The following is a 44843-nucleotide window of genomic DNA, read 5'->3' on the forward strand; positions in this document are numbered from 1 at the left end:
GATCAGCACCGGCCGCAGGCCGTGCGCGGCCAGCGCCTGCGCCGCCCGCACGCCGGCCGGGCCGGCTCCGACGATCACGGGTTGCGTCATACGCCCTCCCCACTCAGCAAGGCCATGCCCGGCGCGATCACCGTGGCGCAGGCGCGCAGCCGTTCGCCGTCGGCCGTCGCGATCCAGCAGTCCTGGCAGGCGCCCATCAGGCAGAAGCCTGCGCGCGGCGCGTGGCTGAACTCGTTGCGCCGCAGCCGGTCGTGCTGGGTCAACACGGCGGTCAGCACGGTGTCGCCTTCGAGCGCGGAGGCCGGTTCGCCGTCGAGCGTGAAGGCCACGCGCGCGCGATCGGTCTCGGCCAGGCGCACCAGCAGCGGTCGGCGTGCGTTCATCAGCGTCTTCCCACCAGCACGCGGTCGAGTCCGTAGACCCGGTCAAGCAGCACCATCGCGAGGGCCGTCACGCCCACCATCAGCGCCGACACCGCGGCCATCAGCGGGTCGATCGATTCGGTCGCATACATGTACATGCGCACCGGCAGCGTCACCGTGCTCGGCGAGGTCACGAAGATCGACATCGTCACCTCGTCGAAGCTGTTGATGAAGGCCAGCATCCAGCCGCCGGTGACGCCGGGCAGGATCATCGGCAGCGTGATGCGGCGGAAGACCGTGAAGCGGCCGGCCCCGAGCGAGGCCGCCGCCTGCTCGGCGCTGCGGTCGAAGCCGACCAGCGCCGCCACCACCAGGCGCAGCGTGTACGGCGTGACGATCAGCGCATGCGCGAACACCAGGAAGCCGAAGCTGCCGCTGCCGCCGACCAGCGCGAACAGCCGCAGCAGCGCGACGCCCAGCACCAGGTGCGGAATGATCAGTGGCGACAGGAACAGGCCGTTCAGGAACTCGCGCCCGGCGAACTGGAAACGCGTGATCGCGAGACCCGCCGGCACCGCCAGCAGCGTGGCGAGCGTGGCCGAGCCGAGCGCGAGCCACAGGCTGTTCCAGAACGACTGCATGAAATCCGGATGCTCGAACACCGCGCGGAACCAGCGCAGCGAGAAGCTGGTGGTCGGCAGCGTCAGCGTGTTCTCGGGCGTGAAGGCGACCAGGCAGACGACAACCAGCGGCGCCAGCATGAAGGCGACGACGAGCGCGTTGAACGCGAGGGCGAGCGGGCCGTTGCGGTTCATGCTGTCAGCCCAGCGCACGCCGGTAACGGCCTTCGATCAGCCGGTTCCAGCCCAGCATCACCGCGAGGTTGGCGGCCAGCAGCGTCAGCGCGATCGCGGCGCCGAGCGGCCAGTTGAGCTCGTGCAGGTACTCGTCGTACACGACTGTGGCCACCATCTTCAGGCGGCGCCCGCCGAGCAGCCCGGGGATCGCGAACGAGCTGGCCGCGAGGCCGAACACGATCAGGCTGCCCGACAGGATGCCCGGCATCACCTGCGGCAGCACGACGCGGCGCAGCGTGGTGAACGGCGACGCCTTCAGCGACAGCGCCGCGTTCTCGATGCCGGGGTCGAGCTTCTGCAGCGAGGTCCAGACGGGGATCACCATGAAGGGCAGCATCACGTGCACCAGCGCGATGACGACCGCCGTCTCGGTGTAGAGCAGCTTGAAGGGCCCGAGGCCGAACGCGCCCAGCGCCGCGTTGACCAGGCCCTCGGGGCCGAGCAGCATGCTCCAGCCGAAGGCCCGCACCACCACCGAGACCAGCAGCGGCGCCAGCACCACCAGCAGCATCACCGAGCGCCACGGGTTGCGCATGCGGCTGAGCACGTACGCCTCGGGCGCGCCGACCAGCACGCAGATCAGCGCCACCAGCGCCGAGATGCGGAAGGTGCGCCAGAAGATGCCGTGGTAGTACGGATCGCCGAACACCGCCGCGTAGTGCGCCAGCGTGAACTCGCCGGCACGCGCGCCGGTGGCGGGGTCGTAGACGTTGAACGACAGCACCGCGGTCAGCGCGAGCGGCACCAGCAGCAGGCCGGTGAAGAGCAGCGCGGCCGGGGCGCTGAGCCACCAGGGGGCGAGCTTCAAGGCGTGGTCTCCGCCGCGGTGTTCGCGGTGTCGCCCGGCAACAAGCGGCTGCAATGCACCGGCCAGTCGATGCCGGTGCGCTGCCCGGTCTCGAGCGCGGTGCGGCCGTCGTTCGGGCACAGCACCGCCAGCGCGCCGACCGCGGTGTCGACGCGGTACAGCCACTGGCTGCCGAGGAAGAAGCGCTCGGCGATCTCGCCGTCGAGCCGACCGAGGCCGACCACGACGAACTGCAGCTTCTCGGGCCGCACGCTCAGCAGCACCGCGGCGCCGGGGCGGAAGCCGGTGTCGTCGACCACCACGCGCAGCGGGCCGACATCGACCGCGCCTTCGCCGTTGACGCGCCCCTCCAGCAGGTTGGCCTTGCCGACGAAGGTCGAGATGAAGCGCGTGCGCGGGTGTTCATAGACGCGCTGCGGCCGGTCGACCTGCGTCGCGCGGCCCTGCTCCATCACGACGACGCGGTCGCTGATCGACATCGCCTCGCCCTGGTCGTGCGTGACCATCACCGTGGTGGTGCCGACCTGGCGCTGGATGCGGCGCAGCTCGAACTGCATCTCCTCGCGCAGCTGGGCGTCGAGGTTGGACAGCGGCTCGTCGAGCAGCAGCACCGGCGGCTCGATCACCAGCGCGCGGGCCAGCGCCACGCGCTGGCGCTGGCCGCCCGACAGCTCGCGCGGGTACTTGGCGGCATGCGCTTCCAGGTGCACCAGCGCGAGCGCGTCGCGCACGCGCTCGGCCCGCTCGGCGCGCGGCATCTTGCGCATCTCGAGCCCGAAGGCCACGTTCGCGCTGACCGTCATGTGCGGGAACAGCGCATAGGTCTGGAACACGATGCCCAGGCCACGGGTGTTGGCCTTGGCGTGCGTGATGTCGCGGCCGTCGAGCTCGATGCGGCCGCGCGTCACCGGCTCGAAGCCGGCCACCATCTGCAGCGTGGTCGTCTTGCCGCAGCCCGACGGGCCGAGCAGCGAGACGAACTCGCCCTTCTCGACCGACAGGTTCATGTCGGCGACCGCGCAGGTGTCGCCGTAGAACTTGGTCAGGCCGGTCAACTGCAGGAAAGACATGGTGCCCTTTGGGAAATCTCTTTCGATAAATTGCAAGTTGCGGGCCATCTTGACCCGAGAATTCCAATCAATCAAATACTCCATTTCCCTATTTCGTTTGATGGAATACTTCGGGCATCCGTGACCCACAGGATTCCACAGGATCGAGCATGAGCGAAGACAGCCCGTCGACCGCCGCCGCCAGTCGGCTGTTTGCCGTGATCCGTGCGCTGGCGCAGGGGCCCGCCGATGGGGGGCGCGTCACGCAGATTGCACGCAGCGTGGGCCTGACGCAGGCCACCACGCACCGTCTGCTGCAGTCGCTGGTGGCAGAGGGCATGGTCGAACAGGACGCGCGCAGCAAGCTGTATCGCCTCGGCATCGAGTTCTTCGCGCTGGCCGCGTCGGCCGGCAACCCGGCCGACCTGCGCACGCTGTGCCGACCCGCGCTGCTGCGGCTGTGCGCGAGCCTGGGCGACAGCATCTTCCTGCTGGCGCGCAGCGGCTTCGATGCGGTGTGCCTGGACCGCAGCGAGGGGCCGTTCCCGATCCGCTCGTTCACCGGCGACGTCGGCGGGCGTGTCGCACTCGGCGTCGGGCAAGGGGCGCTCGCGATCCTTGCCTTCCTGCCCGAGGCCGAGCGCGAGGAGGTGATCCGCTTCAACCTGTCGCGGGTGCGCGAGTACGGCGTGTACGACGAGGTCTACCTGCGCACCGAAATCGATCGCGTGCGGCAGACCGGCTTCGCAGGGCGCAACACCGGCTTGCTGGAAGGCATGGCGGGCGTCGCGGTGCCGGTGCTCGACCGCGAGGGGCGTGCGGTGGCCGCGTTGTCGGTGGGCACGATCTCGGACCGGCTGAATGCCGACCGCATGCCGACGGTGGTGGAGCTGCTCAAGCGCGAGGCGGCCGCGATCGGTCCGCAGATCCATCCGTTCGACCCGAGCCTGCGGCGGCCGGCGCAGAGCCTGGCGTCGCGCTGATTTCGTTGTAGGCGGACCGTCCGTCGGATACACGGGCGGCAACCAATTGGGGGTTGCCGCGGGCGGCGGCGCGTTCTTCAATGGGCGATTTCCGGAAGTGGATCCGGCAGGGAGAACCCAGATGAAGATGATGTGGATCGCCGCCTCGGTGTGCGCGCTCGGTGTGTGCGGTGCGGCGCAAGCGGGATCGGACGCGATGCCGGGTTCGGCCTCGGCAACCTTCACGCTCGGCACGCCGACGGGGCTCGACACCGGCGAGCCGGGGCACTGGCTGGCGGACAACGGTTTCCAGGCATCGCTCGTCACCGCGCACGAGGTGCCGGGCCCGAACGATGGGCAGTCGCTGAACCTCAAGTCGCGCCTGCTCGACGCGTCGGCGCGCGCGGGCACGCCCTTTGGCGAGGCGGTGATCGAGCTGCCGAAGGCACCGGACGAGACGCTGTCGGCCCAGGCCTCGATCGGGCACGGCAGCGTGTCGACCGGCTGGCACGCCGATCGGCAGGACGACGAGGCGAGCGCGACGATCAACTGGCAGCGCCCGTTCGTGCTGAACCCGTTCGCCTCGGTGACGTTCTCGGGCATCGCGATGCTGACGAACTCGCTGGGGTCGACGCCGCTGCCGCGCTTCACCGAAGACAGCACCCGGCCCGACATGTACGTGCACCAGGCGGCGCTGATCTTTCGTGACGAGGCGTTCGCGACCAACGGCGTGAACCTGATCGCGAACATCTTCAACGAGAACCCGACGGCGCCCGGCACCGGCGTGCAGCAGCGGCTGCCGAGCTTCGACGATTTCACGTACAGCGCCGACCCGCTCGGGCACCTGTCGCTGACGGTGCACAACCACTCGGGCCAGGTGCTGTTCGGCAGCTTCGAGCTGTTCGCGTACAGCTGGAACAGTGCCGCGCCGGTGCCGGAGCCGGCGATGTGGGGGTTGATGGTGCTGGGGTTGGCGGGGATGGGGGCGGTGGCGAGGCGGCGTGGCCACGGCGGAACACGCGACCCGCGAACGCAGATCAACTGAGCGCGTTCGAGATCAATCCCGTTCGGGCTGAGCCTGTCGAAGCCTGTTCGCAGTGCAGCTGAAGCGTCGAAGCGCATCCGCGACACCCCTTCGACGGACGGGCCTTCGACAGGCTCAGTCCCTGCTCAGGGCGAACGGGGTGGTCTCTTCTCTTTCACCGGCTTGAACCCCAGCCGCTGCATCGCCCGCCCCAGCACCTGCTTCGTCGTCCAGTAGTCCTTCCACGGATCCTCGCGCTCGAACGACAGGTGCTCGCGAGCGGTCTTGACCGTCCACTGGTCGCCGCCCTTCAGCTCGTCGAGCATCTCCCACGGCACCGGCATCGACACGCCCATCCCCGGCCGCGCGCGGGCTGAGAACGCCGCGGCGGTGGTCGCGTTGTGGCCGTTGCGCAGGTAGTCGACGAAGATCTTGCCGACGCGGTTCTTCGGCCCGCTCTTCGCGACGAAGCGATCCGGCACCACGCTCGCCATGTGCTGCACGATCGCCTGCGAGAAGCCCTTCACCGCATCCCATCCATGCTGCGGCTTCAACGGCACCACCACGTGCAGCCCCTTGCCGCCGCTGGTCTTCAGCCAGCCCTCCAGGCCCAGCGCCTGCAGCAGCGATCGCACCAGCGCCGCCGCCTCGCGCACCTTCGCCCACTCGACACCCTCGCCCGGGTCCAGGTCGAACACCATGCGGTCAGGCTTGTCGATGTTTTTCGCGAGCGCATTCCAGGTGTGGAACTCGATCACGTTCATCTGCGCCGCACCGGCCAGCGCGGCCGCGCTCGGCACCTCGAGCAGCGGGTCGTGTTCCGGCCACAGCGCCGGGTCGAGTTCGCGCATCTCGGGGAATCGCATCTTGCCGGCATGCTTCTGGAAGAACATCTCGCCGCCAACGCCCTCCGGCGCGCGCATCAATGCGCACGGCCGGCCCTTCAGGTGCGGCAGCATCCGCTCGGCGATGCTCTCGTAGTAGCGAACGAGGTCGAGCTTCGTGAAGCCGGTGCTCTTGTCGATCACGCGCTCCGGGTGCGTCACCTTGGTTGCCGATGCAGCCTTCATCGCGGGCTTCTCCTTCACGTCGACCGCACGCTCGCGCGTGATCCGCTTCGCCGGCTTGTCGGCGCGCAGGCCCTCGAACGACGCATGCCGGATCTGCCCGTCGGGCGTCCATTCRCCGAAGCTCACCTCGGCCATCAGCGTCGGCTTGACCCAGCGGCGCTCGCCCTCGGCACCGCGCGGCCCGCGCCCCGGTTTCGGCGCCGTGTCGAATGGCGATGCATCGACCTGCAGCTTCAGCAACTTCTTCTTCAGCTCGGCGGCCGTCGCGGAATCCCAGCCGGTGCCGACGCTGCCGACCGACTTCAGCTTGCCGGCGTCGTCGTGCACCCCCAGCAGCAGGCTGCCGATGTGCGCGCCCTCGCGCTCGCCACGCCGGTCGGTGTAGCCCCCGATCACGAACTCCTGGCGCTGCTGGCACTTCAGCTTCAGCCAGGTCTCGGTGCGGCGCGACACGTACGGCGCATCCTGCCGCTTCGCGATCACGCCTTCGAGCTTCAGCCGGCAGGCCGACTGCAGCACGCTGGCCGCATCGGCCGGAAAGTCCTCGCTGAAGCGCAGCGGCCCACTGCCCTTCGCGTCGAGCAGCTGCTTCAGCAGCCGCCGCCGCTCGCGCAGCGGCAGCTCGCGCAGGTCGTGCCCTTCGAAGTACGGCAGGTCGAACAGGAAGTACGCCACGTGCGAGGTGTCGCCTCCGTCGAACGCGTTCTGCAAGCGATTGAAGACTGGCAGGCCGTCGTCGCCGAGCACGACGATCTCGCCATCGAGCCACGCCGAGGCCACACCGAGCTTGCGCAGCGCCGCCACCAGCGACGGCATCTTCGCGCTCCAGTCGTGCCCGCCACGCGTGATCAACGTGGGCTTGCCGCGCTGGATGCGCGTCATGATCCGGTAGCCATCGAACTTGATCTCGAAGCCCCAGTCGCCATCGGACGGCACACCACTCGCGAGCGTCGCGAGCTGCGGCGTCATCGTCGCCGGCAGCGGCGCCTTCACGGCCTTGGCTTCCGTGTTGCCCGTGTCGACCGCCTCGGCCACGGCCGTTGCATTGACGCTGTCCGGCAGCGCACTGACGACGTCGTATTCGGCATGCGGCCGCGCGAAACCATCCTTCTTCTTCAGCAACAGCCACGGCTGCTGTTTCTCGCTGCCTGACTTGCGCATGCGCACCAGCTCCCACGCGCCATGCAGCTTCTCGCCGTCGAGCGTGAACGCGATCTTGCCGGCCGCCAGGCCCTTCTTTGCCTCTCGCACACCCCCGACCGGCTGCCAGGTGCCGCGGTCCCAGACGATCACGTCACCGGCACCGTAGTGGCCTTCGGGGATGCGCCCCTTGAAGCTGTTGTACGAGACCGGGTGGTCTTCGGTGCGCACCGCGAGCCGCTTCTCGGCGGGGTCGAAGCTCGGCCCCTTCGGCACCGCCCACGACAGCATCACGCCGCCCAGTTCGAGCCGGAAGTCGTAGTGCAGCCGCGTCGCATCGTGCTTCTGCACGACGAACACCAACTCGTCGCCCGCCTTCGCGTGCTCGCCGCGCGGCTCGGGCGTCTTGCTGAAATCGCGCTTGCTCCAGTAGGTGTGCAGCGGATCGGCGGGAGCCGACGCACGCGAACTGCGTTCCATGGCCCCGTCCTCAGGCCCGCTTGCGCGCCGTAGTCTTGCGGGCCGCCGGCTTGGAGGCCGATGCCGGCTTGCCCTTCAGGCTCTTCGCGAGCAGTTCGGTCAGGTCGACCACGTTGCTGGCCCCCGCCTTCTCGCCGCTCTCCTCCATCGGCTCGACCTGCTCGGTCTCGCCGCGCTCGATGCGCTTGGCCACCAGCGCGTGGATCGCCTCGCTGAAGCGGTCCGAATACGCCTCGGGCTTCCAGGTCTCGGTCATGTCGCCGATCAGTTGCTTCGCCATCTTCAGCTCGGCCTCCTTCAGGTTCGTGCTCTTCTTCCCTTCAGGCGGCAGCTTGATGTCGGCCCACGGGCGAATGTCGGCCGCCCAGCGCAGCGTGTTCAGCATCAGCGCCGGCCCGCTCGGGATCAGCGCGGCCAGGTGCTCCTTGGTGTGCATCACGACGCGCGCGATGCCGATCACGCCCGATGCGAGCATCGCCTCGCGCAGCAGCGCATACACCTTCTCGCCCTTGGCCAGCGGCTCCAGGTAGTACGGTCGGTCGAGCATCGTGAACGGGATCTCCTGCGCATGCGCGAACGATTCGATCTCGATCGTCTGCGTGGTCTTCGGGTACGCCGCCTTGATCTCGTCGTCGCTCAGCACGACGTAGTCGCCGCCCTCGACCTTGACGCCCTTCACGATGTGGGTCTTGTCGATCTCGCGCCCGGTGCGCTTGTTGACGCGCTTGTAGCCGACCGGGTCCATCGAGCGCTTGTCGAGCCAGTCGAAGTCGACGCCCGATTCCGACGACGCGGGATACAGCGCGACCGGCACATGCACCAGACCGAAGCTGATGGCGCCTTTCCAGATGGCGTGGGGCATGGCGGGACTCCTTGGACGGCATTCGACGACGGGCCCCAAGCCTAGGGTCGGACGCCAACGGTTCGACACCGGCAGATCGCGCGCGTTCATGTAGGAAGACACCGCAAACAGGCCGTGAACGCGCCGAGAACGAAAGTTTTCTATCCGACTGGACGTTCCGAGCTGGCAGGAGTTCAATGGCGGCGCAGTACTTGGAACCGGTTCCAATGACCGCAGTACGGGGACCGTTTCTGCCATCCAAACAAGGAGACGACATGAAACTGGTCCCAGCACATGGGTCGGGCCGCGCTTTGGCTTCGAGCATCGGGCTGTCAGCCCTGCTGCTCGCAGGCTGCGGTGGCAACGACGGTCCCGCCCCTTCTTCCGATGCCACCAGCAGCTCTGCCAAGGAGCAGGCGATGGCCGTCACCGCCGGCCGCTACGCGCTGCAAAGCGTGTCCACCGGCCAGTGCATCGGCGTCAACGGCGGCAGCAATGCCAGCGGCACGGCGCTGCAACTGCAGGCCTGCAGCAGCGCCACGACGCAGCAGTTCAACCTGGCGCTGGTGTCGACCGGCGTCTACAAGCTGACGGTCGCGGCCAGCGGCTTGGCGGTCGACGTGCAGAACGCGTCCGCCAGCGACGGCGCGCCGCTGCAGCAGTGGACCGACAACGGCACCAACGCGCAGCGCTTCACGCTCGGCGAACCGGCCGTGGGCGTGGTCGCGCTGGTCAACGTGAACAGCGGCAAATGCGTGCAGGCGGCCGATGCGGCGAGCCTGCGCCAGTACGGCTGCACCAACGGCAGCACACAGCAGTTCAAGCTGGTCGGCGGCAGCACCAACCCGCCCGACCCGGTCGGCGTGGTGCCGCTGTTCCCGCAGGGCACGGCGATCACCGAGACCATCCAGACGGTCGAGGCCGACGGCACGCTGGTCACCTACATGGGCATGCGGCCCACCGAGCGCCACGCACGCGAACGCGGCGAGGCCTGGGACGCCCCCGACCAGGGCCCCGGCCGCTACCTGACCTTCCCGTCGTTCTACTTCCAGAACCGCACCTTCGGGCTGGTGATCCGCGACGAGGTGCCCGCCGGCCGCTCGAAGATCACCTTCACGATGCGCGTCAACGACGGCATCTTCGACGGCACCACCTTCAGCCTGTTCCGCAACGCCGGCGACCCGAACGTGCGCGACTACGGCTGGGCACTGAACTACGGCTTCGGCAATCCGAAGTTCCTGAACCAGGACAACTACCCGCTGCCGATCTGCATCGCCGGGCAGCCGGATGCCGACTGCCAGTTCTCGGTCGACACCAACTGGCGCACCGACCCGCACAGCACGCTGAAGGTCGGCGACCCGGTCGAGCTGGCCCCGGCCCCGCGGCTGAAGTACAACGCCGACGGCAGCGCGGTGATCGATGGCGGCGGCGCACGCTACTACTCGTTCGAGCAGCTGTACGTGGCCGGCGTCGGGCTGCGGCCGTGGTACGGCATCGCGCCGAACCTCGACTCCGCGCCCTTGCCGGCCGAGACGCTGTCCGGCGGGCAGACCAGCCTGTCGTACAACTACTCCGAAGAGCCGATGCGCGTGTTCCAGCAGATGGCCAACAACATCGGCATCCAGAACACCAAGCGCTTCGTCGAGGGGCGGCGGCTGTTCCACACCTCGTTCATCGACGGCCGGCATTCGGAGCACCCTGAAAGCAACCCGGTGTTCAGCGCCCACGCCGGGCAACTGGGGCCGCGCTACAACCAGGTGAGCTGCATCGGCTGCCACGGGCTGAACGGGCGCACCACCGCGGCGGCGGCCGGCACGGTGTTCGCCGGCACGGTGCTGACCGGCACGGCCGGTGCCGACGGCAAGCGCGTGCCCGACGCGACCTACGGCCTGAACGTGCTGCAGAAGGCGAGCGCCGCCGGCGCGGCCGACTACGGCGTCAACCTGCAGAGCTACACGACGACGCTGCGCACGCTGGCCGATGGCGAGAAGGTCGAGCTGCAGAAGCCGGTCTACGCCTTCAAGGGCCCGGTGCCGGCGCAGTATTCGGCACGCCAGGCGCCGCAGGTGATCGGCGTCGGGCTGCTGGAGGCCCTGCCCGAAAGCACCGTGCTCGCGCTGGCCGATCCGGGCGATGCGAATGGCGACGGCATCCGCGGCGTCGCCAACCTGGTGACCGATCCGGAGACGGGGCAGACGCGGCTGGGCCGCTTCGGCTGGAAGGCCGCGAAGGCGAGCGTGCGCCACCAGGCCGCCGAGGCGCTGGTCAACGACATGGGCGTGGTGTCGCCGGTGTACCCGTCGCGCAGCTGCCAGCGCGCGGCGGCCGATTGCCGCAGCAACCCGCAAGGCACCGGCGTCAACGAGCAGGAGCTGCAGCGCGTCGTGCAGTACCTGGAGCTGCTCGCGGTGCCGGCCCAGCGCAGCCTGCGCAGCGCCTTCCCCGCCGGCGTGCGGGTCTCGCCGGAGCACGATGTGAACCCGACGCAGGTGGCGCGCGGTGCGCAACTCTTCGCGCAGGTCAACTGCGTCGGCTGCCACACCGCGACGCTGAAGACCGGCACGACGCACCCGTTCGCCGAGCTGCGCGACCAGACCATCCACCCCTACACCAACTTGCTGCTGCACGACATGGGCGCGGGCCTCGCGGACACGGTGGCCGAAGGCAAGGCGCAGCCGTCGATGTGGCGCACCGCGCCGCTGTGGGGCATCGGCTCGCTGCCCTTCGTGCAAGGCAGCGCGCAGAACGTGCGCTACCTGCACGACGGCCGGGCCCGCACGCTGATGGAGGCGATCGGCTGGCACGGCGGCGAGGCCGACAACAGCCGCCAGCGCTTCGAGGCCTTGTCGCGAGACGACCGGGCGGCCGTGCTGGCTTTCCTGGGCTCGCTGTGAACTAGAAGGTAGAAGGGACCGACCTTCTCAGGTCGGTCTCCTGTGGACCTATCGCGGTATCCGGTGTCGATACGTGCGCTACGGCGCATCGCATAGCCATACGTGGGTAACATGTGTCTTTCTCAGGGAGACGCATGAGCATGAGCCTCACCTTTTATGTACTCGAGCACGGTGCGAGTGCTGTGCAATCGGGTCGGAATTTAGTCCAACTCGTTCCGAGCAATTGGGATGACTACTCTTTTAAATCAACGTTTGAAGTTATTTTTTATAACTCGAACGGCTTGCGACGTGAAGTAGGCACAGTAAAAATAGGTTATATCAATCAACGGACAGGCTGGACACTCGAGAAAATTCCAAGGCAATTCTCTAGTCTCGACGCGGGTTGGTTTTCTTTGGGACAAGATGTTGACTACTATAGCGTCTTGCGAGAGCACCTCAGTCAGGCCGAGCGGCAAACTTTACTCAAGGGGCTTGCAGACGTAGTATTTAACGAAGATATATTGAATGTTGCCCACAACGAAGAGGTTTTCCAACGCTCGTTGATGAGAACTGTCAGTCAATCGGTAATTCTAGGCCAATTTCGACGCGTACTCGCTGGGCAGGCCACTCTGACAGAGTTTCATTTCGCATACTATGAAGCCGGCGACAATCGACATGCCGCGGTTAGCTTGGACTTCCACGTCACACCCGATTCAAAACCTTCAACCAATTTGCATGTTTTGATCGGACGCAATGGCGTTGGCAAGACCACCTTGCTGAATAATATGGTTCGGGCAATCGTTCCACAGACAGCACCTACACTTATCCGCGGTAATTTTTACATACCCGATTCAAATAAGACCAAGTGGGTAACCTTGCCGAAAGACTATTTCAGTAGTGTCGTATCTGTATCTTTCAGCGCATTTGACCCCTTTGTGCCTCCAGTCGATCAACCCGACCGTAGCCAAGGAATTGCGTACTTCTATGTCGGAATGAAGAAGACTCGCGCATCAGTTCGAATAGAAAGCCAGCCGCCTAAAACAGAGATTGACCTAGGTAATGATTTTATTGAAGCTCTCCGATCGTGCTTAAGTCAACCGGCAAAACGAGATCGCTGGCATACAGCAATAACTCGTCTGGAATCTGACAGCAATTTCGCCGACATGGATTTAAGTCGACTCCTCCAGGTAGACACTGCCTCGGCTCTTCAATTGGCTGCATCCTTGGTGAAGTCGATGAGTTCAGGCCATTCCATTGTGCTACTCACCATTACTAAATTAATTGATACCGTCGAAGAGAAAACACTCGTATTGATGGACGAACCCGAAAGCCATTTGCACCCACCCCTTCTGTCGGCATTCATTCGAGCCTTATCGGATCTATTGAATAATCGCAATGGTGTTGCGATTATTGCAACTCACTCTCCGGTTGTTGCCCAAGAAGTCCCACGATCATGTGTTTGGAAAATGAGCCGCCTACGTGTTCAAGGAAGAGTGGATCGCCCAGAAAGAGAAACCTTCGGAGAAAACGTTGGCGTTCTGACTAGAGAGATCTTTGGTTTGGAGGTTTCGAAATCTGGCTTTCATGAGGTCCTTCAGAAGGCTGTTCTAGAAGGGGGCACATTTGAGAGCATCGCCCAACAATATAATGGACAACTCGGATTCGAAGCACAAGCTCTATTGCGCGTGTTGCTTACAGCTCGGGACACATCAACGCGTCAGTCAACATGAGGCGTCTGAACAAACCAAATATGGACTCAGCCGAAGTCTATGCGGCTTGCATTGCAGGCATAAGCGATGCAGGCTTAGCAAATAAGTTTCATGGCGCTCGTGAACAGGTACTATTGTATTTCCGTCATTACGAGGCACTTGCTGAAACGCATCTGCTTTTTTCATTGCCTGCTAGCACTTGGGGAGACAACGCGCAAATGGTTCTTGCCGGCCTTACAAAAGGAGAATTCGTCGATCTGTATAAAACTTACATGGTCAACCGAAGCAAGCCCGCTCGCAAGTACTATGACAAAATTATTTTGACAGCCCCGCTTGGGAAGTGCCCCCTTTGTGGGTTTGGCCAAGTATCAACCCTCGATCACTTTCTTTCGAAATCACGATACCCAGCATTCTCAGTTCTATGCTCCAACCTAATACCATCCTGCACGGACTGTAATAATGGCAAGGGATCGCCGGTCGTGACTCATGAGGGTCAAATTCTGCACCCATACTTTGAGACTTCTGTTGTCGAACAAGAGCCGTGGCTTTATGCTGAGGTTATCGAATCTGCACCGACGACAGTTCGCTACTTCGTCTTCCCGCCTGCATCATGGCCAGAAGACTTGGCCCGGAGGACGGCCAATTACTTAGATCAACTTGATCTCGCCAGGCGATTTTCAATCGAAGCCGCTTCCGAGGTTGCCGGGTTGTCCACACAATTGCATGAACTAGGCGCCGATGAACTACGACGCGATCATCTCTCAGAGATAGCCCGCATCGAGAGACGTGAGAGAACAAACTCATGGAAGGCTGCGCTCTACGAGGCTTTGGCCAACAGTAATTGGTTTCTGCGTGGCGGGTACCGCAACCCGCAACATTGAGCACGGCATTAAGACCAAAATCTCTTTCCATCTCTGGCGGGGAAATCGCTGGACCCATGTCCGACGGCTCCTACATCTCATTGCGTTTACGGACGATTGCCGTAGTCCGCCTAAAGCCTAGTCTTGATGCGATGGACAAAGTCACCTTGCTCACAGCGGACCACAAGCAGTCGTCGCATGTAACTCCAAGGGCCTGGTGGTCGCTCGTCAAGCAGGCCGGCAATGCGTGGATCGACGACTACGCGCCCAGCATGGGCGCGGCGCTGTCGTACTACAGCATGTTCTCGCTGGCGCCCTTGCTGCTGATCGTGATCGCGATCGCCGGGCTGGTGTTCGGCGAAGAGGCTGCGCGCGGCGAGGTGTTCGGCCAGATCCGCGGGCTGCTCGGCACCGAGTCGGCGCAGGCGGTGGAAGCGGTGCTGGCCAGCCTGCACAAGCCGGCCGAGGGCACGGCGTCGGCGGTGCTGGGCATCGTCGTGCTGCTGGTCGGCGCCACCTCGGTGTTCGGCGAACTGCAGGACGCGCTCGACCGCATCTGGCGCGCGCCGGCCCGGGTGCGGGCCAGCGGCTGGTGGAACCTGCTGCGCGCGCGCCTGCTGTCGTTCGGCATGATCCTCGGCATCGCCTTCCTGCTGATGGTGTCGCTGGTGCTCAGCGCCGCGATCTCGGCGCTCGGCAAATGGTGGGGCGGCGCGTTCGGCAACTGGGCCACGCTGGCGCAGCTGGTGAACCTGGCCGTCGGGCTGCTGATGACCACCGGCGTGTTCGCGATGATCTACAAGCTGATGCCGCGCGTGGACGTGCGCTGGCACGACGTGTGGCTGGGCGCGCTGTTGACAGCGCTGCTGTTCACCGTCGGCCGCTACCTGATCGGCGCCTACATCGGCAGGAGCGGCGTGGCCTCGGGCTTCGGGGCCGCCGGCTCGCTGATCGTGATCTTCGTGTGGGTGTACTACTCGGCGCAGATCTTCCTGATGGGCGCCGAGCTGACCTGGGTCTATGCGCGCAGCTTCGGCTCGATGCGCCACCTGCCGCAGCCCCCGGCGCCGACGACCTCGGGCACCGCGAGTGGAATTCCTACAGTGCGTTCTTGAGCGCACCTACACCAGGGTCATCGGGTCGTCCTTACAGTCTCTCCATCGCCAGGGAGAAAACACCATGCGCTCGCTGCACTTCTCGCACCTCTCGGACCTCTCGCACCGCTCGTTGCCGGCGGCCCGCAAGTTGCTGCCGGGCGTCGGCGTGGCCCTGCCGGTGGCGGTGGCCTTCGCGGCACTGGCGATCGGCCTGCCGGTGACCGAGCGGGCCGACCGCAACGCCTTCGCCGCCGACATCCTGCTGATGGCCGCCGCCGTTCCCGCGGCCGCCGCGAGCGCCGTGCCGGTGATCAAGCGCGAGGTCAGCCGGGTGCGCGAATCGGCACGGGGCCTGGGGCCGTCATCCGCTCGATGACCCAGTCGACGAACACCCGCACCCGCGGCGAAAGCTGCCGGCTGTGCGGGTACAGCAGCGACACCGGCATCGGCGCCGGACGCCACGCCGCCAGCACCTCCTGCAAGCGCCCGTCCGCCAGCTCGGCCTGAACGTTGTAGCGCGGTACCTGGATCAGGCCCTGGCCGGCCAGGCAGCACGCCAGATAGGCATCGGCATGGCGCACTGACACGCTGCCCTTCATCAACACCGTCTGCGGCTGGCCATCGACGATGAAGTCGAACGGGATGCGCCGGCCGGTCGCACTCGACAGGAAGTTCACCGCCCGGTGCTGCGACAGCTCGGCCAGCGACACCGGCACGCCGTACCTCGCCAGGTAGGCCGGGCTCGCGCAGGTGAGCTGCGGGTTGTCGGCCACGTGCCGCTGCACCATCGATGAATCGCGCGGGCTACCGGCGCGCAGCACGCAATCCACCCCCTCGCGCACCAGGTCGACCAGCCGGTCGCCCATGCCGATGTCGAGCTCGATGTCGGGGTAGCGCGCGCAGAACTCGCCCAGGTGCGGCAGCAGGAAGCGGCGGGCCAGCGTTTCCTGCAGGTCGACGCGCAGCTTGCCCTTCGGGTTCGCCAGCGAATGGCCGAAGGCCGACTCGGTCTCGTCGAGGTCGGCCAGCAGCCGCACGCAGCGCTGGTAGTAGGCCTCGCCGTCGGGCGTCGGCTTCACCTGGCGGGTCGTGCGCTGCAGCAGCCGCGTGCCGAGGCGCTTCTCGAGCTGCTGGATGGCGTGCGTCGCGGTGGCGCGCGGCAGCTCCAGGTCTTCGGCACCCTTCGTGAAGCTGCCCAGTTCGACGATGCGGACGAACAGCTGCATGGTCTGGAAACGGTCCATTCTGGGCGCTCGCTGGTGGATTGTTTGTTGATCTTGGTTGAACAGTGATGGCAATTCTTGCGCATTTATTGATTTCCATCGAGCAACCAGAATTCATTCCATCGTCACTTCCATCCCAGGAGCTCACCATGACCCAGCAAGTTGCCATCGTCACCGGCGCATCCCGCGGCATCGGCGCCACCGTCGCGCGCCGCCTCGCCGCCGACGGATTCGCCGTCGTCGTCAACTACGCCGGCAACGCCGCCGCAGCGGCCGCGGTCGTCGCCGACATCGCCGCCGCCGGCGGGCAGGCCACCGCGGTGCAGGCCGATGTGTCGGACCCGGCGGCCGCCCGCAGGCTGTTCGACGAAGCGATCCGCGCCTACGGCCGCGTCGACGTGCTGGTGAACAACGCCGGCGTGATGCCGACCAACATGCCGGCGCTCGTCGACACCGACGACGCCACCTTCGACCGCATGTTCCACATCAACGTCAAGGGCAGCTTCAACACGATGCGCGAAGCGGTGAAGCGGCTGCAGGCGGGCGGGCGCATCGTCAATTCCTCGAGCAGCGTGGTCGGGCTGGCGACGCCGGGGTACTCGGCCTATGCGGCCGCCAAGGCTGCGATCGAGACGATGACGAACATCCTCGCGAAGGAGCTGCGCGGCCGGCAGATCACCGTCAACGCCGTTGCGCCGGGGCCGACCGCGACCGACCTGTTCCTCGACGGCAAGGCGCCCGAGGTGATCGAGCGCCTGGCCAAGGCCGCGCCGCTGGAACGCCTCGGCACGCCGCAAGACATCGCGGGGGTCGTGTCCTTCCTCGTCGGCCCGGACAGTGCCTGGGTCAACGGCCAAACCCTCCGCGCCAACGGCGGAATCATCTGAAACACCCCTGGAGAACCACCATGAGCAACAAGATCATCGTCATCACCGGTGCGTCGAGCGGTTTCGGCGCCCTCACCGCCCGGGCCCTGGCCGACGCCGGGCACACCGTGTACGCCGGCATGCGCGCCATCGCGACGCGCAATGCGAAGGCGGCGCAGGACGCCGCGGCCTATGCGGCCGACCGCCAGGTCGACCTGCGTGGCATCGAGCTCGATGTCGGCTCGCAGGACTCGGTCGGCGCCGCCGTCGCGAAGATCATCGAGACGCACCAGCGGCTCGACGTCATCGTGCACAACGCCGGCCACCTGGTGACCGGCCCGACCGAGGCCTTCACGCCCGAGCAGATCGCGCAGGTCTTCGACGTCAACACGCTGGGCACGCAGCGCCTGAACCGCGCCGCGCTGCCGCAGCTGCGCCGCCAGCGCCACGGGCTGGTCGTCTGGGTGTCGAGCTCCAGCGTCAAGGGCGGCACGCCGCCCTTCCTCGGGCCCTACTTCGCGGCCAAGGCGGCGATGGATTCGCTGGCGGTCAGCTACGCCGGCGAGCTGGCGCGCTTCGGTGTCGAGACGACGATCGTCGTGCCGGGGGCCTTCACCTCCGGCACCAACCACTTCGCGCACGCCAGCCATGCGGCTGATGCCGAGGTGGCCCAGGCCTACGACGCGCTGTATGCCGGGCTGCCCGAGCAGGTCGGCGAGGCGCTCGCGAAGCTGGAGCCGGCCGATGCCGACGTGGCCGATGTGGCGCGCGCGATCGTCGCCGCGGTCGATGCGCCCTACGGCCAGCGGCCGTACCGCGTGCACGTCGACCCGAGCGACGACGGCTCGGGCCTCGTCAGCGCGGTGGCCGACCGCATGCGCGTGCAGCTGCTCGAACGCGCCGGGCTGTCGGACCTGCTGAAGGTCGTGCCGGTGGTCGCCTGAAGCCATCTGACGTGCCGCTGTCACCATCTTCATTTGCGATGGCGAGCTCCGCATTTGCTGCACATTCGCGGCGGCCAATGGCCGGGGTTTCACCGGATCCCCCGGTGGACGGCACATGGACACGGACGGGAATGACGAAGGGATCGAACGAAGAAGGCGGCTCACCGCAGGCACCGCTGACGCAGCAGCTTCTCGCGCTGCGCGACGCCTGCGCGGTGTGCGGCGACGAAGCGCAGTTCGCTGCGATGGCGCGACAGCAGGTGCAGCCGGTGCTGCCGCACGGCTCGTTGGTGGCGGCCATCGTGCGCATCGGGCCGGAGCAGCTCCGGCTGGTGCATGCGATCGGCGTGGACCACCCGGCCGCCGCGATGGCGAAGCTGCCGCGGCAGCTCGACCTGGCCGACCGGCCGGCGCTGAAGCGCTGGCTCGACACCGGCGAGCCACAGGTGTTGCAGATGCCGGGCGACGCCGAGCGGGTGTCGGCGCTGGAGCGCCGCGAAATCGATGCGCTGGGCATCCGCCGGCTGGCGCTGCACGGCCGCATCGACCTCGGCGGCATCGTCGGAAGCGTTTTCAGCTTCTGCCACCTGAACGGCGACCTGACGCCGCAGCAGACGCTGGAGATCCTGCGCCTGGTGATCCCGCCGCTGCACGAGGCGCTGATGCGCGTGTGGCGGCACGATCGCCACGTGCTGCATCGCCCGCTGCCGCGCTGAGCGGCCGCTGCGACCGCCGCGCTCTTCAGCTCAGCGCAGCCGCTCCAGCGCGTTCGCCAGCTGCTGCACCGTGCGGTCGACGCGGCCCAGCTTGTCGAGCCCGAACAGCCCGATGCGCCAGCTGCGGAAATCCGCCGGCTCGTCGCACTGCAGCGGCACGCCGGCGGCGGTCTGCAGGCCGAGCCCGCCGAACTTGCGGGCCGACTGGATCTCGGGGTCGTCGGTGTAGCTGACCACCACGCCCGGCGCCTCGAAGCCGGTCGCCGCGACGCTCTTGAAGCCCTTCTGCGCCAGCAGCGTGCGCACCTTGGTGCCCAGCAACTGCTGCGCGTTGCGCGCGGCCTCGAAACCGAAGCGCTCGGTCTCCTGCATGACCTCCCAGGTCTTGGTCAATGCATCGGTCGGCATCGTCGTGTGGTAGCCGAACGCGCCGGCCTCGTAGGTCTCGGCGATCTGCAGCCACTTGCGCAGGTCGCACGCGAAACTGGTGCTCTGCGTCTGCGCCATGCGGTCGCGCGCGGCCGCGCTCAGCATCACGAAGGCGCTGCCCGGCGAGCCGCTCCAGCCCTTCTGCGGCGCGCTGATCAGGATGTCGACGCCGGTGGCCTGCATGTCGACCCACATCGCGCCCGACGCGATGCAGTCGAGCACGAAGAGCCCGCCGGCCGCATGCACCGCATCGGCCACCGCCTTCAGGTAGTTGTCGGGCAGGATGATCCCGGACGCGGTCTCGACGTGGGCCGCGAACACCAGCGCCGGCGACTCGCGGCGGATCGTCTGCAGCACCTCGTCGATCGGTGCCGGCGCGTACGGCGCCTGGTAGCCCGAGCCGGTGGGCCGCGCCTTCAGCACGGTGGCGGCCGACGGGATCGAGCCCATCTCGAAGATCTGCGTCCAGCGGTAGCTGAACCAGCCGTTGCGGATCACCAGCACGCGCTGGCCGGTCGCGAACTGGCGGGCCACCGCCTCCATGCCGAAGCTGCCGCTGCCGGGCATCACGATCGCGGTCGGCGCGTGGTAGGTGCGCTTCAGCGTGTCGGTGATGCCGCGCAACACGCCCTGGAACTTCTTCGACATGTGGTTCAACGCGCGGTCGGTGTAGACCACCGAGAACTCGAGCAGGCCATCGGGATCGACCTGGGGCAGCAGTCCGGGCATGGGTGTCTCCATCAGTGGGTGTTGTCGTGGCGCAGCGTAGCACCGGACGCCCGGTGAATCCCTGCGATCATGCGGCGCATGCGATTCGACCTCGGCCTGTGCTGTGCCACCGCCCTGCTGCTGGCGGGCTGCGCGCTTTCACCTGCACACTCCACACCTCCCGCCATCGTGCTGCTCGGCGAGGTGCACGACAACGCCGCGCAGCACGCGCTGCGGCTCGCCGAGTTCAGGCAGCTGCTCGACACCGGCGCGCGGCCGGCGCTGCTGATGGAGCAGTTCGACCGCGACCGTCAGCCCGACATCGACCGCTTGCGCGCTGCCGCGCCGGCCCCGACGGCGGCCGCGCTGATCGCCGCGGCCGGCGGCGGGCCGGGCTGGAACTGGGCGTTCTACTCGCCCTTCGTGCAGCTCGCGCTCGACCACGGCCTGCCGATCGTCGCGGTCAACGTGTCGCGCGCCGACAGCCGGCAGGTGATCAGCAAGGGCCTGGCCGACACCGGCTTTTCGGCCGAGGTGCCGGAGGCGATCTGGGCGGCCCACACCGGCGACATCGAAGACAGCCACTGCGGCATGATCGACGCCGCCACCGCCCGCCGCATGGCCGGTGCGCAGGTCGCGCGCGACCAGTTCATGGCGCGCAGCGTGGAGGCGTACGCCGAGCGCGGCGTGGTGCTGCTGGCCGGCAACGGCCATGTGCGGCGCGATGTCGGCGTGCCGCGCTGGCTGGCCGATCGCACCCGCGCGCGCAGCCGCAGCGTCGGCTACCTGGAGGACACCGACGCGCCACCGGCGGGCGCCTACGACCGCGTCGTCGTCACGCCGGCGCAGCCGCGCGAGGACCCGTGCGCGGCGATGCGCAAGCCCGCAGACTGACTCCTCAGGCCCACGCCTCCTGCACCGCCGAGCGCACCGCCAGCGTCGCCGGCGACAAGCGGCCCTCCGGCAGCGACGCGAAGCAGATCCAGGTGTGCGCCCGCCAGTGCTTCCAGATGCGCAGCTCGCCCTGGCGCTCGGCCTGCTCGGCCTGGTCCAGCCGCACGACGCCGATGCCCATGCCGCTGGCCACCATGCTGCGCACCACGCCTTCGGTGCTGGCCGAGGCCCCTTCCTCCCGGTAGTCGCGCCCACCGGCCGCGAACAGCGCATCGATGTGGGTGCGCAGCACGCAGCCGGCCGGCGTGCCGATCCACGGCTGCGTCATCAGGTCGGCCAGCGACGGTTCCGGATGGGCCTCGGCAAACGCATTCGGCAGCGCGACCACCAGGTCGACCGTCGCCAGCCGCTGCACCTGCACGCCCGGCACGTCGTCGTGGTCCGTCATCACATAGGCGCAGTCCAGCTCACCCCTCTGCAGCGCCAGCAGCATCTCCGACGACAAGCCCTGCTGCAGCTGCAGCGTGACCTGCGGGTTGCGCTGTGCCAGCTTCAGCAGCGCATCGCCCAGCCGCAGCGCGATCGGATCGCTGACGGTGCCGAAGCGCACCACGCCCTGCGCCGCGCCGCGCAACTGCGCGGCCGCCGAGCGCATGCGCCCGGCCGAGGCCAGCGTGCGCTCGGCGTCGTCGAGCAGCCGGCGGCCCTCTTCGGTCAGGCCCATGCCGCGCGGCGTGCGGTCGAACAGCCGCACGCCGAGTTCATCCTCCAGCGCCTTGATCTGCGCGCTGACGGCCGGCGGGCTGGTGAACACGCGCTCGGCGGCGCGCGTCAGGTTGCCCTCCTGGGCGACCGCGACGAAGGTCTTCAGTTGATACAGCTCCATGACGGCGGATTGTGGACACCGGCCGCGCCGCTGTCAGTTCGCATTTCCTGAGGGCCCGGTCCGAATTGGCGAATGGCCTTGCAGCTCGCCGTTGCCGAGACTGGCTGCATCGCATCCGATCCCGTGGAGCCCGCCATGACCCTTCCTCGTTCTCCTGCCGTCGGCATGGCCGGGCTGCTGCTCGCGACCACCGCCTGGGGCAGCCTGTTCCTCGCCAGCAAGCCGGTGCTGCCGCATGTCGACCCGGTGTGGTTCACGCTGCTGCGCTACAGCATCGCGACGCTCGGCTTCATGCTGGTGCTGCGGCTGCGCGGGCCGATCCCGTGGGCCGCGCTGCGCCAGCACGGCCGGCGCCTGGCCGGGCTCGGCTTCGTCGGCTACGGCGTGTTCAGCGCGATGGTGCTGGTGGGCCTGGCGCATTCGGTGCCGTCGCACGGCGCGGTGATCATGGCGACGATGCCGATCACGACGCAGCTGGTGCGCTGGGCGCTCGACGGCCAGCGGCCGAGCCGCAGCGCGATCGCCAGCACGCTGCTGGCCCTCGTCGGCGTGGTGATGGTGTCGGGCGCGCTGACGCATCGCGCCGCCGGCGCGCAGGCCTCGACGCTGGTCGGTGACCTGACGGCGCTGGCCGGCACGCTCGGCTGGATCGCCTACACGCGCGGCGCGGCGCGGCTGCCCGAGCTCGACGTGATCAGCTTCAGCGCATTGAGCGCACTCGCCTCGTGGCCGCTGCTGCTCATCGCGACGCTGCTGCTCGCCGCCTTCGGCTTGGCGCCCGTGCCGGCCGCCGATGCCGCGTGGAATGCGTGGCCGGCGCTCGTCTACATCGGCCTCGTGCCGACGGTGTTTGGGGTGCTGGCCTACAACTTCGGCGTCAGGACGCTGGGCGTCGTGACCAGCACCGCGTTCCTGAACTTCGTTCCGGTCTCGGTGCTGCTGATCGGTGCCGCGATGGGCTCACGCCCGGCGCTGCATGAGCTGGCCGGGGTGATGCTGGTGGTGTCTGGGTTGCTGGTCCACACGCTGTCACAGCGTGCGGCCAGCAAGTTGGATGGCGGGAAGGCCGCTCAGCGGCCCGTGCCTGCCGGCGACATCGACAGGAACGCGCTGGTGTGCAGGTCGCCCCGGCCGCAGCGGCTGTTGTCGATCGCGCGCATGCGGCGCTCGAGTTCGTAGATGTCGTGGGATTCGGCCAGGTAGGCCTCGTCGTAGCCGCCTCGGGGCTGGGTTCCGCCGGCAAATGCGTTGCGCATGGCGCTGGCGATGGCATTGATGAAGTTCATGTTCTATCTCGGTCCGTCTTGTGGTCGGTTTTTCTCAGTCGGTGCACCCGTTTTGCGGGTTAACACCTAGATCTCAGTGTAAACCCTGACGTATGTCCTGTCTGTGACGGAAACCGCTGACCCCCTGCGAATCAGGGGCCTCTCAAGCCGCCGAGCAGCGGAAACGCCGCAGCGCCGGCCGACACACCGCCGCGCCGCAGCTGTTCCAGCCGGCGCGTCATGCCGTCGATCTCGACGGTCTGGCCGGCGATGATCTCCTCGGCCAGTTGACGGGTCGCCGGATCGCGGCCGTGCTGCAACACCAGCCGCGCCATGTCGACCGCCCCGGCGTGGTGCGGAATCATCATCGCGAGGAAGTCGACGTCGGCGTCGCCGGTGTAGCCCGCGTCGTGCATGCCGCTCATCATCCGCGCCATCGATTCGTCCATGTCGTCGCGAAAGCTCAGCGGCTCGCTCATGCCGTCTGCCCCTTCTCGCCGATCCGCACGTAGACGAGGTTGATGCTCTTCTTGTTGCGCAGCGCACCCGACGGCAAGGCCAGGCTGCCCAGCGGGATCTGCGCGAGGAACACCGGCGCGAACGGGTCGCTCACGTCGAACGCGCTGCACACCGTCTGGCCGGCGCCCGGTGTCGCGGGCAGTTCATCCTGCTCGTGGGCGACGTAGAGCAGCGTGTTCTCCGGGTTGGTCCACAGCCCGTGCGCCTCGCGGCCGTGCGAGAAGAAGCTGCCGACCATGCGGCGCTGCCCCGGCGGCGCGGCGCGGTCGACGATCGCGATGCGGCTCGAGGCCACGCCGTCGGGTCCGCCGTCGTCGACCCGCGCGAGGCTCGCATAGACGACGCTGCCGCGCGCATTGCGGACGAACTCGACGTGGTTGGGCCGCGCGTTCGCGCCGAGCGGTACCAGGTCGCTCAGGTCGAAGGCGCCGTGCGTCGAGCGGCACGAGATCGCATCGGCCAGCTTGTGCGAGAGCCACAACTCGCGGCCGTCGGCGGTCGTCTTGATGAAGGGCGTGAAGCCGAACGGGTCCTGCGCGGCGATGGCTAGCGTCTTGACGCGCTGCGGCCGCGAATGGCCGGCCGCATCAAAGTTCATGCGGAACACGTCGAGCTGCGGCGTCTTCTGGCTCGCGACGAAGGCCCATTGCCCGTCGATCGAGAACCAGGCCTGCGACGGTCCGTTCAGCGTCACCAGCGTGCCGCGGATCGCCGGCGCGCTGCCGCCTTCGAGCTGGCGGCGTGCCAGCTCGACGTCGAGGATCGCGATGCGGTTCTCGCCGCGGATCGTCACCCACAGCTCGCGGCCGTTGCGCGTGAAGCTCGGCTCGTGCGGCTCGCGCCCCAGCAGCAGGCCGCCGGACACGCGCTCGGCGTTCGTCGTCGGGCCGGCCGCCGGGTTCGGCAGGTTGCCGATGACGCGGCGCTGCGCCGCATCGATCAGGTAGACGTTGCTGGAGCCGCGGCCGGTCGTCGCGAGCAGCCGGCCGTCGGGCGACGGCACCGCGCCGTGGGCATCGATGCAGCCGTGGTACAGCGGCTTGTGGATCATCGCCGCATGGGTCGGCGCGACGCCGGCGGTGACGTAGCGGAACGGCGGGCGCGGGTCCTCGTCGAAGCTGGTCAGGTTGATCGTCGACTCGACCGTGTTGCTGCGCGGGTCGATCACGACCAGCGTGTTCGAGTCTTCGTTGGTGATGAAGACGCGGTCGCGCGGGTCGATGCCGGGGGATGCCACCGGCGCGCTGTCTTGCGCCATCGCGGGCCAGGCGGCCGTTGCCGAGCCGGCCGCGGCCAGCTTCAGGAGGTCTCTGCGTTGCATGGGAGTGTGGGGATCCGGAAAGAAGGGACCTCTGCACTGACGGATCGCGATTCCGTTTTATTCCGCCGGCCCGCGAGAATGATCGCCCGCGCCTGGAGAACACGATGAAGACGATGCCATGCCGCCGGATCGCCGGCCTGATCACCCTGCTCGCGGCCGCCGGCGCCGCCGCCCAGGCGCACGAGCGCTACCGGGGCCTGTGCGACGCGTCGGCCGCTGTCGCGCTCGACGCCCGGCACTTCGTCGTCGCCGATGACGAACACAACACCTTGCAGGTCTTTCGCCGCGATGTGCCGGACGCCGTCGGGCGCGTCGATCTCGACCGCTTCCTCGGCACCGAGGCCGGCCGCGAATCCGACATCGAGGGCGCGGCCGAGAGCGGCGGCGTCATCTACTGGATCGCCTCGCACGGCCGCAACAGCGCCGGCAAGAAGCGCGACGAGCGGCACCGGCTGTTCGCGACCGAGCGCGTACCCGGAGCGGCACCGCCGTCGCTGCGCCCGGTCGGCCAGCCGTACACCCGCCTGCTCGACGACCTGCTCGATGCGCCGCAGCTGAAGGGCTACCACCTGAAGGACGCGTCGAAGCTGCCGCCCGAGGCGCCGGGCGGACTCAACATCGAAGGCCTGGCCGCAACACCCGCAGGCGCGTTGCTGGTCGGGCTGCGCAACCCGCTGCCGCGTGGGCGCGCGCTTGTCGTCGCGATCGACAACCCGGCGCAGGTCGTGCGCGGCCAGCGCGCGAAGATCGGCAGCGTGTTCGAACTGCCGCTCGATGGCCGCGGCATCCGCAGCCTCGAGCGCGTTGGCAGCGGCTACCTCGTGGTCGCCGGACCGCCTGCAGACGACGGCAGCTTCGCGCTGTACCGCTGGTCGGGTGCGGCCGGCGAGGCCCCGGTGCCGGTGCCGTCGGTCGCGTTCGGCAGCCTGCGGCCCGAGGCGCTGTTCGAATGGCCGGGCTCGGGCGAGGTGCAGGTGCTGAGCGACGACGGCGGCGTGCGCATCGCCGGGGTCGAATGCAAGGCGCTGCCGGCGTCGCAACGCGCGTTCCGCAGCCTCGTCGTCAGGCCCTGAGCCTCAGGCCGGCACGGACCGGCCGACGGCCGCGCGCCGGAAGCGCCCCGGCGTCACTCCCGCATGCCGCGTGAACGCGCGATTGAACGCTGCCTCGGACCGGTACCCCACCGCCTCGCCGACCGATGCGCTGTCCTGCCCGCCCTGCGCCAGCAGGCGCGACGCGAGTTCCATGCGCAGCGTCGTCAGCAGCTCGATCGGCCCGYAGCCTGCCGCCTGCTGGAACTGCCGCGCGAAGGTCGCGCGCGACAGGTGGCAGCAGCGCGCCATCTCGTCGACCGTCCACGGCCGCTGCGGCTCGGCCAGCATCGCCTGCAGCGCCGGCGCCAGCCGCTCGCGCACCATCAGGCCGAGCACGCCGTGCTGCTGCGGCTGCTGCGCCAGGTGCGCGCGCAGCGCCAGCGTGAACAGCGTGCCGCACAGCCCGGCGACGATGGCCGCCGCGCCCGGCTGCTGCTGTTCGATCTCGTGCGCCATCATGCCGACCAGCCCGCGCAGCCAGGCCGCGCCCGGCGTCGCATCGAAGGGCACGACGATGTGCGCCGGCAGCGCATCGAGCACGCTGCTGCGCCGCCGACCGGCGAACTCGAACTCGCCGCACAGCAGGTCGAGTGCGACGGCAGCATCGCGCCGGGCAAGGTTCGTCTTCAACGGCAGCACCGGGCCATCGTCGGTGCGGATCGCCGGGCCGCGCCGCGCGGACAGCCCGCGCACCACATGCGCATCGCCATGCGGCAGCACCAGCAGGCTGCCCTGCCGCAGCGCGATCGCACGCCGCTGCGCCGGCAGCCACACCTCGCACTCGCCCGCCAGCGCCACATGGAACGGCGCCCGCCACGGGCCGACCCCCTTGTGCGGCACCGAGAAGCCGGGGCCGAACAGGCAGCGCAGGTCCATGCGACCGCGCAGGTCGAGCGTGGCGACCAACTGGCTCAGGGCATCCATCGGCAGGCTCCCGGTTGAGACGATGGAGCAATTATCCGAGACCGGCCGGCATTCACCATCGCACCGGGCGGGCCTACAGTCAGGCATCGACACACCGTCGCTGCCCTGGAGCCGGCCGTGAACCTGCAAGCCCTCTCGAAACCTTCCCCGATCCCCGTTTCGTTCTTCAGCATCCCGGTCGGCCTGCTCGCGCTCGGCACCGCGTGGCGTGCCGCGGTCGGGCTGTGGGCGCTGCCGGCCTGGCTGGCCTCGGTGGTCACCGCGACCGGCGTCGTCGTCTGGCTGATGCTGCTGGCGCTGTATGCGCTGAAGTGGGTGTTCCACCGCGCAGCGGCGCAGGCCGAACTGCAGCATCCGGTGCAGTCGTCGTTCCTCGCGCTGGTGCCGGTCTCCAGCCTGCTCGCCGCGATCGCGCTGCAGCCGGTCGCGCGGCCGCTGGCGTTCGCGGTGTTCATCGTCGCGCTGGTTGCGTCGATCGCCATCGGCGCGTGGCTGTACGGCCGCGTCTGGCAAGGCGGGTTGACGCCGGAGCTCGTCACGCCGGCCCTCTACCTGCCGGTGGTCGCCCAGAACTTCGTCGCCGCGCTCGCGGCCGCCAGCTTCGGCTGGCCGCAGGTGGGCCTGTGGTTCTTCGGCGCCGGGCTGCTGGCGTGGCTCGCGATCGAGTCGACGATCCTGAACCGCCTCGGCACGCGCGGTGCGCTGCCGCCGGCCTTGCGGCCGCTGCTGGGCGTCCAGCTCGCGCCGCCGGTGGTCGGCGGCGTCGCATGGATGGCGCTCGGCCATGAGTCGCCCGACCTGGTTGGCCAGGCGCTGCTGGGTTACGGGCTGTACCAGGCGTTGCTGCTGGCCCGCTTGCTGCCTTGGATCCGCGCGCAAGGTTTTGCGGTGTCGTACTGGGGCTTCAGCTTCGGCGTGGCCGCGTTGCCGACGCTCGCGATGCGCCTGGCGGCCCACGGCAACCCGGGCGGCAACAGCGCCGTGCAGTGGCTCGCGCCGATCGCGTTCGCGCTGGCCAACCTGATCGTGCTGGCGCTCATGGTCGGCACGCTGCGCCTGCTGATCAATCCCACCCATCCGGGGGTGTCCCAGCCTGTCTGACGCCGCGGGGTGACTTTGGTCGAGCGCTGCGGCGCGGCGCGGCCGCAATAATGGCCCGATGCCCGCACGACGAGACCCTGCCCGCCCGCCGCGACGGCCGATGGCCGCCCACCGGGCCGGCATCGGTCTGTTGGTGCTGGCGGGCCTGTTCGCCGGTTGCGGGCCGGCCCATTCCAACGACGGCGGCAACGGCATGATCTTCGGCCTGTTCAAGAGCAAGTTCACGACGAGCGTCAGCCCGCAGGTGGGCGCTTCGCTGGTGCGCGAACCGGCGTGGCCCGCCGCGCTGCCGGCGCCCCCGGCGGCGTCGTACCCGCCAATCCGCAACGTCAGCATCGAGGGCGGCCTGCCGCCTGCCGGCACGCTTGCGGCGACACGCGCCGAGCACCCGGCGGCCGAGGCCTTCGTGATCGACACGCTGGCCGTCGTCAACACCTACGAACCCGAGCGCCGAACGCAGCTGTGGCAGCTCGATGCCCGTGACGCGCGCCGCTTCGACAAGCAGCGTGCGGCAAGCTTCGACCCGGCCCAGGCCAAGTGGCTGATGTACAGCGCCGAATCGGTGCTCGCGCTGCCCGGCCGCCAGGTGCTGATCCAGCTGAAGTACCACCGGCCGCAGGCCACTGATGGCCTGTTCGTCTACGACGCCGAGGCCGACCGCATGCGCAGCTTCGGCAGCATCGAGCCCGACTGGTCGCGCGGCCTGCCCTTCAGGTTCGTCGACAGCCTGCAGCTGCGTCCCGACGCCGTGCTGGTGCGCTACCAGACCGACAAGGAACGGCTCGGCCCGCAGCGCTACGTGAACCACTTCGAGCACCTGGTGCTGTTCTCGCCGCGCCATCGCGAGGGCCTCGAGCTGGTGAAGCTCGGCCTCGACGACGGCAGCGTCCGCCGCTGGGGACTCTCCGGCAGCAAGCTCTGGTTGCAGACCGTCGACGAGCGGGCGGCGCCGCCGCGCGAGGCCGTCTGGTCGCTGGACCTCGCCCGCGTGCTCTGACGGGCACCCATTCACCGCAGGCTTTACCGCAGGGAGGCGGCTCGTACCGCGAACATCATGTCGACACCGATCAACGAATACCTGACGCCGCAAGAGGCGTCGTACATCGCGCACAACTCGTACTTCACGCTGAAGGACTGGATCAGCGGGCAGCCGACCATCGGCATGGAGACCCGCGCCAACGTGCGCAAGATGGTCACCGGCGACGGGCTGGGCGCCGCGGCCCAGGCCGGCGGCACCAACACCTCGCTGAAGAGCACCGAGCTCGGCGGCGCGAAGCTCGACCGCGTGTTCGCCGGATCGACCGCCGGCGTCACCACCGGCTTCGGCTACGTGCTGAGCTTCAACCGCGCCGGCAGCAAGCAGGTCGTCATCGCGACGCGCGGCACGCGGGCCGAACACTCCAAGGCCGACCTGCTCACCGACCTGCGCGCCTCGATGACCGGCTTCGGCGATTTCGGGCTGGTGCACCAGGGCTTTCGCAACACCTTCGACAGCGTGAAGATCGGCCTCACGCGCGACGACAGCCGGATCATGGACGCCGACGTGGTGCACTGCGTCGGCCACAGCCTGGGCGGCGCGGTCGCGACGCTGGTGGCGGCGCATTTCTCGTCGCGCGGCAAGGCGGTGAAGCTCTACACCTTCGGCTGCCCGCGCGTCGGCGCGCTGGGGGCGCAGGGGGCGATGGAGCAGTCGCTCGGCAAGCACAACATCTTCCGCGTCTCGCACGATCTCGACCCGGTGACGATGGTGGGCCCCTACCCCTACGGCCACCTGAACGGCCAGCCGGAAGACCCGAACAACATGATGCTGGTGTCGCCCACCGGCCAGTTGCTGAGCGTGGCCAACCACGACATGACCGAGTACGTGCGAAGCGTCGGCGGCCTCGAGATGAACTGGCAGGCGGTGCGGGCACTCGGCGGCGCGGTCGAGCGCGACAACGCGGTGCTGGCACGCTGGCTGCTGCGCAGCTCCGACAACCCCGGCTGGCTGACGCAGACCGCCGCGCAGGGCCTGAGCTACCTGATGAAGGCCTTCTCGCACCTGCTGCGGCAGCTCGGCTTCGTGACGATCTCGGGCCTCACCGGCATCGACCTGTTCTGCGTGGTGCTGGCATCGAACATGACCAAGATCGCCGAGATGAACGCGCAGCTGATGGAGTGCATCCTGCAGGCCGCGCGCTGGGCGCGTGTGGTCGTCACCAGCGCGGCGCAGCTCACCGCGACGGTGATCCGCGCGATCCTGAACGCGATGTTCAGCGTGCTGCGCCCGATCGCGGTGAACGCGCTGCAGACCGTCGGCCGCGGCACGCCGCTGCCGCTGCTGCTCGGTGGCGCGTCGGCACTGGCCGGCGCCTTGATCGGTTGAAGGTCATGGACCGCGACGCCTTCGAGCACCTGTACCTGCACGCCCACACGCTGGCCGAGTTCGGCTTCATGCGCGCGATGGCGGGGCTGGCGAGTGCCGACGTCCCGGCGCTCGCGCCGGAACAGCTCGCCGAGAACGCGGCCGATGCGCAGCAGATGTTGAACCTCGACGCGGCAAGCTTCGACTGGTCGGCGCTCGACGGCGTGGCCGCCTTCGGTGCGGAGCCCGACGCGGCCGATGCGGCACCGGGTGCCCGCTACGACGGCCCGACCTTCACCGAGGCGCTGGCGATGGACGACGAGGTCGGCGGCGATGCGCTGCCCGAGCTGTCGAACTACCTCGAACGTGCGCATGCAGCGCGAACGTTGCTGGCCGGGCGCATCGCGCATTCATGGGCCACCGTGGACGCGCAGGCGCTGGAAGACGCGCTGGCCGCGCTGCCGGCCGGCTCGCCGGCACTCACCGGCCCATTGAATGCCGATCAGCTCGCGCCCTGGCTGGCGTTCTACGAACAACGCCACCCGGCGCTGGAGGCGCTGGTGCAGCAGATCCGCAGGCTTGAGCCGTTCTGACGCCGCAACCCGACCCCTGTGGCGTGCTGGTCACGCCGCGAGCGTGAACGAGAAGGTGGCGCCCTCCCCGGGCGCCGCCTCGGCCCAGATGCGCCCGCCGTGGCGTTCGACGATGCGCTTCACGATGGACAGGCCGACGCCGTTGCCCTCGAACTGGTCGGCCCGGTGCAGGCGCCGGAACGGCCCGAACAACTGCCCGGCCTGCGCGAGGTCGAAGCCGGTGCCGTTGTCGCGCACCCGGTAGACCGTGGCACCGTGCTCGCCGGCATGCGCATCGATCTCGATGCGGGCGCCGTCGCGCAGCCGCGTGAACTTGAACGCGTTCGACAGCAGGTTGACGAACACCTGGCGCAGCAGGCCGGCATCGCCGCGGGCGGGCGGCAGCTCGCCGATCCGCAGCTCGATCTGGCGCGGCGGCTGGTCGGCGCGCAGCTCGTCGACCACGCTGTGCACCAGCTGCGCCATGTCGACCGGCAACGGCTCGATGGCGCCGTGCCCGAAGCTCGACAGCCGCAGCAGGTCGTCGACCAGGTGCTGCATGCGGTCGACGCTGAGGCCCATCGCGCGCATCAGGCGCTGCGTTTCTTCCGGCAGCCCCGGGCCATGCCGCTCCAGCAGCAGCTTCGACAGGCCCCCCAACGAGCGCAGCGGCGCGCGCAGGTCGTGCGACACCGAATGGTTGAAGGCGGCCAGCTCGCCGTTCGCCGCCGCCAGGTCGCGGTTGGCGGTCTCCAGCGCGGCGGCATGCTCCTGCAGGCTGCGCTGCAGCGCGGCATTGGACAGCAGCAGTTCGCGCACCTGCAGGCCGCGCGCGATCGCCGGCAGGATGGCGTCGAGCCGGAACGGCTTGACGATGAAGTCGAGCGCGCCCGCCTTCATCGCCTCCACCGCATTGGCGATGCTGGCCTCGCCGGTCATCACGATGCCGACCAGGCAGGGGTCGACCTGGCGCGCCGCCCGCAGCAGGTCGGGCCCCAGCATGCGCGGCAGGTGCAGGTCGACCAGCAGCAGGTCGCAACGCTGGGTCCGCAGCGCCTGCAGCGCCGAGTCGGCATCGCCGAAGCCCTGGGTCTCGAAGCCTTCGATGGCCAGCGTGCTGCACAGCGCCTGCGTCAGCGCGGCTTCATCGTCGACGATGAAGATGCGGGGCGGCAGCGTGTCGGGTGGATTCATGTCGCTCCTTCGGGCGCCTGCGGCAGCGGGTCGAGCGGGGCGCCCAGGCGGGCCAGCGTGTCGCGCAGGTCATCGAGCAGCGGCGGCTTGGGCAGCACGGCATCGACGTTCTCGGGCAGCTCGCCGGCCTCGGACAGCCGCTGGCCCCAGCCGGTCAGCAGCACGACCGGCGTGCGCGGCGACCGCGCCTTGATGACCGCCGCCACCCGCCGGCCGTCGACGTGCGGCATGCCCAGGTCGGTGATCACCAGGTCGAAGGGCGGTGCCGCGGCGGCGAAGGCCTCGATGCCGGCCTGTCCGCCGTGCGCGGGCGTGACCGCATGGCCATCGATCTGCAGCAGGTCGCTCAGCGTGCGCAGCACCAGCGGATCATCGTCGATCACCAGCAGGCGCCGCGGCGGCACCGGCGGCCGCACGCGCAGCTTCGCAGCCACGGCCGCGCGGGCGACGGCCGGCAACGGGAACGACAGCACGAAGCGGCTGCCCTGCCCCGGCGTGCTGTCGATCCGCACCTCGGCATCGTGGCGCTTGGCGGTGCCGTAGACCATGGCCAGGCCGAGGCCGCTGCCGCGCTCGCCCTTGGTCGTGAAGAAGGGTTCGAGGCAGCGGCGCCGCGTCTCGTCGTCCATGCCGATGCCGGTGTCGACCACCTCGAGCCGCACCGGGCGCGCGCCGTCGGGGGCGAGCGTGGTGCGCAGCGTCAGGTCGCCGCCCTGCGGCATCGCATCGACCGCGTTGAACACCAGGTTCACCAGCGCCTCGCGGATCTCGCTCTCGATGCCCATCACGTCCGGCAGCGCGGGCGCGGCGTCGACCTGCAGCCGGATCACGATGCCGCGCTGCAGCGCCATGTCGCTCCAGCGTGCGCGCGTCATCTCGGCCGCCTGCTGCGCCACCGCGTTCAGCGACATCGGCTGCAGCACGGCCTGCGCCTCGCGGCGGCGCGAGAAATCGTTCATGCGGCCGACGGTGGCGGCCACGTCGTCGATCGCGCGCTGGATATTCTCGAGCTGCAGGCGTGCGCGCGAACTGAGGCCGGGCTCGCGCTCGAGCAGCGACTGCGTGTACAGCGACGCCGGCGACAAGGCGTTGTTGATGTCGTGCGCGACGCCGCTGGCCATCTGGCCCAGCGCGCGCAGCCGCTCCTGCTGCAGCGAGGCCTGCTGCGTCTGCTGGAGTTCCTCGTAGGCCAGGCGCAGCTCGGCATGCAGGCGCGCCTGCTGTGCCGCCAGCGCGACATGGGCGGTCAGCTGGCGCAGGAACTCGCACTCGACGCTGCTGAACGATTCGCGCGACACGCGCGCCGCCACCAGCACGCCGAACACGCCGGACTCGGCCTGCAGCGGCGCCACCACCATGGCGTGCAGGCCGCCGCGCGCCAACCGGCGCGGGAACGGCGCATCGACCGCGGCGAGGTCGGGTTCGTAGACCAGCTGGCCGCGCACGCAACGCGCCAGGCCGTTCGCATCGATCTGGAAGCTGGCGTTCTCCTGCAACGCGATCTCCATCGCCAGCGCGGCGCTGTGCACACCGACGCGGACCACGGTGAGCGTCTGCGTCGGCGCGTCGTAGTTGCACAGGCAGCTGAAGTCGAGCGGCATGCGCTCTTCGAGGCTGCGCACCACCACCTGGTAGATGCTTTGCAGGTCCTGCCGCTCGCCGATGGCGCGGGTGATCTGGTCGAGCAGGCTCAGCCGCTCGAGCTGGGCCTGCAGGCGCCGCTGCACCGCGTTGCGCTCGCCGATGTCGCGCGCGATCTTCGAGGCGCCGACGATGCGGCCCTGCGCGTCGCGGATCGGCGAGATCGTGACCGACACCTCGATCGGCCGGCCGCTCGCGTGGCGGCGCACGGTCTCGAAGTGCTCGACGCTCTCGCCGCGCAGGATGCGGGCGAGGATCTGACGCTCCTCGTCCAGGCGATCGGGCGGCATCAGCCGCTGGATCGGCTGGCCGACCATCTCGGCGGCGCGGTAGCCGAACAGGCGCTCCGCGCCGGTGTTCCAGCTGGTGACGATGCCGTCCAGCGTCTTGCCGACGATGGCGTCGTCGGTGCCGTCGACGATGGCGGCCAGCCGCAGCCGCAGCCCGTCGAGGCGCTCGCGCTCGAGCACCTGCTCGTGCAGCTCGGCGGTGGTGCGCTCCAGCTGCGCAGTGCGGTCCGCGACGCGCTGCTCGAGCTCATCGTGCGAATGCTGCAACGCGGCGGCCTGGGTCTCGATGCGCAGCGCCATCGCATTGAACGATTCGCCCAGCTCGCCGAGCTCGTCGTTGCGTCCCCCCGCGACCCGCGCCTGCGCATCGCCCGCGGCCAGCCGGCGCGTCGCGTCGGTGAGGTCGCGGATCGGGCGTGCCAGGCGGGACGCGAACCACAGCCCGGCCAGCAGCGCGCCCGCCAGGATCGGCGTCGCCAGCATCCATTGGGCACGGCGCGCCTGCGCGATGCGCGCATCGAGCACCGCCTGCGGCACCATGTAGAACGCGGTCCACGGCACCGTCTCGAGCCGCCGGGCCACGCCGTAGTTGCGCGCCTGGTTGACCGGCGCGAACCCCTCGAACATGGCCGTGTCGGGCGCCGCGGCCCGCGCGCGCTCGAACTGCTGCGGAAACGGCCGCACGTCGGTGAGCAGTTCGCGCGTGCGCGGCCCGAAACGGCGTTCGGCCACCATGCGCTCGATGGTGGCGGGCTCCAGGGCACCCGCCGGATGGAACACGATGTCCTGCGTGTACGAATGGGCGATGCGAACGCCGTCGCGATCGAACATCACCGCGAAGCTGCCCTGGCCGGCCAGGTGGTTGGACGCGGCAACCCGGTCCCACAACGCCGCGGCCCGCACCGCGAGCAGGGCCACGCAGTTGCTGCCGCCCGGCGGCCCCGCGACCGGCACGGCATAGGCAATGTTGGGGATGCCGTCGGGTTGCGCCAGCGAGACATACACCTCGGAGATCACGCTGCGGCCCGCCAGCGCTTCACGCACGTGGGGGCGGAAGGACAGGTCGGTGCCGTTGATCGATGGCCGCGTGGCGGCGAGCACCACGCCGTGCGCATCGATCACGGCCACGGCGCCGATGGCCGGATCGCTGGCCGGAAACGCCGCGAGCAGGCCGGCGATCTCGGTGCGCCGCGCGGCGAGTTCGGCCGGCCCGGCAGCGCACAGCGCGAGCGTCGGCGGGAACTGCGCCAGGCGCTGCACCGAGCGCTGGTGCCCGCGGTGGAAGCTGTCGAGGTCGCGCACCAGCTCGGCGGCACGCGCCTGCAGCAGGTCGGCGGTGGCGTCGCGCAGCTGCGCCTCGGTGCGGTTCAGCTCGATGACGGCGGCCAGCGCCAGCGGCAGCATCGCCACGCCGATCAGCAGGGCGGCCATGCGGCTGCGCAGTGTCCAGCGTGGCGCACCGCCCGCGGGTCTGCCTTCAGGTACTGCCTTCGGATACACCGGTGCTGCCATCGGGGCCCCTCCGTGCCGGGACCGATGGTGAGCCGAAGCGGCGGCCCTGGCAAGACGGGTGAAGCCCGCCCCGCGGCCCGGTCAGTACATGTCGCCGCCCCCGCCGCCGCTGCCCGGCGCGAGGTTCTCGAACTTCGTGAGCGGCTTCAGGAACGCGAGCTTCACCGTCCCGGTCGGGCCGTTCCGTTGCTTGCCGATGATGATCTCGGCGACGCCCGGCTCCTTGCTCTCGTCCTTGGTGTAGTAGTCGTCGCGGTAGATGAACATGATGACGTCTGCATCCTGCTCGATCGCGCCCGATTCGCGCAAGTCGCTCATCATCGGCCGCTTGTCGGTGCGGGTCTCGACGCTTCGGTTCAGCTGCGACAGCGCGATCACCGGGCACTTCAATTCCTTGGCCAGCGATTTCAATCCGCGCGAGATCTCGCCGATCACGGTGGCGCGGTTTTCTTCGCTGCCGCCGCCGCTGCCGCTCATCAGCTGCAGGTAGTCGACGACGATCAGGCCGAGCTGCCCGCACTGGCGCGCCTGGCGCCGCGCACGGGCGCGCAACTCGCTGGGCGACAGCGCAGAGCCTTCGTCGATGAAGACCGCGGCCTTGCCGAGCTTCTCGACCGCCTCCGACAGGCGGCCCCATTCGTCGTCGCGCAGCTTGCCGGTGCGCAGGTTGCTCTGGTCGATGCGGCCGAGCGAGCCGACCATCCGCAATGCGAGCTGCGCCGCGCCCATTTCCATCGAGAACACGACGACCGGCAGGCCTTCGTTCACCGCGACGTTCTCGGCGATGTTCAATGCGAAGGCCGTTTTCCCCATTGACGGTCTGGCAGCCAGCACGATCAGGTCGCCCGGCTGCAGCCCGGCGGTCATGCGGTCCATGTCGAAGAAGCCGGTGCGCACGCCGGTCACTTCCTCGGCGCCGTTCTCGTGCAGCTCGTTGACGCGGTCGATCAGCTGCACCACCAGCGTGTCCATGCTGATGAAGCCCTGCCGCGAGCGCGAGCCTTCTTCGCCGATCTTGAAGATCTTGCTTTCGGATTCGTCGAGGATCTGCGAGACCGGCCGGCCCTGCGGGTTGAAGGCCGCGGTCGCGATCTCGTCGCTGACCGCCACCAGCTTGCGCAGCACCGCGCGCTCGCGGACGATCTCGGCATAGCGGCGCAGGTTGGCCGCGCTCGGCACGCTCTGCGCGAGCGCGTTCAGGTAGGTCAGCCCGCCGCAGTCGGCCGCCTTGCCCAGGCCTTGCAGCTGCTCGAACACGGTGATCACGTCGGCCGGCTTCGAGCCGTTGATCAGCCCGCCGATCGCCGCGTAGATCAGCTTGTGCTCGTAGCGGTAGAAGTCGGTGTCCTGCAGCAGGTCGCCGCAGCGGTCCCAGGCGCTGTTGTCGAGCAGCAGCCCGCCGATGACGCTCTGCTCGGCCTCGATCGAATGCGGTGGCACGCGCAGCCGCGCGACCTCGTCGTCACCATGGCCGTGGGCATCCGACCCGAACTGCGGAGGGAGATTGAATACGGTGGACATCGGTCGATCCTAAGCGCTCGGAACGCGGCGGCCTGTGGACAAGGCTGTGGACTTCCGGTGAGGAAGCTGCGGAAAAGATGTAAGGGTCCGCGCCAAAAGAAAAAGGCCGGCGGAGCCGGCCTTTCTGTCGCGGGGAAGCGAAACCTCAGTCGGTTTCGCCCACCACCACCACCTTGACGTCGACGATGACGTCGGTGTGCGGCGCCACCGAGACGATGTGCTCGCCAACCGTCTTCAGCGGACCGTTGGGCAGGCGAACCTGCGCCTTGGCGATCTTGAAGTCGATGCGCGTCAGCGCTTCGGCGATGTCGTTGTTGGTCACCGAGCCGAACAACCGGCCATCCACACCCGCCTTTTGCGTGATGTGAACGGTGCGGCCGCTCATCTTGTCGCCCAGCGCTTGCGCGGTGGCGAGCTTGTCGGCAGCGGCCTTTTCGAGTTCGGCGCGCTTGGCTTCGAATTCCTTGATCGCGACCGGCGTCGCACGGCGTGCGGACTTGGTCGGGATCAGGAAGTTGCGTGCATAACCGTCCTTGACCTTGACGACGTCGCCGAGGTTTCCGAGGTTGCCCACTTTTTCGAGCAGGATCACTTGCATGGTGTGGCTCCTCAGACCTTGTGCTGGTCGCTGTACGGCAGCATCGCCAGGAAGCGCGCGCGCTTGATGGCGGTGGTCAGCTGACGCTGGAAGAACGCGCGCGTGCCGGTCAGGCGTGCGGGCGTGATCTTGCCGTTCTCACCGATGAAATCGCGCAAGGTGTCGATGTCCTTGTAGTCGATTTCCTTGACGCCGGTGACCGTGAAGCGGCAGAAGCGCTTGCGGCGGAACAGCAGGGATTGTTGGTTGCGCTTGGGCTTGCGGTCCTTCGAGAACCGACCTTTACCACGTGGCGGGGGCATATTTTCACCTCTCTTGAATATCAGATCCGGACAAACAGGTTGAGCACGGGGCTCACTCGAATTCGGTCACATGGAACAGCGTGCCGCGACCGCTGCGCATTGCTGAAAGAAAGCCGGCGAAGGTGCCTGTGCTTCCGATCGGCAGTGCCTGCAGGCGCCGTGTGATGTCACCGATGGCCACGGCCCGGATCTCCAGGGAGACTCGGCGGACCTGACCGGATTCGCTGACCTGCGATTCGTGCTTGAGGCTCAAATCGAAGGCCGGCAGCCCGGCCGGTGTGTATCTCACGGCACCCCGCTCCACCACTTGCGCCGCCAGAACCAATCGGTTCATGCAACGCCGGGGTGACAGCCGCGGGACCTCACCGTTCTCAGGCTGCAGTTTCCTGCGGTGCCTTGCGGGACTCTTCCTTCTCGACGGCCTTCATCATCACCGAAGGACCGCTGTCGGCCTGGGGCCGCACGACGGTCAGGTGACGCAGAACGGCGTCATTGAAGCGGAAGCCCGTTTCCAGCTCGCCGAGGACTTCCTTGCTGCATTCGATGTTGATGCAGAGGTAGTGGGCCTTGGCCAGCTTCTGGATCAGGTAAGCCATCTGGCGACGGCCCCAATCTTCCACACGGTGGACCTTGCCGCCGCCGGCGGTGATCACACCCTTGTAACGCTCCAGCATGGCCGGAACCTGTTCGCTCTGATCCGGATGGATGAGCAAGATGATTTCGTAGTGACGCATTGAAACTCCTTTTGGATTTGCATCCGCCGCCTTCTTCAATCAAGTGAAGTGAAGGCCTTGGACACGGAACCACCCCAAGCGTCGTCTGGGTGTGGCAAGGCGAACCCGGGATTCTACTCAGAAATAAGGTGAGTGGACATTTTTCTGTCAGGGTGCTCTCAAGTGCTCGAGGAAGGCCCGCGTCTGCGGCCCCGGTGCCGGGCCCAGCAGGCTGCCGATCACCGTCGCCGCAAACCCCGCCGGCACGCCGAACACCCCCGCCGAGATCGGCTGGATGCCGAACCACAGCTGCCCCGGCACCTGCACGCCCAGCAGCCCGCGCATCCACGGCTCGTTGAGCGCCATGTAGTACAGCGTCACCGACAGCCCGACCAGCATGCCCAGCACCGCGCCCTGGCGGTTGGCGCGCTGCCAGAACACGCCCAGCACCAGCGCCGGGAAGAAGGCCGAGGCCGCGAACGAGAACGCCGCCGACACCAGGAAGACGATGTCGGCCGGCTTCTGCGTCGCGAGCGCGGCCGCCGCCAGCGCGACCAGCAGCAGCATCACCTTCGACAGCATCACCCGCAGCCCGCCGGTGGCCTTCGGGTCGAGCGTGCGGTAGTAGACGTCGTGCGACAGCGCGCTCGAGATCGTAAGCAGCAGCCCGTCGGCGGTCGACAGCGCCGCCGCCAGCCCCCCGGCCGCCACCATGCCCGAGACGACGTAGGGCAGCCCGGCGATCTCGGGCGTGGCCAGCACGATGATGTCGGCGCCGATGCGGATCTCGCCCAGCTGCAGCACGCCGTCGCGGTTGATGTCGGTGACCGACAGCAGCGTCGGGTCGACCTTGGCCCAGTTCGCGATCCAGGCCGGCAGCTGCTCGAACGGCGTGCCGACCAGCGAGGTGAACAGCTCGTACTTCACCAGCACCGCCAGCGCCGGGGCCGACAGGTACAGCAGCAGGATGAAGAACAGCGACCAGGTGACCGACTGGCGCGCCTGCCGCACCGACGGCGTCGTGTAGCAGCGCACCAGGATGTGCGGCAACGCGGCGGTGCCAAGCATCAGGCAGAACACCAGCGCGATGAAGTTGCGCCGGGACTCGTCGAAGGCCTGGCGCTCGGCCGGCGTGCCGTCGGGGTCGCCCGCGAACGGCGTGCCGTGCGGCGGCATGCCACCGAGCGGACGCGCCCTCGCCTCGTTGGCGGCCTGCGACTGCGTCCACGCGACGCGCGCCGCGGCCTCGTCGGCTGGCAGCGACAGCATCCGCTTCTCGGCCGATTGCAGCTCGGCCAGCGAGGCCCCGGCCTGGCGCAGCTCGGCCAGCTGGCGGCGCGCGTCGGCACGCTCCGCTGCGAGCGAGCCGGCCACGTCGCGCAGGCGCGCCGCATCGGCATCGGCGCGCGCCTTGTACAGCGCGATCACCTCCAGCTCGCGCGGGTCCTGCGCCAGCGCCTTCTCGCGCTCGGTCAGCTTCTGCAGCTGGGCACCGTAGATCGCCTGCGGCACCGGCACGCCGGTCTGCTTGACCGACAGCCACACCACCGGCACCAGGTAGGCCACCAGCAGCACGATGTACTGCGCCACCTGCGTCCAGGTGATCGCGCGCATGCCGCCGAGGAAGGAGCACACCAGCACGCCGCCCAGCCCGAGGAAGATGCCGACCTCGAAGGCGACGCCGGTCAGCCGCGTGGTGATCAGGCCGACGCCGTAGATCTGCGCCACCACGTAGGTGAACGAGCACAGGATGGCAGCCGCCGCGCCGATCAACCGCGGCGCATGGCCGCCGTAGCGCGCGCCGAGGAAATCGGGGATCGTGAACTCGCCGAACTTGCGCAGGTACGGCGCGAGCAGCAGCGCCACCAGGCAAAAGCCTCCGGTCCAGCCCATGATGAACGCGAGGCCGCCGTAGCCCTGCAGGTACATCGTGCCGGCCAGGCTGATGAAGGAGGCGGCCGACATCCAGTCGGCCGCGGTCGCCATGCCGTTGTAGACCGCCGGCACGCGCCGGCCGGCCACGTAGTACTCGAGCGCATCGGTGGTGCGGCAGATGATGCCGATGCCGGCGTACAGCGCCACGGTGGCCAGCAGAAAGGTGACGCCGATCCAGCGCTTGGGCAGCCCGGCCTGCTCGGCCGCGGCCAGCGCCGCGATGAACACGAGCAGGCCCACGGTGTAGAGCCCGTAGACCTTGTTGAGCCGGCGAAGGAAGCGGCGCTGCTCGCCGGGGTCACTCATGGCCGGAATGGTCGCCGCCCGGCTGCGCGGCGTCCATCCGGTTCATCACCCACGCGTAGGCGCCGATGATCGCGAGGAACACCAGCAAGGCGCCCTGCGCGCCGACCCAGAAACTGAACGGCCAGCCGAAGAACACGAAGCCCAGGTCGCGCGCGAACCACGCGACGCCGAAGCCGACCGCGAACCACACCGCCAGCAGGCCGGCGACGATGCGCCGGTTGCGGCGCCAGTAGGCGGTGGGTTCGACCGGCGTCACATCACGCTCAACGTTTGGCCAGGCGCTGCCACGTCTCGACGACGGTATCGGGGTTCAGCGAGATCGACACGATGCCCTCCTGCGCCAGCCAGTCGGCGAAGTCGGGGTGGTCGCTCGGCCCCTGGCCGCAGATGCCGATGTACTTGCCGACCGCGCGACAGGCCGCGATCGCGCGCGAGATCAGCGCCTTCACAGCGGGGTCACGCTCGTCGAAATCGCGCGCCAGCAGCTCCAGGCCCGAATCGCGGTCAAGCCCCAGCGTGAGCTGCGTCAAATCGTTCGAGCCGATCGACATGCCGTCGAAGTGCTCGAGGAACTGGTCGGCGAGGATCGCGTTGCTCGGCACCTCGCACATCATGATGATGCGCAGCCCGTCCTGCCCGCCGGCCGAGGCCCGCTTCAGGCCGTGCTCGGCCAGCATCTCGACGACCCGCTTCGCCTGCCCGACGGTGCGCACGAAGGGCACCATGATCTCGACGTTGTCGAGCCCCATGTCGCTGCGCACGCGCTTGAGCGCCTCGCACTCCATCGCGAAGGCCTCGCCGAAGCTCTCGCTGACGTAGCGCGACGCGCCGCGGAAACCGAGCATCGGGTTCTCTTCTTCCGGCTCGTAGCGCGAACCGCCGATCAGCTTGCGGTACTCGTTGCTCTTGAAGTCGCTCAGCCGCACGATCACCGGCTTGGGCCAGAACGCGGCCGCGATGGTGGCCACGCCCTCGACCAGCTTGTCGACGTAGAACGCGCGCGGCGAGGCATGCCCGCGCGCCACCGACTCGACCGCCTTCTTCAGGTCGAGGTCGATGTTCGGGTAGTCGAGGATCGCCTTCGGGTGCACGCCGATGTTGTTGTTGATGATGAACTCGAGCCGCGCCAAGCCGACGCCGCTGTTCGGCATCTGCGCGAAGTCGAACGCCAGCTGCGGGTTGCCGACGTTCATCATGATCTTGATCGGGCAGTACGGCAGCTCGCCGCGCTGCACCTCGCTGATCTCGGTGTCGAGCAGGCCCTCGTAGATGAAGCCGGTGTCGCCCTCGGAGCAGGCCACCGTGACGAGCGCGCCGTCCTTCAGCGTCTCGGTCGCGTCGCCGCAGCCGACCACCGCCGGGATGCCCAGCTCGCGCGCGATGATCGCCGCGTGGCAGGTGCGCCCGCCGCGGTTCGTGACGATCGCGCTTGCGCGCTTCATCACCGGCTCCCAGTTCGGGTCGGTCATGTCGGTGACGAGCACGTCGCCGGCCTGCACGGTGTCCATGTCGGCCAGGCTGTGCACGATGCGCACCGGGCCGGTGCCGATCTTCTGGCCGATCGCGCGGCCTTCGGCCAGCACGGTGCCGCTGCCTTTCAGCTTGTAGCGCTGCTCGGCCTTGCCCTTCGACTGGCTCTTCACCGTCTCCGGGCGCGCCTGCAGGATGTAGAGCTTGCCGTCGGCGCCGTCCTTGCCCCATTCGATGTCCATCGGGCGGCCGTAGTGCTGCTCGATGATCAGCGCATAGCGGGCCAGGTCGGCCACGTCGGCGTCGCTGAGCGAATAGCGGTTGCGCTGCTCGGTGGCGGTGTCGATCGTCTTGACGAGCTTGCCGGATGCTGCCTTCTCGGCCGGCGTCGAAAACTCCATCTTGATCAGCTTGGAGCCGAGGTTGCGGCGGATGATGGCCTGCTTGCCGTTTTTCAGCGCCGGCTTGTGCACGTAGAACTCGTCCGGGTTCACGGCGCCCTGCACCACCGTCTCGCCCAGGCCGTAGCTGGAGGTGATGAAGACGACGTCGGCGAAGCCGCTCTCGGTGTCGATCGTGAACATCACGCCGGCCGCGCCGAGGTCGGAGCGCACCATGCGCTGCACGCCGGCCGACAACGCCACGTCGGCGTGCGCGAAGCCCTTGTGCACGCGGTAGCTGATCGCGCGGTCGTTGTAGAGGCTCGCGAACACCTCCTTCATCTTGTGCAGCACCTCGTCGATGCCGATCACGTTGAGGAAGGTCTCCTGCTGGCCGGCGAAGCTGGCGTCGGGCAGGTCTTCGGCGGTGGCCGACGAGCGCACGGCGAACGACGCGCCCGGGTGGTCGGCCGTCAGCCGCGCGAATTCGGCGCGGAGGGCGGTCTCCAGCTCGGGCGGGAACGGCGTGGCCTCGATCCAGGCGCGGATCTGCGCGCCGGCCTCGGCCAGCGCCTTCACGTCATCGGTGTTGAGGGTGGAAAGTCGATCCTGGATGCGCGCGGCGAGGCCGTTGTGCGCGAGAAACTGTCGGAACGCGTGGGCCGTGGTGGCAAAACCGCCGGGCACCCGCACGCCCGAGGCCGCCAGCTGGCTGATCATTTCGCCGAGGGAGGCGTTCTTGCCGCCGACCGCCTCGACGTCGGTCATTCTCAGATGTTCAAACGGTGCGACCAGGGCGGTCGCCAGGTTCGGAAGTGACATGGGAAAGCTCCGTGATGTTGAGAAACCGGTGCTTCCCGCCCTGACCGCGAACCCGAGCAATGCTCCGAGGGCTCCAGCAGGCGACGCGCGGTCCAGCGCTTGGGGTGTTCGAATGGGGGCATGGACCGGAGGGGCGTTGGGGGCGATTTGGAAGGTTGGGGGCGATTTTACGGGCCTTCCTGCCTATCATCGATGCCTCAACGCCCCCCTGTTCACATGGCCAATCGCACTGTCTACTTCGTTTCCGACGGCACCGGGATCACGGCCGAGACCTTCGGCAACTCGATCCTGGCCCAGTTCGCGATCAAGCCGCGGCACGTGCGGCGCCCGTTCATCGACTCCGAGGACAAGCTGCACCAGGTGGTGCGCGAGATCAACCATTCGTTCGATGTCGAGGGCCGCCGGCCGATCGTGTTCGTGACGCTGGTGAACCGCGAGATCCTGAACATCCTGAAGGCGAACAGCCGCGGCATGGTGCTGGACATGTTCAACACCTTCATCGAACCTCTGGAGGCGGAGTTCGAGATGACCTCGAACCACCGGGTGGGCCGCTTCCCGGACATCTCGAAGAGCCAGGAGTACACCGACCGCATCGAGGCAATCAACTTCTCGCTGGCGCACGACGACGGGCAATCGTCGAAGAACCTGGCCGAGGCCGACGTGATCCTGGTCGGCGTGAGCCGCAGCGGCAAGACGCCGACCTCGCTTTACCTGGCGATGCAGCATGGCATCAAGGCGGCCAACTACCCGCTGATCCCGGAAGATTTCGATCGCCAGGTGCTGCCGACGGGGCTGGCGCCGCACCGGCGCAAGTGCTTCGGGTTGACGATCGCGCCGGAGCGGCTGGCCGAGATCCGGCACGAGCGGCGGCCGAACAGCCCGTATTCCAGCATCGAGAACTGCCGGCACGAGGTGTCCGAGGCCGAGGCGATGATGCGGCGCGAGAGCATCGCGTGGCTGTCGTCGACGCACAAGTCGATCGAGGAGATCGCGACGACGATTCTTCGGGATATTCGGCCGGATCGATTGATGTATTGAGTTGCGCGCCGGTTGCTGCGTGGCGCGGCGGGTGGCGGGAGGGGCTGGGGGCTCATGCTGGAGCGGTCGGCCCAGGGGCCGACTCCACGAAGAAGATCGGCTTCGGGGGTGCATCGGCAAACTCCCTCCACTCACTTCGTTCGTTGTGGTCAAACAGTGCCGATGAGTCGGTCTACGAAGCAC

41 protein-coding genes and 1 pseudogene are annotated in these 44843 nt (G+C 68.4%); 18 read left to right on the forward strand and 24 right to left on the reverse strand.

Annotation, left to right across the window (positions count from 1 at the left end; translation table 11 throughout):
• From ACXJLU_RS20435 to ACXJLU_RS20455, 5 genes are all read right to left on the reverse strand, one after another.
• The coding region (locus ACXJLU_RS20435; protein ID WP_457334178.1) for an FAD-dependent monooxygenase at positions 1-90 on the reverse strand (90 nt) is incomplete at its 3' end.
• Positions 87-383 (reverse strand): (2Fe-2S)-binding protein, encoded by a 297-nt coding sequence (locus ACXJLU_RS20440; protein ID WP_457334105.1) that lies wholly within the window; start codon positions 381-383, stop codon positions 87-89. The genes ACXJLU_RS20435 and ACXJLU_RS20440, both read right to left, overlap by 4 nt.
• On the reverse strand, positions 383-1177 hold the full coding sequence (locus tag ACXJLU_RS20445) for an ABC transporter permease (RefSeq protein ID WP_457334107.1): 795 nt from the start codon (positions 1175-1177) through the stop codon (positions 383-385). The genes ACXJLU_RS20440 and ACXJLU_RS20445 overlap by 1 nt, the downstream gene beginning before the upstream one ends.
• A 4-nt stretch (positions 1178-1181) precedes the next feature.
• The gene (locus tag ACXJLU_RS20450; protein ID WP_457334109.1) at positions 1182-2027 is read right to left on the reverse strand and encodes an ABC transporter permease; all 846 of its coding nucleotides are present in this window, start codon (positions 2025-2027) and stop codon (positions 1182-1184) included.
• On the reverse strand, positions 2024-3097 hold the full coding sequence (locus tag ACXJLU_RS20455; protein ID WP_457334111.1) for an ABC transporter ATP-binding protein: 1074 nt from the start codon (positions 3095-3097) through the stop codon (positions 2024-2026). The genes ACXJLU_RS20450 and ACXJLU_RS20455 overlap by 4 nt, the downstream gene beginning before the upstream one ends.
• A gap of 149 nt (positions 3098-3246) precedes the next feature.
• On the opposite strand from ACXJLU_RS20455, the gene ACXJLU_RS20460 reads away from it, so the two are divergent.
• Together ACXJLU_RS20460 and ACXJLU_RS20465 are read left to right on the forward strand one after the other, a co-directional pair.
• Entirely contained in the window at positions 3247-4059 is an 813-nt protein-coding gene (locus tag ACXJLU_RS20460; RefSeq protein ID WP_457334113.1) for an IclR family transcriptional regulator, read from the forward strand.
• A 121-nt stretch (positions 4060-4180) separates the two neighbouring features.
• A complete protein-coding gene (locus ACXJLU_RS20465; protein ID WP_457334115.1) occupies positions 4181-5083 on the forward strand; it encodes a PEP-CTERM sorting domain-containing protein in 903 nt (300 codons plus the stop codon).
• A gap of 125 nt (positions 5084-5208) precedes the next feature.
• Here the strand turns inward: ACXJLU_RS20465 and ligD are convergent, their stop codons facing one another.
• Both ligD and ku read right to left on the reverse strand, forming a co-directional pair.
• Positions 5209-7752 (reverse strand): DNA ligase D, encoded by a 2544-nt coding sequence (gene ligD, locus ACXJLU_RS20470; protein ID WP_457334117.1) that lies wholly within the window; start codon positions 7750-7752, stop codon positions 5209-5211.
• A gap of 10 nt (positions 7753-7762) precedes the next feature.
• Positions 7763-8614, reverse strand: coding sequence for a non-homologous end joining protein Ku (ku, locus tag ACXJLU_RS20475; protein WP_457334119.1), 852 nt, complete (start codon positions 8612-8614; stop codon positions 7763-7765).
• A gap of 254 nt (positions 8615-8868) precedes the next feature.
• Here ku and ACXJLU_RS20480 point away from each other — a divergent pair, with 254 nt between their 5' ends.
• The 5 genes from ACXJLU_RS20480 to ACXJLU_RS20500 all read left to right on the forward strand — a co-directional run bounded on the left by ACXJLU_RS20480 (position 8869) and on the right by ACXJLU_RS20500 (position 15508).
• Positions 8869-11487 (forward strand): di-heme oxidoredictase family protein, encoded by a 2619-nt coding sequence (locus tag ACXJLU_RS20480; RefSeq protein WP_457334121.1) that lies wholly within the window; start codon positions 8869-8871, stop codon positions 11485-11487.
• Positions 11488-11621: 134 nt separating this feature from the next.
• A complete protein-coding gene (locus ACXJLU_RS20485; RefSeq protein ID WP_457334123.1) occupies positions 11622-13196 on the forward strand; it encodes an AAA family ATPase in 1575 nt (524 codons plus the stop codon).
• 20 nt (positions 13197-13216) lie between these two features.
• Complete coding sequence (locus ACXJLU_RS20490; protein WP_457334125.1) at positions 13217-14056, forward strand: HNH endonuclease; 840 nt, start codon at positions 13217-13219, stop codon at positions 14054-14056.
• 131 nt (positions 14057-14187) lie between these two features.
• Positions 14188-15150 carry a YihY/virulence factor BrkB family protein gene (locus ACXJLU_RS20495; protein WP_457334127.1) on the forward strand — a complete coding sequence of 321 codons (963 nt, stop codon included), beginning with the start codon at positions 14188-14190 and terminating at the stop codon, positions 15148-15150.
• 64 nt (positions 15151-15214) lie between these two features.
• Entirely contained in the window at positions 15215-15508 is a 294-nt protein-coding gene (locus tag ACXJLU_RS20500) for a hypothetical protein (RefSeq protein WP_457334129.1), read from the forward strand.
• On the opposite strand, the gene ACXJLU_RS20505 is transcribed toward ACXJLU_RS20500, so the two are convergent.
• Positions 15456-16376 (reverse strand): LysR family transcriptional regulator, encoded by a 921-nt coding sequence (locus tag ACXJLU_RS20505; protein ID WP_457334131.1) that lies wholly within the window; start codon positions 16374-16376, stop codon positions 15456-15458. The genes ACXJLU_RS20500 and ACXJLU_RS20505 overlap by 53 nt on opposite strands.
• A gap of 128 nt (positions 16377-16504) precedes the next feature.
• Here ACXJLU_RS20505 and ACXJLU_RS20510 point away from each other — a divergent pair, with 128 nt between their 5' ends.
• From ACXJLU_RS20510 to ACXJLU_RS20520, 3 genes are all read left to right on the forward strand, one after another.
• Positions 16505-17242 (forward strand): SDR family oxidoreductase, encoded by a 738-nt coding sequence (locus ACXJLU_RS20510; RefSeq protein WP_457334133.1) that lies wholly within the window; start codon positions 16505-16507, stop codon positions 17240-17242.
• Positions 17243-17262: 20 nt separating this feature from the next.
• A complete protein-coding gene (locus ACXJLU_RS20515; RefSeq protein WP_457334135.1) occupies positions 17263-18165 on the forward strand; it encodes an SDR family oxidoreductase in 903 nt (300 codons plus the stop codon).
• Between the two features lie 131 nt (positions 18166-18296).
• Positions 18297-18881: a hypothetical protein gene (locus ACXJLU_RS20520; protein WP_457334137.1), complete on the forward strand. Its 585-nt coding sequence runs from the start codon at positions 18297-18299 to the stop codon at positions 18879-18881.
• A 30-nt stretch (positions 18882-18911) separates the two neighbouring features.
• On the opposite strand, the gene ACXJLU_RS20525 is transcribed toward ACXJLU_RS20520, so the two are convergent.
• Positions 18912-20039 carry an aminotransferase class V-fold PLP-dependent enzyme gene (locus tag ACXJLU_RS20525; RefSeq protein ID WP_073469276.1) on the reverse strand — a complete coding sequence of 376 codons (1128 nt, stop codon included), beginning with the start codon at positions 20037-20039 and terminating at the stop codon, positions 18912-18914.
• Between the two features lie 78 nt (positions 20040-20117).
• Here ACXJLU_RS20525 and ACXJLU_RS20530 point away from each other — a divergent pair, with 78 nt between their 5' ends.
• Positions 20118-20912: a ChaN family lipoprotein gene (locus tag ACXJLU_RS20530; protein ID WP_457334139.1), complete on the forward strand. Its 795-nt coding sequence runs from the start codon at positions 20118-20120 to the stop codon at positions 20910-20912.
• 4 nt (positions 20913-20916) lie between these two features.
• On the opposite strand, the gene ACXJLU_RS20535 is transcribed toward ACXJLU_RS20530, so the two are convergent.
• Positions 20917-21798 (reverse strand): LysR family transcriptional regulator, encoded by an 882-nt coding sequence (locus ACXJLU_RS20535; protein ID WP_457334141.1) that lies wholly within the window; start codon positions 21796-21798, stop codon positions 20917-20919.
• Between the two features lie 135 nt (positions 21799-21933).
• Here ACXJLU_RS20535 and ACXJLU_RS20540 point away from each other — a divergent pair, with 135 nt between their 5' ends.
• The gene (locus ACXJLU_RS20540) at positions 21934-22977 is read left to right on the forward strand and encodes a DMT family transporter (protein WP_457334143.1); all 1044 of its coding nucleotides are present in this window, start codon (positions 21934-21936) and stop codon (positions 22975-22977) included.
• Between the two features lie 23 nt (positions 22978-23000).
• Here the strand turns inward: ACXJLU_RS20540 and ACXJLU_RS20545 are convergent.
• From ACXJLU_RS20545 to ACXJLU_RS20555, 3 genes and pseudogenes are all read right to left on the reverse strand, one after another.
• Positions 23001-23084, reverse strand: a pseudogene (locus ACXJLU_RS20545) (hypothetical protein); the annotation flags it as partial.
• Positions 23085-23215: 131 nt separating this feature from the next.
• Complete coding sequence (gene copM / locus ACXJLU_RS20550) at positions 23216-23542, reverse strand: CopM family metallochaperone (RefSeq protein ID WP_457334145.1); 327 nt, start codon at positions 23540-23542, stop codon at positions 23216-23218.
• On the reverse strand, positions 23539-24903 hold the full coding sequence (locus ACXJLU_RS20555; RefSeq protein WP_457334147.1) for a YncE family protein: 1365 nt from the start codon (positions 24901-24903) through the stop codon (positions 23539-23541). The genes copM and ACXJLU_RS20555 overlap by 4 nt, the downstream gene beginning before the upstream one ends.
• 104 nt (positions 24904-25007) lie before the next feature.
• Between ACXJLU_RS20555 and ACXJLU_RS20560 the strand changes: the two genes are divergently transcribed.
• Positions 25008-25976 carry a DUF3616 domain-containing protein gene (locus tag ACXJLU_RS20560; protein WP_457334149.1) on the forward strand — a complete coding sequence of 323 codons (969 nt, stop codon included), beginning with the start codon at positions 25008-25010 and terminating at the stop codon, positions 25974-25976.
• A 3-nt stretch (positions 25977-25979) separates the two neighbouring features.
• Here the strand turns inward: ACXJLU_RS20560 and ACXJLU_RS20565 are convergent, their stop codons facing one another.
• Positions 25980-26921, reverse strand: coding sequence for an AraC family transcriptional regulator (locus ACXJLU_RS20565; protein ID WP_457334151.1), 942 nt, complete (start codon positions 26919-26921; stop codon positions 25980-25982).
• 117 nt (positions 26922-27038) lie between these two features.
• Between ACXJLU_RS20565 and tehA the strand changes: the two genes are divergently transcribed.
• Genes tehA through ACXJLU_RS20585 form a run of 4 tightly spaced genes read left to right on the forward strand, consistent with a single transcriptional unit; the run spans position 27039 to position 30959 of the window.
• Positions 27039-28022, forward strand: a complete 984-nt coding sequence (gene tehA, locus ACXJLU_RS20570) for a dicarboxylate transporter/tellurite-resistance protein TehA (RefSeq protein ID WP_457334153.1) — start codon at positions 27039-27041, stop codon at positions 28020-28022.
• A 58-nt stretch (positions 28023-28080) separates the two neighbouring features.
• Positions 28081-29019 (forward strand): hypothetical protein, encoded by a 939-nt coding sequence (locus tag ACXJLU_RS20575; RefSeq protein ID WP_457334155.1) that lies wholly within the window; start codon positions 28081-28083, stop codon positions 29017-29019.
• Positions 29020-29076: 57 nt separating this feature from the next.
• Positions 29077-30387, forward strand: a complete 1311-nt coding sequence (locus ACXJLU_RS20580; protein ID WP_457334157.1) for a lipase family protein — start codon at positions 29077-29079, stop codon at positions 30385-30387.
• Between the two features lie 5 nt (positions 30388-30392).
• Positions 30393-30959 carry a hypothetical protein gene (locus ACXJLU_RS20585; RefSeq protein ID WP_457334159.1) on the forward strand — a complete coding sequence of 189 codons (567 nt, stop codon included), beginning with the start codon at positions 30393-30395 and terminating at the stop codon, positions 30957-30959.
• A 30-nt stretch (positions 30960-30989) separates the two neighbouring features.
• Here the strand turns inward: ACXJLU_RS20585 and ACXJLU_RS20590 are convergent, their stop codons facing one another.
• The 10 genes from ACXJLU_RS20590 to ppsA form a co-directional block, all read right to left on the reverse strand.
• The gene (locus ACXJLU_RS20590) at positions 30990-32132 is read right to left on the reverse strand and encodes a sensor histidine kinase (protein WP_457334161.1); all 1143 of its coding nucleotides are present in this window, start codon (positions 32130-32132) and stop codon (positions 30990-30992) included.
• Positions 32129-35494, reverse strand: coding sequence for a PAS domain S-box protein (locus ACXJLU_RS20595; RefSeq protein ID WP_457334163.1), 3366 nt, complete (start codon positions 35492-35494; stop codon positions 32129-32131). The genes ACXJLU_RS20590 and ACXJLU_RS20595 overlap by 4 nt, the downstream gene beginning before the upstream one ends.
• A 162-nt stretch (positions 35495-35656) precedes the next feature.
• Positions 35657-37096 (reverse strand): replicative DNA helicase, encoded by a 1440-nt coding sequence (gene dnaB / locus ACXJLU_RS20600; RefSeq protein ID WP_457334165.1) that lies wholly within the window; start codon positions 37094-37096, stop codon positions 35657-35659.
• A gap of 145 nt (positions 37097-37241) precedes the next feature.
• Positions 37242-37694, reverse strand: coding sequence for a 50S ribosomal protein L9 (gene rplI / locus ACXJLU_RS20605; protein ID WP_457334167.1), 453 nt, complete (start codon positions 37692-37694; stop codon positions 37242-37244).
• Between the two features lie 11 nt (positions 37695-37705).
• On the reverse strand, positions 37706-37996 hold the full coding sequence (gene rpsR, locus ACXJLU_RS20610; RefSeq protein WP_047502601.1) for a 30S ribosomal protein S18: 291 nt from the start codon (positions 37994-37996) through the stop codon (positions 37706-37708).
• Between the two features lie 52 nt (positions 37997-38048).
• Complete coding sequence (gene priB, locus ACXJLU_RS20615) at positions 38049-38330, reverse strand: primosomal replication protein N (protein WP_047502598.1); 282 nt, start codon at positions 38328-38330, stop codon at positions 38049-38051.
• A 37-nt stretch (positions 38331-38367) separates the two neighbouring features.
• Positions 38368-38730 carry a 30S ribosomal protein S6 gene (rpsF, locus tag ACXJLU_RS20620; RefSeq protein ID WP_073464083.1) on the reverse strand — a complete coding sequence of 121 codons (363 nt, stop codon included), beginning with the start codon at positions 38728-38730 and terminating at the stop codon, positions 38368-38370.
• 147 nt (positions 38731-38877) lie between these two features.
• The gene (locus tag ACXJLU_RS20625; RefSeq protein WP_457334170.1) at positions 38878-40950 is read right to left on the reverse strand and encodes a VC_2705 family sodium/solute symporter; all 2073 of its coding nucleotides are present in this window, start codon (positions 40948-40950) and stop codon (positions 38878-38880) included.
• The gene (locus tag ACXJLU_RS20630; protein ID WP_457334172.1) at positions 40943-41206 is read right to left on the reverse strand and encodes a DUF4212 domain-containing protein; all 264 of its coding nucleotides are present in this window, start codon (positions 41204-41206) and stop codon (positions 40943-40945) included. The genes ACXJLU_RS20625 and ACXJLU_RS20630 overlap by 8 nt, the downstream gene beginning before the upstream one ends.
• A gap of 7 nt (positions 41207-41213) precedes the next feature.
• Positions 41214-43622: a phosphoenolpyruvate synthase gene (gene ppsA / locus ACXJLU_RS20635; RefSeq protein ID WP_457334174.1), complete on the reverse strand. Its 2409-nt coding sequence runs from the start codon at positions 43620-43622 to the stop codon at positions 41214-41216.
• Between the two features lie 216 nt (positions 43623-43838).
• On the opposite strand from ppsA, the gene ppsR reads away from it, so the two are divergent.
• Positions 43839-44660, forward strand: a complete 822-nt coding sequence (gene ppsR / locus ACXJLU_RS20640) for a posphoenolpyruvate synthetase regulatory kinase/phosphorylase PpsR (RefSeq protein ID WP_457334176.1) — start codon at positions 43839-43841, stop codon at positions 44658-44660.
• Positions 44661-44843 lie beyond the last annotated feature (183 nt).

This window comes from Rhizobacter sp. P5_C2 (assembly GCF_054049715.1).

Excerpts from the sequence above, each read along its gene's own strand:
- ACXJLU_RS20440 (WP_457334105.1), bottom strand. The coding sequence starts at position 383 with ATGAACGCACGCCGACCGCTGCTGGTGCGCCTGGCCGAGACCGATCGC.
- ACXJLU_RS20445 (WP_457334107.1), bottom strand. The coding sequence starts at position 1,177 with ATGAACCGCAACGGCCCGCTCGCCCTCGCGTTCAACGCGCTCGTCGTC.
- ACXJLU_RS20455 (WP_457334111.1), bottom strand. The coding sequence starts at position 3,097 with ATGTCTTTCCTGCAGTTGACCGGCCTGACCAAGTTCTACGGCGACACC.
- ACXJLU_RS20460 (WP_457334113.1), top strand. The coding sequence starts at position 3,247 with ATGAGCGAAGACAGCCCGTCGACCGCCGCCGCCAGTCGGCTGTTTGCC.
- ACXJLU_RS20465 (WP_457334115.1), top strand. The coding sequence starts at position 4,181 with ATGAAGATGATGTGGATCGCCGCCTCGGTGTGCGCGCTCGGTGTGTGC.
- ku (WP_457334119.1), bottom strand. The coding sequence starts at position 8,614 with ATGCCCCACGCCATCTGGAAAGGCGCCATCAGCTTCGGTCTGGTGCAT.
- ACXJLU_RS20480 (WP_457334121.1), top strand. The coding sequence starts at position 8,869 with ATGAAACTGGTCCCAGCACATGGGTCGGGCCGCGCTTTGGCTTCGAGC.
- ACXJLU_RS20485 (WP_457334123.1), top strand. The coding sequence starts at position 11,622 with ATGAGCATGAGCCTCACCTTTTATGTACTCGAGCACGGTGCGAGTGCT.
- ACXJLU_RS20490 (WP_457334125.1), top strand. The coding sequence starts at position 13,217 with ATGGACTCAGCCGAAGTCTATGCGGCTTGCATTGCAGGCATAAGCGAT.
- ACXJLU_RS20495 (WP_457334127.1), top strand. The coding sequence starts at position 14,188 with ATGGACAAAGTCACCTTGCTCACAGCGGACCACAAGCAGTCGTCGCAT.
- ACXJLU_RS20500 (WP_457334129.1), top strand. The coding sequence starts at position 15,215 with ATGCGCTCGCTGCACTTCTCGCACCTCTCGGACCTCTCGCACCGCTCG.
- ACXJLU_RS20505 (WP_457334131.1), bottom strand. The coding sequence starts at position 16,376 with ATGGACCGTTTCCAGACCATGCAGCTGTTCGTCCGCATCGTCGAACTG.
- ACXJLU_RS20510 (WP_457334133.1), top strand. The coding sequence starts at position 16,505 with ATGACCCAGCAAGTTGCCATCGTCACCGGCGCATCCCGCGGCATCGGC.
- ACXJLU_RS20515 (WP_457334135.1), top strand. The coding sequence starts at position 17,263 with ATGAGCAACAAGATCATCGTCATCACCGGTGCGTCGAGCGGTTTCGGC.
- ACXJLU_RS20520 (WP_457334137.1), top strand. The coding sequence starts at position 18,297 with ATGACGAAGGGATCGAACGAAGAAGGCGGCTCACCGCAGGCACCGCTG.
- ACXJLU_RS20525 (WP_073469276.1), bottom strand. The coding sequence starts at position 20,039 with ATGCCCGGACTGCTGCCCCAGGTCGATCCCGATGGCCTGCTCGAGTTC.
- ACXJLU_RS20530 (WP_457334139.1), top strand. The coding sequence starts at position 20,118 with ATGCGATTCGACCTCGGCCTGTGCTGTGCCACCGCCCTGCTGCTGGCG.
- ACXJLU_RS20535 (WP_457334141.1), bottom strand. The coding sequence starts at position 21,798 with ATGGAGCTGTATCAACTGAAGACCTTCGTCGCGGTCGCCCAGGAGGGC.
- ACXJLU_RS20540 (WP_457334143.1), top strand. The coding sequence starts at position 21,934 with ATGACCCTTCCTCGTTCTCCTGCCGTCGGCATGGCCGGGCTGCTGCTC.
- copM (WP_457334145.1), bottom strand. The coding sequence starts at position 23,542 with ATGAGCGAGCCGCTGAGCTTTCGCGACGACATGGACGAATCGATGGCG.
- ACXJLU_RS20555 (WP_457334147.1), bottom strand. The coding sequence starts at position 24,903 with ATGCAACGCAGAGACCTCCTGAAGCTGGCCGCGGCCGGCTCGGCAACG.
- ACXJLU_RS20560 (WP_457334149.1), top strand. The coding sequence starts at position 25,008 with ATGAAGACGATGCCATGCCGCCGGATCGCCGGCCTGATCACCCTGCTC.
- ACXJLU_RS20575 (WP_457334155.1), top strand. The coding sequence starts at position 28,081 with ATGCCCGCACGACGAGACCCTGCCCGCCCGCCGCGACGGCCGATGGCC.
- ACXJLU_RS20580 (WP_457334157.1), top strand. The coding sequence starts at position 29,077 with ATGTCGACACCGATCAACGAATACCTGACGCCGCAAGAGGCGTCGTAC.
- ACXJLU_RS20585 (WP_457334159.1), top strand. The coding sequence starts at position 30,393 with ATGGACCGCGACGCCTTCGAGCACCTGTACCTGCACGCCCACACGCTG.
- ACXJLU_RS20590 (WP_457334161.1), bottom strand. The coding sequence starts at position 32,132 with ATGAATCCACCCGACACGCTGCCGCCCCGCATCTTCATCGTCGACGAT.
- ACXJLU_RS20595 (WP_457334163.1), bottom strand. The coding sequence starts at position 35,494 with ATGGCCGCCCTGCTGATCGGCGTGGCGATGCTGCCGCTGGCGCTGGCC.
- dnaB (WP_457334165.1), bottom strand. The coding sequence starts at position 37,096 with ATGTCCACCGTATTCAATCTCCCTCCGCAGTTCGGGTCGGATGCCCAC.
- rplI (WP_457334167.1), bottom strand. The coding sequence starts at position 37,694 with ATGCAAGTGATCCTGCTCGAAAAAGTGGGCAACCTCGGAAACCTCGGC.
- rpsR (WP_047502601.1), bottom strand. The coding sequence starts at position 37,996 with ATGCCCCCGCCACGTGGTAAAGGTCGGTTCTCGAAGGACCGCAAGCCC.
- priB (WP_047502598.1), bottom strand. The coding sequence starts at position 38,330 with ATGAACCGATTGGTTCTGGCGGCGCAAGTGGTGGAGCGGGGTGCCGTG.
- rpsF (WP_073464083.1), bottom strand. The coding sequence starts at position 38,730 with ATGCGTCACTACGAAATCATCTTGCTCATCCATCCGGATCAGAGCGAA.
- ACXJLU_RS20625 (WP_457334170.1), bottom strand. The coding sequence starts at position 40,950 with ATGAGTGACCCCGGCGAGCAGCGCCGCTTCCTTCGCCGGCTCAACAAG.
- ppsA (WP_457334174.1), bottom strand. The coding sequence starts at position 43,622 with ATGTCACTTCCGAACCTGGCGACCGCCCTGGTCGCACCGTTTGAACAT.
- ppsR (WP_457334176.1), top strand. The coding sequence starts at position 43,839 with ATGGCCAATCGCACTGTCTACTTCGTTTCCGACGGCACCGGGATCACG.